Source organism: Nostoc sp. DedQUE04 (assembly GCF_034530995.1).
GTDB lineage: Bacteria > Cyanobacteriota > Cyanobacteriia > Cyanobacteriales > Nostocaceae > Nostoc.
In genome coordinates, this window is record NZ_JAVRCA010000018.1 from 1 (window position 1) to 57,671 (window position 57,671).

At 39.6% G+C, this 57,671-nt stretch carries 46 protein-coding genes, 3 pseudogenes and 4 riboswitches (1 of these 53 running past the window's edge); of the genes and pseudogenes, 17 read left to right on the forward strand and 32 right to left on the reverse strand.

Translation table 11 applies throughout. The features are described from left to right. Positions 1-48: 48 nt before the first annotated feature. The 6 genes and pseudogenes from RM049_RS14925 to RM049_RS14950 form a co-directional block, all read right to left on the reverse strand. Positions 49-384: pseudogene (locus tag RM049_RS14925) on the reverse strand (hypothetical protein); the annotation flags it as partial. Positions 385-768: 384 nt separating this feature from the next. Further along, entirely contained in the window at positions 769-987 is a 219-nt protein-coding gene (locus RM049_RS14930; RefSeq protein ID WP_322704717.1) for a hypothetical protein, read from the reverse strand. Between the two features lie 41 nt (positions 988-1,028). Next, positions 1,029-2,180: a ParB/RepB/Spo0J family partition protein gene (locus RM049_RS14935; RefSeq protein WP_322704718.1), complete on the reverse strand. Its 1,152-nt coding sequence runs from the start codon at positions 2,178-2,180 to the stop codon at positions 1,029-1,031. Positions 2,181-2,183: 3 nt separating this feature from the next. Then, positions 2,184-2,987 (reverse strand): ParA family protein, encoded by an 804-nt coding sequence (locus RM049_RS14940; RefSeq protein ID WP_109013390.1) that lies wholly within the window; start codon positions 2,985-2,987, stop codon positions 2,184-2,186. A gap of 688 nt (positions 2,988-3,675) precedes the next feature. Next, positions 3,676-4,920 carry a ParM/StbA family protein gene (locus RM049_RS14945; protein ID WP_322704719.1) on the reverse strand — a complete coding sequence of 415 codons (1,245 nt, stop codon included), beginning with the start codon at positions 4,918-4,920 and terminating at the stop codon, positions 3,676-3,678. A 67-nt stretch (positions 4,921-4,987) separates the two neighbouring features. Then, entirely contained in the window at positions 4,988-5,191 is a 204-nt protein-coding gene (locus tag RM049_RS14950; protein WP_322704720.1) for a hypothetical protein, read from the reverse strand. Positions 5,192-5,429: 238 nt separating this feature from the next. On the opposite strand from RM049_RS14950, the gene RM049_RS14955 reads away from it, so the two are divergent. After that, positions 5,430-5,642, forward strand: coding sequence for a hypothetical protein (locus RM049_RS14955; protein ID WP_322704721.1), 213 nt, complete (start codon positions 5,430-5,432; stop codon positions 5,640-5,642). A gap of 210 nt (positions 5,643-5,852) precedes the next feature. On the opposite strand, the gene RM049_RS14960 is transcribed toward RM049_RS14955, so the two are convergent. Both RM049_RS14960 and RM049_RS14965 read right to left on the reverse strand, forming a co-directional pair. After that, positions 5,853-6,431 (reverse strand): hypothetical protein, encoded by a 579-nt coding sequence (locus tag RM049_RS14960; protein ID WP_322704722.1) that lies wholly within the window; start codon positions 6,429-6,431, stop codon positions 5,853-5,855. A gap of 614 nt (positions 6,432-7,045) precedes the next feature. Further along, positions 7,046-8,277, reverse strand: a protein-coding gene (locus RM049_RS14965) for an ISAzo13 family transposase (protein WP_322704723.1) whose coding sequence is annotated in 2 segments (ribosomal slippage) — positions 7,046-7,698 and positions 7,698-8,277 — 1,233 coding nt in all. Because the reading frame shifts where the segments join, the coding sequence is not laid out codon by codon here. Positions 8,278-8,683: 406 nt separating this feature from the next. Between RM049_RS14965 and RM049_RS14970 the strand changes: the two genes are divergently transcribed. The 6 genes from RM049_RS14970 (at position 8,684) to RM049_RS14995 (ending at position 21,607) form a co-directional block, all read left to right on the forward strand. Next, complete coding sequence (locus RM049_RS14970; protein WP_322704724.1) at positions 8,684-9,070, forward strand: plasmid mobilization protein; 387 nt, start codon at positions 8,684-8,686, stop codon at positions 9,068-9,070. Between the two features lie 42 nt (positions 9,071-9,112). Continuing rightward, complete coding sequence (locus RM049_RS14975) at positions 9,113-10,648, forward strand: relaxase/mobilization nuclease domain-containing protein (RefSeq protein WP_322704725.1); 1,536 nt, start codon at positions 9,113-9,115, stop codon at positions 10,646-10,648. Between the two features lie 250 nt (positions 10,649-10,898). Beyond that, positions 10,899-11,579, forward strand: a complete 681-nt coding sequence (locus tag RM049_RS14980; protein WP_322704726.1) for a hypothetical protein — start codon at positions 10,899-10,901, stop codon at positions 11,577-11,579. 174 nt (positions 11,580-11,753) lie between these two features. Continuing rightward, positions 11,754-12,110: a hypothetical protein gene (locus RM049_RS14985; protein ID WP_322704727.1), complete on the forward strand. Its 357-nt coding sequence runs from the start codon at positions 11,754-11,756 to the stop codon at positions 12,108-12,110. Between the two features lie 922 nt (positions 12,111-13,032). Then, positions 13,033-20,838: a hypothetical protein gene (locus RM049_RS14990; protein WP_322704728.1), complete on the forward strand. Its 7,806-nt coding sequence runs from the start codon at positions 13,033-13,035 to the stop codon at positions 20,836-20,838. 7 nt (positions 20,839-20,845) lie between these two features. Beyond that, positions 20,846-21,607 carry a hypothetical protein gene (locus RM049_RS14995; protein WP_322704729.1) on the forward strand — a complete coding sequence of 254 codons (762 nt, stop codon included), beginning with the start codon at positions 20,846-20,848 and terminating at the stop codon, positions 21,605-21,607. Here the strand turns inward: RM049_RS14995 and RM049_RS15000 are convergent. Then, a complete protein-coding gene (locus RM049_RS15000; RefSeq protein ID WP_322704730.1) occupies positions 21,604-21,849 on the reverse strand; it encodes a hypothetical protein in 246 nt (81 codons plus the stop codon). The two genes, RM049_RS14995 and RM049_RS15000, sit on opposite strands and share 4 nt — an antisense overlap. Before the next feature lie 258 nt (positions 21,850-22,107). Here RM049_RS15000 and RM049_RS15005 point away from each other — a divergent pair, with 258 nt between their 5' ends. Further along, entirely contained in the window at positions 22,108-22,893 is a 786-nt protein-coding gene (locus tag RM049_RS15005; protein WP_322704731.1) for a response regulator transcription factor, read from the forward strand. 4 nt (positions 22,894-22,897) lie between these two features. On the opposite strand, the gene RM049_RS15010 is transcribed toward RM049_RS15005, so the two are convergent. Genes RM049_RS15010 through RM049_RS15020 form a run of 3 tightly spaced genes read right to left on the reverse strand, consistent with a single transcriptional unit; the run spans position 22,898 to position 25,336 of the window. Beyond that, positions 22,898-23,521, reverse strand: coding sequence for a DUF6753 family protein (locus RM049_RS15010; RefSeq protein WP_322704732.1), 624 nt, complete (start codon positions 23,519-23,521; stop codon positions 22,898-22,900). A 55-nt stretch (positions 23,522-23,576) separates the two neighbouring features. Continuing rightward, positions 23,577-24,383, reverse strand: a complete 807-nt coding sequence (locus tag RM049_RS15015) for a hypothetical protein (RefSeq protein ID WP_322704733.1) — start codon at positions 24,381-24,383, stop codon at positions 23,577-23,579. Between the two features lie 23 nt (positions 24,384-24,406). After that, positions 24,407-25,336 (reverse strand): chromosome partitioning protein ParA, encoded by a 930-nt coding sequence (locus RM049_RS15020; RefSeq protein WP_322704734.1) that lies wholly within the window; start codon positions 25,334-25,336, stop codon positions 24,407-24,409. Positions 25,337-26,165: 829 nt separating this feature from the next. On the opposite strand from RM049_RS15020, the pseudogene RM049_RS15025 reads away from it, so the two are divergent. The 5 genes and pseudogenes from RM049_RS15025 to RM049_RS15045 all read left to right on the forward strand — a co-directional run. Next, positions 26,166-26,372, forward strand: a pseudogene (locus RM049_RS15025) (hypothetical protein); the annotation flags it as partial. 53 nt (positions 26,373-26,425) lie between these two features. Next, positions 26,426-26,566, forward strand: a riboswitch (cobalamin riboswitch). Between the two features lie 25 nt (positions 26,567-26,591). After that, a complete protein-coding gene (locus RM049_RS15030) occupies positions 26,592-27,371 on the forward strand; it encodes an energy-coupling factor ABC transporter permease (protein ID WP_322704735.1) in 780 nt (259 codons plus the stop codon). Next, the gene (locus RM049_RS15035; RefSeq protein WP_322704736.1) at positions 27,358-27,660 is read left to right on the forward strand and encodes an energy-coupling factor ABC transporter substrate-binding protein; all 303 of its coding nucleotides are present in this window, start codon (positions 27,358-27,360) and stop codon (positions 27,658-27,660) included. Before RM049_RS15030 ends, RM049_RS15035 begins: the two co-directional genes overlap by 14 nt. Further along, complete coding sequence (cbiQ, locus tag RM049_RS15040) at positions 27,657-28,469, forward strand: cobalt ECF transporter T component CbiQ (RefSeq protein WP_322704737.1); 813 nt, start codon at positions 27,657-27,659, stop codon at positions 28,467-28,469. The genes RM049_RS15035 and cbiQ overlap by 4 nt, the downstream gene beginning before the upstream one ends. Beyond that, the gene (locus tag RM049_RS15045) at positions 28,444-29,277 is read left to right on the forward strand and encodes an ABC transporter ATP-binding protein (RefSeq protein ID WP_322704738.1); all 834 of its coding nucleotides are present in this window, start codon (positions 28,444-28,446) and stop codon (positions 29,275-29,277) included. The genes cbiQ and RM049_RS15045 overlap by 26 nt, the downstream gene beginning before the upstream one ends. 41 nt (positions 29,278-29,318) lie before the next feature. Here RM049_RS15045 and RM049_RS15050 read toward each other — a convergent pair whose 3' ends face one another. The 13 genes and pseudogenes from RM049_RS15050 to RM049_RS15110 all read right to left on the reverse strand — a co-directional run bounded on the left by RM049_RS15050 (position 29,319) and on the right by RM049_RS15110 (position 43,233). Further along, entirely contained in the window at positions 29,319-30,356 is a 1,038-nt protein-coding gene (locus RM049_RS15050) for an ABC transporter ATP-binding protein (protein WP_322704739.1), read from the reverse strand. Then, positions 30,353-31,441 carry an iron ABC transporter permease gene (locus RM049_RS15055; RefSeq protein WP_322704740.1) on the reverse strand — a complete coding sequence of 363 codons (1,089 nt, stop codon included), beginning with the start codon at positions 31,439-31,441 and terminating at the stop codon, positions 30,353-30,355. The genes RM049_RS15050 and RM049_RS15055 overlap by 4 nt, the downstream gene beginning before the upstream one ends. Before the next feature lie 2 nt (positions 31,442-31,443). Beyond that, a complete protein-coding gene (locus tag RM049_RS15060; RefSeq protein ID WP_322704741.1) occupies positions 31,444-32,661 on the reverse strand; it encodes an ABC transporter substrate-binding protein in 1,218 nt (405 codons plus the stop codon). Between the two features lie 121 nt (positions 32,662-32,782). Further along, entirely contained in the window at positions 32,783-33,655 is an 873-nt protein-coding gene (locus RM049_RS15065) for a (2Fe-2S) ferredoxin domain-containing protein (RefSeq protein WP_322704742.1), read from the reverse strand. 35 nt (positions 33,656-33,690) lie between these two features. Beyond that, positions 33,691-35,733 (reverse strand): TonB-dependent receptor, encoded by a 2,043-nt coding sequence (locus RM049_RS15070; protein ID WP_322704792.1) that lies wholly within the window; start codon positions 35,731-35,733, stop codon positions 33,691-33,693. A gap of 380 nt (positions 35,734-36,113) precedes the next feature. Next, positions 36,114-36,264, reverse strand: a riboswitch (cobalamin riboswitch). A 240-nt stretch (positions 36,265-36,504) separates the two neighbouring features. After that, positions 36,505-37,914: pseudogene (locus RM049_RS15075) on the reverse strand (serine hydrolase). A gap of 417 nt (positions 37,915-38,331) precedes the next feature. Next, positions 38,332-38,652 (reverse strand): hypothetical protein, encoded by a 321-nt coding sequence (locus tag RM049_RS15080; protein ID WP_322704743.1) that lies wholly within the window; start codon positions 38,650-38,652, stop codon positions 38,332-38,334. A 341-nt stretch (positions 38,653-38,993) separates the two neighbouring features. Next, entirely contained in the window at positions 38,994-39,449 is a 456-nt protein-coding gene (locus RM049_RS15085) for a hypothetical protein (protein ID WP_322704744.1), read from the reverse strand. 5 nt (positions 39,450-39,454) lie between these two features. Beyond that, the gene (locus tag RM049_RS15090) at positions 39,455-40,315 is read right to left on the reverse strand and encodes a class I SAM-dependent methyltransferase (protein WP_322704745.1); all 861 of its coding nucleotides are present in this window, start codon (positions 40,313-40,315) and stop codon (positions 39,455-39,457) included. Positions 40,316-40,333: 18 nt separating this feature from the next. Continuing rightward, a complete protein-coding gene (locus tag RM049_RS15095; RefSeq protein WP_322704746.1) occupies positions 40,334-40,798 on the reverse strand; it encodes a hypothetical protein in 465 nt (154 codons plus the stop codon). Next, positions 40,782-41,840 (reverse strand): cobalamin biosynthesis protein CobW, encoded by a 1,059-nt coding sequence (cobW, locus tag RM049_RS15100; RefSeq protein WP_322704747.1) that lies wholly within the window; start codon positions 41,838-41,840, stop codon positions 40,782-40,784. Before cobW ends, RM049_RS15095 begins: the two co-directional genes overlap by 17 nt. A 114-nt stretch (positions 41,841-41,954) precedes the next feature. Beyond that, positions 41,955-42,956 (reverse strand): methyltransferase domain-containing protein, encoded by a 1,002-nt coding sequence (locus RM049_RS15105; RefSeq protein ID WP_322704748.1) that lies wholly within the window; start codon positions 42,954-42,956, stop codon positions 41,955-41,957. A 22-nt stretch (positions 42,957-42,978) separates the two neighbouring features. Continuing rightward, positions 42,979-43,233 (reverse strand): hypothetical protein, encoded by a 255-nt coding sequence (locus tag RM049_RS15110; protein WP_322704749.1) that lies wholly within the window; start codon positions 43,231-43,233, stop codon positions 42,979-42,981. 374 nt (positions 43,234-43,607) lie between these two features. Then, a riboswitch (cobalamin riboswitch) is annotated at positions 43,608-43,751 on the reverse strand. Positions 43,752-44,040: 289 nt separating this feature from the next. Between RM049_RS15110 and RM049_RS15115 the strand changes: the two genes are divergently transcribed. The 4 genes from RM049_RS15115 to RM049_RS15130 all read left to right on the forward strand — a co-directional run bounded on the left by RM049_RS15115 (position 44,041) and on the right by RM049_RS15130 (position 49,113). Beyond that, on the forward strand, positions 44,041-46,296 hold the full coding sequence (locus RM049_RS15115) for a ribonucleoside-diphosphate reductase subunit alpha (protein ID WP_322704750.1): 2,256 nt from the start codon (positions 44,041-44,043) through the stop codon (positions 46,294-46,296). 99 nt (positions 46,297-46,395) lie between these two features. After that, positions 46,396-47,454: a ribonucleotide-diphosphate reductase subunit beta gene (locus RM049_RS15120; protein WP_322704751.1), complete on the forward strand. Its 1,059-nt coding sequence runs from the start codon at positions 46,396-46,398 to the stop codon at positions 47,452-47,454. Positions 47,455-47,640: 186 nt separating this feature from the next. Then, positions 47,641-48,000: a hypothetical protein gene (locus tag RM049_RS15125; RefSeq protein WP_322704752.1), complete on the forward strand. Its 360-nt coding sequence runs from the start codon at positions 47,641-47,643 to the stop codon at positions 47,998-48,000. Positions 48,001-48,021: 21 nt separating this feature from the next. Further along, entirely contained in the window at positions 48,022-49,113 is a 1,092-nt protein-coding gene (locus RM049_RS15130; RefSeq protein ID WP_322704753.1) for a hypothetical protein, read from the forward strand. A 155-nt stretch (positions 49,114-49,268) separates the two neighbouring features. Here the strand turns inward: RM049_RS15130 and RM049_RS15135 are convergent, their stop codons facing one another. From RM049_RS15135 to RM049_RS15165, 7 genes are all read right to left on the reverse strand, one after another. Next, a complete protein-coding gene (locus RM049_RS15135; protein WP_322704793.1) occupies positions 49,269-49,652 on the reverse strand; it encodes a DUF4346 domain-containing protein in 384 nt (127 codons plus the stop codon). 185 nt (positions 49,653-49,837) lie between these two features. Then, positions 49,838-52,090 carry a 5-methyltetrahydropteroyltriglutamate--homocysteine S-methyltransferase gene (gene metE, locus RM049_RS15140; RefSeq protein WP_322704754.1) on the reverse strand — a complete coding sequence of 751 codons (2,253 nt, stop codon included), beginning with the start codon at positions 52,088-52,090 and terminating at the stop codon, positions 49,838-49,840. 75 nt (positions 52,091-52,165) lie between these two features. Further along, positions 52,166-52,576 carry a DUF1636 domain-containing protein gene (locus RM049_RS15145; protein ID WP_322704755.1) on the reverse strand — a complete coding sequence of 137 codons (411 nt, stop codon included), beginning with the start codon at positions 52,574-52,576 and terminating at the stop codon, positions 52,166-52,168. 127 nt (positions 52,577-52,703) lie between these two features. After that, positions 52,704-52,901, reverse strand: a complete 198-nt coding sequence (locus tag RM049_RS15150) for a hypothetical protein (protein WP_322704756.1) — start codon at positions 52,899-52,901, stop codon at positions 52,704-52,706. After that, positions 52,875-53,018: riboswitch (cobalamin riboswitch) on the reverse strand. (Overlaps the previous gene by 27 nt.) Before the next feature lie 246 nt (positions 53,019-53,264). Next, positions 53,265-55,040: an ABC transporter ATP-binding protein gene (locus tag RM049_RS15155; RefSeq protein ID WP_322704757.1), complete on the reverse strand. Its 1,776-nt coding sequence runs from the start codon at positions 55,038-55,040 to the stop codon at positions 53,265-53,267. A 183-nt stretch (positions 55,041-55,223) separates the two neighbouring features. Beyond that, entirely contained in the window at positions 55,224-56,192 is a 969-nt protein-coding gene (locus tag RM049_RS15160; RefSeq protein ID WP_322704758.1) for an iron-siderophore ABC transporter substrate-binding protein, read from the reverse strand. After that, positions 56,180-57,671, reverse strand: the 3' portion of a protein-coding gene (locus RM049_RS15165; protein WP_322704794.1) for a TonB-dependent receptor. The gene runs 1,196 nt beyond the window's last position; 1,492 of the gene's 2,688 nt are visible here — the last part of the coding sequence; the start codon falls outside the window, past its right edge — the gene reads right to left on this strand; the stop codon is at positions 56,180-56,182. Before RM049_RS15165 ends, RM049_RS15160 begins: the two co-directional genes overlap by 13 nt.

A 57,671-nucleotide genomic window follows, 5' to 3' on the forward strand; every position in this document is an offset into this window, starting at 1 on the left:
AAACGGTCACATTCTTGTATTTCCTTGGCTTCAGCTTCTTTGTCACCCCTTCAGCAATTCAGGTTTGCCTGCCTCTTCTTGAGATTTTTTGCGTTGTTCAACTTCATCAACACTTGGTCGTGGCGGTAAAGTAGGCCACCATAACCCCCGATCATCTGGGCCAACAACTGCTTCTAGTGGTTTCAATCCATTCCGATTCAAGACTGAGGTAGTAGCGAAGGTTTCAATGCGGGGTCGTGGTTCACTAGTTAGGTTATTGGCATATTTAACTTGCCAGGTATAACTGGTGAGTGCTGTAGCTTCATACTGTTCAGTAGTAGCGGTGCTGCAACTCGTGAGTGTAAGCATCGTTAGTGCAGTAATTATTGGAGTTAAAAATCTCATTTGCATTATCAATCGTTAATATCTCTTACCAGTCACTCTTAAAGAGGGTGTCTGTCATCATTGCTGCCAAGGTGAAAGAATCGCTGTTGTTGAAAGCACCTCCCCAGTTGTTAATCTGATAGCCGTCTGCTCACAATTAGGGCATTGGATTTTTACTTGAATTAGTAAAGGACGGCCTTTGTACTCTCCCATTACAGGTTCACCAGTGTACTCGCTGAGTATTCCCTGCTGACAGTGGTAACACTCGAATATAATCCGGCTCAGTGCTTGGTCGCAGTCTAAAATCTCATATACTGAAACCGTTCTGCTGATAATTCTTGTTTGACTCTGTGAGATTCAGGCGATCGCTGTGGTTTCGATTGTTGTACTGATTCATCATCGGGGTCAGTGTAGACGCTTTGCGGCAAATCGAGTGATATCGCAAGTGATTCTACTTGTTGTTGCGGCGATGGCTGATTTGCAACAACAAGTAGAGTGGGGCTGAGATTTTACCGGAGTTTGCTCTACTGGTTCATTAGTAGGATTCGGGTTAGGTTGCGGTACAGTAGCATTGGATTGTGGTTGTTGTTTAAGTGGTTTAGATGGGCGTTGGGTAGATTTCATTGACATCTCCGGTTCAGTGAACTAAGTCTGACTAGATAGTATTAGTCCAATTTTTTCCGAATCTCTTTTGCCTTAGCTTCTAATACAGCCAATAAATCTCTCAGTTGCTCTTGCTGGATATCTTCGATCTTAGTTGCTGAGACATCTCGAATTAGAGAACTGATTTGGTGACTTGGTTTAGGCTTTGTTTCAGGAGCATATTCAGCAATAGTTTGGGCAACTAGAAAACGAGTTTGAGCGACTGTTAGCCTTTCTTGCAAAACTTGTGATGTAGCATCTTGTCGGATTTTAAGAGCTTTAGTTTCCTCAATTTTTAAATTTTTAGAATTTAGTTTTTGGAGCGATCGGGCATGGTTTGCACCAAGTCCTGATTCTCGAATCGCAATTTTTAAGTCTCCTGAAAGCCGTAAGCAAGGAAAGACATTTGCATCCACTGATGCTGGATTTTGTTGAAAACGTAGTAACAACAGAAGAATACTTTGTTCTATTTCGTCTAAATTAAATTCTTTAATGCCTTCTGACTGCTCTTTTCTAGTTAAAATAACTAATTCAGTTAATTGGGGCAAAAGTTTTTTTGCGTTTAATCTAGCTATTACTCTCCTAAGTGCTTTAACTACTTCTTCTTGTTCAATTTCCAGAGCTAACTTAGCCTGTTGAATCAAACCTTCGGCTAAATCTAGCTCATTCAAACCTTCTCGGTGAAGACTAGTTAATAAGGTGCGTGCATGTAATTCATCTTCCGAAAGTTCTTTCAGAAGCATCACTGCATCAAGTGTTTCAATTTCTGGCTGTAACTCTTCTGCAACCGATCTCCATCTCCGTTCTCCATCAAAAATGAGATTTCCCGGTAGTAAAATAATCGGCTGTTGTTGCCCTTCCTCTCTAATTGAAACAGCCATACTCCGAATGCTATCGGAAGTAAATGTTTGCCTTGCTTGTTTGGGATTGGGTCTTACTTCACTATAGTGAATTTTAAAAATTCCAGATGCTTTCAAATGTTCTCGTAGGTCTTCAATAGTTTGATTGAGAAGTGTACGTTCTTCTTCAGCAAGCTTTCCCTGTGCCTCTTCATCTTTTAATCTTGTAATCTCTGCCTGTAAATCTTCTACTCGTTCTTCAAGCTCAAATATTTGTTGTGAATCAGCAGCAGAAGCAAACATTCCAAGTACACTCGGTTTGTTTAATTTTGTCATCGATTAACCTCTTATTAGCTTAAGTTCGTTAACTAGTGCATCAACAATTGGCAGAAAATCTCCTCTTGCCTCTTTACCCGGTCTGTAAATTCCCAGAGGTAGCCCTCTACCAGAAGCATTAAGAATATCCGCTGATTCTCGAATTGGGCTAAAATACTGAATTCCCAAATTCTTACAGACTAGGGGAAGTTCCTCGACAATACTTCTATGCGCTCCCCAATCACTTTTCCAACGAGTGGGAACTATACCTAATATTTTCGGAGTCGGTTTCAATCTCAGCCGCTTGCAGTTGAAATAGTACCACTCAATCATCGCCGCAGCACTTTGAGAAGCCTTGTATTCAGGTTGAATGGGAATTAACACGTGGCTAGAAGCTGCAAGAGCAGTCAGTGGTAAAGGCTCCAATGTCGCAGGACAATCGATAATTACAAAATCGTGAGATAAGGGGTAATCACTCAACCGATCCGCAAGAGTATAAGCTCCACGCAGATCCTTTGAAACTTCCCGAATTGTTTCGTGTAATTCTTTTCCGCCTTTACAAACTTGAATTTTATCAATCTTACCTTGCCAAGCTGTAACTAAAGGCCAGTTTCCATTGAAGTCTGGATGGTAAACATTAGCCATTGTTCCCTGAGTTTTAAATTCTCCTAATCCGCAAAATAATGTCAATGATTCGTTAGGATCGATGTCTAATAGTGCTACTGAATAGCCACGAACACCCAATTCATACGCAAGATTGTATGAAATAGTACTTTTCGCTACTCCTCCAGCGTTTGTCTCAATCGAAAGGGTCAAATTGGCAGGCATAATTTTTTCTCTTTTTTGATTACTATATTTCCAACTCCAGTCATGAGATAACGTTATATCAGTTTGGGCGAATAATTTTGAGATAATGTTATATCATTTTTCTGATTTCTCTAACAAGGATTGCTATCAAAACAGATGTTTATTGCAAGTAATCATCGACCTAGCTACACAGATTGCCTAAGCGTGGAATTGTACACCAAAAGAAATATACACCGTAAAAGAGATATTCACTCAGTACTTGCTCAATCAAACAGTTCCGTAGGAAAGCATTATTGCCTTTATGCAAGCTGGTTATTGAGTATAAAAACTAACATCATAATTTTAGTGCTATTGCACTTTTAAAGCTGTGTCAATAAGCAGCTATTAATGCGACTTTTTGAGCTTATTGAGAATAGAAATCTTCTGTTGACGTAATATGACCACCCTGCCAAGAAGATTCTACGCTGAACAACAGTCTTTGTTCAAAGTTTACTCGATTGAAGCGGGATAACAATATTCTCTATCTAACGTCATTACAGAAAGGGGCGCTGCCAACAAGGAAGTATTTTCAATCCCCCTAGAACTAGCTATTCTCACCTAACCACGAGTAATCGGCTCATTCTTGCAGTGGTTATTGAGAAGTTACGTAAAAAGCATCCCAGAAGTGTAGTTGCAGTCCTTGTAACTACACTACTTTTTTCTCAGCTAATCAAACATTCTCGTTCACAGCAATAAAGGTACTAGGTCGCTCACAAGGCGTAAAATTATACTTAGGTTTAACCTCTTCATCTGCATTATTTGTACTATCTTCAGCGGATTTAGTTAGCGGTACAACCTCAGAGCGGGTATAACCAGTTAACTCATCAAACTGAGTAATCATATACTGGTAGAGCGCCCAGACATCCGCCATCCGATTGCCAATACCGGAAGATATCTCATCAGGTATAAAAATATTACCGTGCCAGGATACCTTAATTCCCTCTTTCTGGAAGTAAGTGTCTATTTCTGGACGAATGTAATCCGCAGTCCCTCCGCAAAACACCAGTTCTTCAATATCCTCATCCATCTTTGAGCGCAACCACCTGGCGATCGCACGCCAATATTCATCTTTAGCAAGCAATAAAGCCTTGGACATCGACTCGCCATCAAGTTGAATTTCATCACCTTTGCGCTTACGTGAGAGTTTCTGCATCACCTGGGAGTCACAACTAACTCCAGCTTCTACCAACACCTCGATAATATTGGGATTATCAGGGCTTAGTCCTGATGTCTTGGAAGTAAAATTATTCACCAGCCACGACATACCAAAATTACTGGTTATTCCCGCACCAATTGAACCACTGCGGAAGGTGAAAATACTTGCGTTGCGATAACCAAGCATCACATACATCGAAGCAGGCATATTATTGCCAAGCGATCGCCTACGGTGAAAAAATATCCCACTACCCTCAGAAGCTGCATCATAACGAAGCATTTTCACCCGCATCTTACCTGCTGGTGTATCAAATCCTCGAAACGCATCCTTCAACCGAACTTGTAACTGTTCTTTGTCTTGCACTTCACCAGGCGGTAGCAGAATGCTCAAGTAAGCTGCAACATCATTACCCAGGTTCAACTTCTCCTTAGCCAGCCAAAATGCACCACAAATTTTAGGGACTGCTAGTTCGTACTTTAACTCCTTCAGCTGCGATATACCCCCAAATCGACGACGGGCAAGCTCTCCCAAGGCGAAATATTCATCACCTATTCCTACCCAAGTACGAGATTCAGGATTACCTTCTTGTTGAATGCTCTCAATCGAAGCTTTAGCAACGTCCGCTACTTCTGAGTCGAAAAGTAAAACAACAGGCTTTCCCTCTGGATACTCTTGAGCGATCGCCTTGGTTTTACTTGCACCCATGTCAATCGTAATTACTACCTTTTTTACGTCTGTTTTCTCCTTAGTTTTGGACATATCTTTATCTTTTATTACCTTTTACTATCGTTCCCAATTTAACCGAAATGGGAAAAATACTGTGGTGTCAAACACTTTCTTTACAGGGTTTAACAGCTTTTTTACATACAAAGTGCGTAGAGAAAAAACTATTACGGCGATGTTCTTCGATGGCGCTACAGCATTCATACTCAACTCCATTGAGTAGAGAGTCCACTGCAAACTGCCAGCAAGCAAGTTCAAATTGCCACGGGGCTAACTGAAGTAACTCCATAGCACTAATACGAATCAAAATCGTAAATCCTAAGTACATGAAAGTACTAAATATTGCTTTAATACCCGATGCTCAAATCACCTCCTAAATTATGACTAAATTACCCCAATCACACCCAAATTCTGTATCAACTAAAAGTTGAATTATTAAACAAAATTAGCTTTTTGCCTGTAATTCAAATAATGCGATTGTCATCATCACACCCCGTATTACCTCAACTATCCCCACAATTACCCCACTAAAAAGTATCGTTATTGTGCAGTCTTGGGCAATAACAAGGTATGCCAGATGGGGTCAATTACACTTTTGCTTTGCTGTCAAATTTTTGATCGCAGCTTTTACAGATGAGATATATGAAGTGATTATTCTAGGCGATCGCACCTCTAAAACTAGAATGCGATCGCCTTTCCAGTTCGGTCAAATACTGTTGATGCCCTCGACCAAAGGTTTTGACCAAATGTATGACTGAAATGGTTTCATAGAACCTTTGAGGAATGCAGTGCAGGTGCTTGAGCGAAAACTTCTTCTAAATGCGCCCAGTGTAGTGGTGCAAAGCACTTCAGGAGATATTGCCCACAACGACAAACAGGACAAGGACTGGACTTACGCAAGTATCACAAGCCAAGGCAGAGAGTATGCTTTTCTCCAACACCTAACCACCTATATCCTCATAATCCCCTCACTCCAGACGAAATCCTGCATCAACTTCTATTTCTGCCTTAGCAATTGGGTCATCCTCGTCATCATTAAAGAACCCATCATCCTCGGAATCTTCTCCCAAAACATCTGATCCGACTGGTTCTGTCGCAACAGCTAACGACACAGGACTTGGCCCAGTGGAATCAAAAAAAGAAACCGAAGGGGGAACCAAATTAGCTGAAACAGGAGTTATTCCTACTCCGTTAGTTCCAATTGTTGGTTGTAAGCCAATTGCACCTTGCGAGAAAACTCCACTATGAGGATTAACAAGAACTATCTGGGGCAACCCCTCCATCCCAAACGTCCGTTTCATCTTAATTATCTGAACTTCAAGTTGCGCGATCGCATCATGGAGGGCTGACTGCAATTCAACACCAGATACCCCCGCAGCAGATAGCGCAAATGGTAGGTAATACGCCCGCAGCGCCTCACATACTAACTCAGTTTGCCCTCGCTTCTTCGACTGGAGATAACTAATTACTATACCGTCCTCCATATCTTTATTCCGCATGATACGCGCCAACTCAACCGAATCAGCTGGCTTACTCGCTCTTGCCATAACTTCTCTTCTATATAACGTGCAAATCAAGCTTCTCAGTAAGCTATTTGTCAATACTCTTACTTTAACCATACAGTGGGAGAACTCACCCCCGTATTTACTCCGAACTACCCCAATTCACACACTAATTACCCCAATTAAGTGAAATTTGGTTTGATTTTTGTCAATCAAAATAAATAATTAACTGAAAAATAAACTCTAACAATCCCCATAATTGAGGTATTCTGAGGGCAAATTAACCCAATTATTTCAGCATTACGTCGAAGTTAATCAACTTAGGGAATAACCCCACAATCCGCTCTGCATCTAATTTACTAGAGTTGCACTACACAACAGACTATTGCTGTCGTTGTACACTCCTGTAACTAAGACAAGGTATGTTTAGTAGGGTCATTTTATTACTAAAGTTATTATCAATAAACTAGATTAATTGACAGTCCTTTAATACCAATCGTCTTACCTTGTAGCATAAAATACTACCTGTGTCATATATTTACTGTTTGACAAATAAAAAGATTAAAAAATAATACCTACAAATAATTGTAATTACGTATAATTGAATCCACAATGATGGATAGTACCCACTAGGCATCATGTAAAAATAACTTAAACAATTAAATGACTACTTTGGGTTTGATAATATAGTTCCACTCACCATGAAAAGAATTTCGTTCGATTGCGATAGTATCAAGCTCTTGGTCTGTAACTTTGATTCCCGTTTTGTAGAGATTTGGATCTAATCTAGCCTCAACTTCTAATCCTTGTGTGGTGGTAGTATTACGAATTAGATTAATCACAACTTGCAAGCTAGTCAATGGCCTGCCTCGCCAGTTTTGGGTAATGTGACAAAACAAGCGATGCTCAATCTTATTCCATTTACTTGTGCCTGGAGGAAAATGGCACACATGAATAGTTTTACCAGTCTGGGTTGCTAATTCTTGTAACTTCAATTTCCACAATCGTGAGCGATAACTATTGCTACCACCGCAATCAGCCGTAATCATTATATGCTGGCTTTTTGGATAAACTTGTTTTTCCATTGAGTACCACCAATGACGAATAGACTCGACTGCAAACTCTGCGGTATCGTGGTCAATGCCAACATTCACCCATCCTTGATTTGAGGTTAAGTCATAAATTCCGTAGGGAATTGCCTTGCCCAATTTGGGGTCAACAAAATCATGCATTTTCACCTCAATTGGCTGTTCCTTTTCACACCACTCGGTTCCAGAATTTTTAAAATCTCCAATTAATTCTTTTTTTTTGTATCAACTGAAATTACGGGTTCGTTCTGGGATTGAAAGTGCAAGACTTGGTTGGAAATATGTAAAAACTGGTCGTCCCTATCTGGATGAGATGAGCCATCACGGGTTTTACGATTTGATTGTAAGCTGTAGCCAAGTGATTCCAATAAGTTGTAAACACTTTTAGGACTAGTCCTATGTCCCCCAAGGTTTAATGCCGCAGCCAGTTTCACCACACTTTTAGAAGTCCATTTGAGAGGAGATTCTGGGTCTCCCAGCGTCATTGGTTCAATCAGCGATTCTAAATCTGATAGCAGCATCGCGTCTTTTTCTTCAAGTAGTTTACGTCCAGCACCTGAGGAACGAATTCGATTACTATCGTCATTCGAGGTTTCTTCCCCAGAAGCGTTTAACAATAACCGTATCCCAGCATGGATTGTAGTCCGGGATAGTCCAGTTGCGATCGCAACCTGACTAATACCTCCCCACCCCAAGCTTCGGGCTTCAATTGCTGCCCAGATACGCCGTGTTTTCTCGTTCAAATAAGGCGATAACGAATCGTACTTGTCTTGAATGCTTTTGACTTCCTGGCTATTAGACATTTAACCCTGTAATCAAATTACAGGGTTAAATGTCTAGCAATCCGGTAAATTGTTCAATTTATTTTTACATGATGCCTACGCAATAGCGTTCGCGGAGCGTCTGCTCCAGAAGCGCCGACCTGTCGGTTCGCACACTGGCGACATAGCCATATAATCCCTACAATCACTACATCCCAGCAATTGCAGAATTAACAATAAGGTTTAGGGCTTCAGTGTCAGTTACAAGATGAACCACAAGATATTAATCTCATGGTATTTATATCACAATAGTTACAGTACTCTCACTGTCGGCATCTAGATACAGTATAGTTTATACCAAAAATAGCAGCGATATTGTCCGCAATTGATACCGCACCTGTTGTCAGATTTCCGGTTATCCCCACCTTCCCCAGTGCAGTCTCCAACTATGCCACTTAGTCCCGCAGTGAAACAAGGTATGGTAAGTAACTCCATAAAGCGAACTAAATCCATCAAGGTATACCTCTTTGAGGAAGAGAAAACTACCATTGAGGAAAAAGCGATCGCCACAGGGGTAACTGCATCTGAATATTTACGTTCCTGTGGGTTAAGGCGGGTACTAACGGCAAAACCGTCTGCCGACTTGATAACTATCCGTGCTACTGCTGGAAACCTCAAAAGCGAACTGATAATGTTATCTCACTTGGCTAAGGAAACAAATAACCAGCAAATTTTGGATACTGTCAATAATGCGATCGCACTCGTAGATCAGACTATCGCAGCGGCATTTAACCTAGACGTTCTAGATAAATCACCCTCAAGCCAAGATAAATAAGGCATTACAGGTTCTATATCCCCCACTTTCAACTCCTTCAATTTGATTCCCGTCATCTATAAAAAACCCAATTTTCTCGACACGCTCAAGTATGTCTTGGGGAAAGATGATGCTGCGATTGTTGATACTAATATGATGGGAACAAACCCAGATGAATTCAACCAGCAGTTTCTCAGTACCAAATACACCAAAAAAGCAGTTAAACGGCAGTGTGCCCACCTCATTATCTCAATCGCACACCGCCCCAACTATCATGAGCATTTATCTGACAGTCAGTACAGCTATGTAACAAGGGAATATCTCAAGGATATGGGATACTTACCCAAAGAAGAATCGTCAGTAGCAGCTACGAGTCAGTTCGTTGCAGTACGCCACCACGATCGCGACCACGAACACCTGCATATAATCGCCTCCCGAATTCGGTTAGATGGCAGTTTAGTTAATGATTCCTATGATTATTTCAACTCCCAAGTCTCAACTAGACGCATCGCGGCGGAACTAGGGTTAGAGGTGACACCGACAACGAATGAAGCCGTCGCCTCTAAGTTACAGCAAGAGTATGGCATAACTGCACTCACCAGCCCCAACCGCTCGAAAAGTATTAGAGCAGTCAACAGTAAGCACAAAACCCCAACAAGTAAGGAAATTATTCGCCAAGCAATAGGGGAAGCCATCAAGGATAGTCCCACTGTCTCTACGTTCATCCAACGCTTGGAGGAAAACAACATTGGGGTATTGTCTAAAATGCGGGGTGAGGAACTACTGGGCTTTACCTACATCCATAATGATGTGAAAATCGCTGGTTATCAAGTATACAAACCCTATAGTTGGAACAAACTGCTGTCTGAATACGGAATAACATACGACCAAGAGAAAGATAAGGAACTAATTCAACAAGCTAAAGCCAGAGCAATTAACCGCATAAATATTAATATTATAAGTAACAATGAGTACTTGTATATTGAGCAACCTACTAGCACCAGTACAAGTGATAGTAATGGCGATACCGATAGTAACTCAAAAACACTTGGGAGTACAAATGCACTAAACAATAATTATCCAGATAAAATTTCGATAATACAACCAAAATTAGAAAATAAACCCACGTCGGAAGCAAATAAGGTTAAGAAAAAAGTACAGCCGTATCTGAAGGAACAGCACCCACAACAGGATATTTCAGAAGAAAACCGTCTATCCACTGCTCAACAAATCCTGCAAGAGCAATCTTCCCCTACTCCCTTTTTTCCTAACCTTCTCCCTTCTAACCTCAAACATCTGCCTTCTACAATCACTGACTATATGCTTGTTACCAATAATTTCCGTATCAAAGGACGGGAATTGAGTGCGAGTTTAGATACCAATATTCTGATTGTTTACCGTCATGGGGATAATACTCCTGTGATGCAAACCTGCTATAGTCAGGGAAACTGGTACGAAGAGATACCAACTCGACTAACAACAAACGAAATCGAGCAAATTGAAAGCTTGCGTGTCTTTACCCAACAAGCATTAATGGGTAAGTTGCGATCTGCGCTTCGCAGCAGCGCTTCGCTATCGCAAAGAGGTATTGAGCAATAGTAAATCTGTTGGTAGAGAAAACTTAATCCACAGTGCCTCTATGACTGTGGGTAAAAAGCTGTTGGAAATTACTATCGTCTTTACGAAGTGTTCAAATTTGAATACTTCGTACAAACGATATCCTACTCAGGTGAAAAAATCCTAATATCGTTTATCTCTGTGGGTTTGCACATAACCCCATAGGAAATAACTCTGCCTTGTTCTAGCTATATTAAATTATAAAAGTAACTAGAACTAAAGGATGTAAGCTATGCCTAAGAAAAAATGCGGACTTGGATTTGACTGTGCCAGTATGATGCAATACCCAGGCATAGACTCTGGCGACTGCTTAAATTACAAAACCTGTGGGAGTGCAGTTCAACTAAGCCCCGATGAAGAACTCGAACTTGTTCGTATTCGGGAAGAACAAATGCGCCAGTATCAAGAACAAATTCGCCTGACCCGTCGTTCTGCCGCTATCATGATGCTGATGAGGCGCGGTTGCCCACAATCACCAGAATCGTTAAGTGTTATCCCGGCCATTGAGGCGATCGCCACCACATTGGATAATATTCGTACTGGGCTTACCAACTTCGACGGACAGTACATTGCGCCACCTGGTTGCGAACTCCACATCTACAATGTCAAACGATCCAGTGGTACGTACTCGTACTATAAACTAACCGCCGAAAACGCAATGTTTGCACCTTCAGAGAAAGAACAAGAAGTACGGGTAATTCACCTCAGCCATCAGCATGATGCGCGGTATATAGAAGCACAACTTGGTATTGAACGGCGGAACAAGTTAACCCAAGTGCGAACACTGCTTCACAAAGCAAGCACATTGCTTGAGGAAGCAACACGCCTACTCGAACAAACCACAGGTATGAACAGTCCAAATGCTACAGTTGAAGTTTTTAACACTGATGAAATTATACCCATCGACTCATAAAACCAGCAAAAAGGGAAAATTTACTTCATTACTGCCACAAAATATAGATACTGAAATACAGGATTATTTTATCTGGTAAAGCTGCTTTATCTACCAGTACGCTGTGACGGTTACGATCGAATTGCTCTGATAGGTATGCCAACAGGCTAAAAACCGACTAGGGAGAAATGAAAAATGACCATAAGTTTTAGAGAATGGCTCAAACAATTTAAAAATCAAGATGCACCCTTTGGTGATTTATGGAGTGATGCCACATCGACTAAAAGAGGAAGATTTCAAGATAGGATTTCAGACTCTTGGCAGGGTGACACTATAGAAAGCTTGATAGAGTTTATGGTTAAAAACGAAGCATCATATCAATCTCATAGTGTTCTTAATGAAGCTAATGAGGCGTATCATAATTATTTAGGTTTAGAACCTATAAAATCATCTAAATTGGAAGAGTTAGAGAACCAACTTAAAGCTAAATATTACGCAGAACGTCTACAACACTATACAAAATTATGTATTTTATATAGGAATCCTACTTGAATCTTGCTCAGTATACTGAGAAGTCAAGCCATTTTGTTCTAGTTACTTTAAATAAAAGTAATAGCTAGAACAAAGTACAGATCCAAAGACATAAAATTATCAACCTGTGTGGGTTCGCACATAAGATGAAATTTGAACAACGCAGTTCTAGGGATCTCAGACACCCTCATTCGCACATAAAGTGAAATCGATTGTGGCATAAGCGTTTGAGCCACATAGTGAATTCGCCGATAAAGTGAAATTTTCTGACTTTGATTTAACGAAAGCCCAAATGCTTTTAAAAGTGTACTTTTCAAGTGCGATCGCCCGCTTTATGGAATTACCAATACATTCTTGATAAGAAGGTAGTCAAGTAGCTTTTGTGCGTAACGCTATGTCTTTAGGTATAAAATGCTATCTTTTTGTCAAAAATACTGTGAATTTCTGTGATTAAATGCAAAATTTCAATTTATATGCGAATTCGTTACCTGGCTCAAACGCTTACTCCATAATCGATTTCACCTTATGCGCGAATTATAGAGGCTGAAAACCCTGTAAATCGTTCTCAAAATTTCACTTTATGCGCGAACCCACACCTGCTGCCACACTAATTTAGCTTTCTCTCTCAAACTACAAACATCGGTACAATGGCAAACATTAAGAATGTTACTACTGATTTAGCATTAAGCAAGAAGTAATTGAGAAGTTTGTATATTTTTTTCATACTTAAATTTTGAGATCACGCCGAATAGGTCTTCAGGAGACTAGATATAAGTAATACTTACATTAATTTGTATTAACAATTACATTTATTTTGGAAATAGAAATTAGAAAATTGTTTAATAAATTACCGATATAGAGAAAGTAAAATCAAACTCTAAGGGTATTTTAGTGCCAAAAAGTAAAAATTTATATTTAAATTTATAAGTTTAATTGTTTATATATGACAATTCAAGCTAAACATTTTGACACTAGGTTAAATCAGTGGATTCATACAGATGGTAATACGGTTAATCCAGATTCACTGTTAAAAGAAGAACTTAATAATACCCTAATAGAACATTTCTTTCCTGGGGTTAACTTTTCGTTCGGGCATATGGACGAAAAGTCTACTGTGGAACAATTAATTAATCATCCTGAAGGTCACAAATTATTATTATCATCAAAAACACGGTTGTTATATGGGCCGGAAGAATGTCTAGATAGAATTAAACAATTATGCCCTGATAACAAAGATAGAGGTGCTTACGGATCTATTTTTCTCGGTTCGTGTAAAAATAGCGTCAATAAAAAGTTAAATATTCTAATTGTTGATGACAGTAATGGTGAAAATGGTGGCGTTATTAGTAATGACCAAGCATATCGGCTAACCGGAGACTGTTACGGGCAAATATCCACAGACCTATATCACGAATTAACAAAACATCAAAAAGGTGATGAATATCGAGTAATTCAGCACCGTTTCGGCTGGACTGAGCAAGACGGAGACGATAACAAATATCGCTTTGGCAAAGGTACTTTACGACCTGCAAACCTTGACCAAATCCTCAATTATTCAGATTCCAACAACTCAACTAAAATTGACTTAATTCTTCCCTTATCTGCATTCAAAGGAACTGATAAAGACAACCCTAATGGGCCAAGCAAGCCCCAAATTCAACCTGGATTGTACCGACAAAATATCTGGCTAGGTGAAAAATCACAATCTGAACTCGGTAAAACAGCTATCTCGCAGTTACTCGCTTCATTCCCTAACGGACTGAAAGACTTTACCGAACAGCTAGAACTTGAAGCCAAAAAGCTGAATGTTGTACAGGACGACCCCCGGCAACTTGCACAACTTTACTGCCAAAAGTACGAGAAACGGAAAGCTTTTCTTGAAGAACAAGCAGCAGAAGATCCAACAGTAGTAGAAGATTTAGAAACTTTGCGCGATGGCGCGGGAGCGCCCGCCGTAGGCGATCGCATAGCTACTGACTCTTTCATTTACAAACTTATCAAAGCTGACCTGCAAGGAGAAAGTCAACTTCTTGAAACTGAGAAAGTACAGCGCGAACTCGCCCGGTTCGTCCAAAACGAGTGGAAAGAAATCGCCATCGGCAAGACGTTAACGTTTGAGCGAGCAATGGTCATTCCCTCCAAAGACCTGCAAAATGGGGAAATTTCTATACTACACTATCAAGATGGGGAAGAAGTTCTCAACTTCCGCTCCCCTTTCCTCAACTCAAATGGTCTGTGCGTCTCAACTAACAAAATTGTAGAAGATATCCTTGGGCCTGATGGTCAATCTCTGGCAGGTGCGATCGCTGTCTCGGACGAAACAAGCGATCGCATTTATAACCGTTTAAACGAGCAAATTAAATCTGTCCTACCCGAAGCCCGAAGTAAAAATCTCCAATTAGAAGGTATTGAAAATTACTTAGATCAAAATATCAGCAAGCTCGAAACTAAAGACAAAATTGAGTTTACCAACAAATTTAATGAGTATATTTCAGAACTAAAGTCAGCTGGTTACGAGCTAGAAATTCTTCCTCAAGAGTCCGAACAAGAGCGTCAGGCACGCGACTACGATGGTGATTGTATTGGCTTTGAGCGGGCAAGCAGGTATCCAAACCTCACCGCCGAGGCAAGGGAGCGCAACCTGCCTGAAAACGCTTACGATCCAACTGTTAAACTCAAAAAGCAATCTTTTTACCAGGAAGATGGCAGTCAGCCGGAATTTGAGGAAATCGCCATCCACATGAGCGATGGCATTAGTGTCGGTGTTATCAACAATCACCTTACCTCAATCGAGGCCTTAGAGTCAGAAATTACTATCCTAATAAACTTTGGTAGTGAAAAAGACCAAATTGAGTACGTACAGCAGGTAGCCAAACACTACGAAGATTTATTTAAAACAGAAGCCTGGGCAAAATCCAAGGGTATTGAAGGGAAGGAGGTTCCGACCAAGTATCACGGTTACATGGAAGAGTTTATCAAAACTGTTCGGCAAGAACCCCTAAACCAGGTCAATGCACTAATGGCAATGAATACTAACATCAAGATATACCGCGAAATGATTGCCGAGGCAGCATTTCAAAACCAAATTGCAGTTGACCTGTTCAAAAGTGCCAAAAAACCCGAAATGGAAATTATCCGCAACAACAGTCGGATTCTTCACCGGGAAGTTAACTATATTAAGGATAAGAAGAAAGATGTCTATATTGATAATACAATTCAACCGACAGGGTACTCGCCTGTTGAATTACTAATTGCTCAAACCAACCAGTATTTTGAAAAAGCTCGTCTCGAATCGCGTGAAATCGCCCAATTTCAAGCTTTATTTAAAGGTGTCGAGTTTTCTAACGAACAACGATTAAGAACTACTCTTGTCAAAAAAGAATTCGACAAATCCTTTAACCAAGCGAGTCAGCTATCTAGACAAAAAGAAACTGAAAAAGGGCCGTCTGCAAATATTACCCTTACTAACGGTAATCAAGTAAGTGTAACTAATCTTTTACAGTATGACAACGAATTTATCTGGAAAGCGAATAAAGTTACAATCAAGCTCTCAGAAATATCTGAAGACAAGCGCAACAGTAACCGCCCGCATAAATATGTAGTTTATGCCCAAATTAACGATGAGACTGAGAACGGTAAACCCAAGTTTAGGGCATTAGGAACACTTGCTAAGGAGCAAGAAAACAAACCCGAAGAGATAGGAATTGGACTTGGACAGGAAGTAACGTCTAACAAAATAGCCTTTCAAGCTGAACTAAGCGAAGGTCAAATTAAGCTTCTTTACCAAAAAGCCTACCAGATAGCAGAAGAATTTTACAATTCAATTCCAGAAGGACAAAAGTTAGCAATGGCAGCTGCTACCTGGGCAGTATCAACTACTCGTGAGAGTAGTAATGATAAAGGTAGCGATTACCAAAAGAAAGTTTCTAATTTCGCCTTTGCTGCCTTTCCTCAAGAGATTATTAATCAGCTAGATACACTCAGATTTAACGAGTTTAGTATCACTGGCTTCGACAGGAGTAGTGAATTATTTCATGAAAATAAACCTCAAAATATTCGATTTAATCTAGCTGAAGATGGAAAAAGTGTCATTGAACTCCAAAATCAGGAAGGTAATTACAAAACATTTGGCAATATAGAACAAAGTAACGCCCGACTACCAATTGGTAGTGTTGCTATTGCCAGCATTGAAAAAGGTGAAGTATATACCACCTCTGTTACAACCAAAGTACCCGGACTACCAGAACTTACCTTTAAAGTAGGTGAAGTTAATAAGTTTGGAAATTCCCAGAGGTTCAATAATGAACCTGTAATGTTAACAATTGAAAAGGTTGACCTGATTCGTGAAGACTATAGCATTTATCTTCAAAATGGTAATAAACCTGAGAAACTAGGCAACATTGATAAGGAATCAATCAAAGAGGGTATTGCTCAAGGTTGGCTAGCAGAAAAACCCGGTAATGGGCAACAGTTACAGCTTAAAATTCAAACCATCATCACCGGACAAAATGCCTATGCAATAGCAGAGACTTCTAAGGGAAATCTTTTACGAATTAATATTACTAATCCAAAGTACAAAAAACAGGAGATTAGCAACCAAGCATTTAAAGAAAGTTTAGTTAGAGCATTTGATAAAAAGCACGTTTATATTGCTAAAATTGGCGATCAATCCTTCGGTATTATTGGTCAGCATACTGAACGCCTCGAAGCTGATTTAAATAAAGGGAATATACAAAAACAGTGGCAAAGGAAAGAAAGTAGCACTGTACAAAAATTAATTGATACGGGTATTATTCGCTTAAACCAACAACGAACTACTATACCTGTACAGATTACCAGTAATGAAAGTACCTGTAAAATAATTATTAATCCAGAAACAGTACAGTATCCCGACAAATGGGTTAAACGCAGTCAGCTTATAAGTAATGAAAAGCCTGTAAGAAACGAACAGCAAGAAAAACGGAACCAAATACTCGGTAAAATTAACGAACGTCCGACAATCATATTCCAAGATAAAGAACAAAAATTAGTAGGACTTTTAGGATTAGCAGTTGATGAAAATATAGCCAAAAAAACCAAAAAGTATCTAGAAAAAGTAGGAATATCATACGAACTGTTTCCCAGTTCACAAGCTCGGTTAGAAACCAAAAAAGGTATGACTGTATTCGTACTCGATGAAACTACTATTAGTGACGAACTAAAACAAACCTTTATTGACCGGGCTGGTGGTAATATCAAGAATGCAAATACATCATCACAACCCACTCTAGTCGTTCCAGAACAAACTGTATATTTTTATAACCCAAACCAAGAATATAGTTCTCCAGATGGATCGCAGATAGAAACTAAAGAAGCTCTCGGATTAGTTGTTCCCGCACAAGACGCGATCGCTGTAGCTACTTGGCTAGAATCAAAATCTACTAAAAATCATTATTTTATTGAGAGTAACACAGCTACATTTATTTTTAATAAAAATAAAATTAGTGAAAAAATAAACGAAGAATTAAATAGTTTACTTGGAGAACCGATTAATATCGGTAAAGTTGATGGATTTGACCGTTACGAACAACTTAGTGCAGAGTTAAATCAAAAAGTTGCGGCTGAAGGTAGTCGTTTAGAATTAAACCAAATTCCAGAAAATAGCGAGTACAAAAAAGCTTTACAAGCACTACCTAACCGTCCCAGAGAGCTTAATCAAGAGGATTCTCCAGTACCAATTATTCCTGCGAACGCTGTACCAGAAAAGAATACAACTAACATTCAATCAAATACTAACGCTACAGTTGCAGGAATTTCACAGGTTTACAAAAACGCAGTTGAAATACAAGTATTAACAGGCACACAATCAGAAACTAAGAACCAAGCAATATTACTACCCAACTCGCGCCAAGCGGATCAGACTAAAGCTATTGAAATATTGGGTAAGGTAAGCGAGGAAAAAGTAGAACAATTGCGATCGCACCTTGAAACCCACCTCAAACCTATACTTCAAAACGATAAATCCAACTACGCACTACTAAGACAAGTCGCATGGGTCGGTGCAAAATGGGATTTGAAGGATAAAGACTTCAAGCCAGGGGTACAGGACGACAAGTTAATGAAACTTGTCAAACAAGTATATCCTGACGCTGATATTGTGCTGGTAACTTATTCCAAAAACCCCGGCGCTGGCATCAACTACCACCGCGATGACTCCTATGCCGCAACGGAAGCCCGCAGCATTAATATCGGAAATTCTGACTGGGGATATCGCGCTGCTAAGGAACGAATGGCATGGACTAGGGAGGAGAATCAGGACGCACCATACCAAGAATTTAAACTTGAGTCGGGTACAGTAACCCGCTTTAACTGCAAGAATGAACACGCTGCCCTCAATACTGAAGCAGGCAGATGGTCTATCAACATCTGGTCAATTAAAAATGACTGGGGCAGAGAAAACAGCGTTCGCCAAAAATTTGAGAACTTCCTCGCCTCAAACCAACCTCCTCGTGCGATAGTCCAAAGCAACAGCGACCTTACCATCAAAACTAACGAGTGGACACCAGGGGGAGAAATTAAAGTAGAACGTAGCTATACAAGCCTCAGAGAAGTCACTCAAAATACTGCCTCACACTCTTCAAACCAAACAACTGTAGAAGAAATTATCGCCATCGGGAATTCCACTGCGGCACGCGCTGCTAACCCTCAGATTCCAGACAACCCGACTATATCTGGAAAACCAGTACCAATGGTTTATTCGCTGCATCTGCACGGCGAACCTTCCAAAGTACCAGCTGATACAACTATCGATGCCATGCGCGGATACGGTAGGATACACACCACTAGAGGTGTAGATTACCAAAAAACTTATGGTGTCAAAGAGGGAGATATTGCGATCGCCCTTGGTAAAAACGGCGAGCAAGTTGCTTTCCGAGTGGGTGAGCAGTACAAAATTACCCCCGAAATGATTCAAGATCCAAGTTACCAACAAGCCTGGGCGAAATGGGAAAAGCATTCACCGAAAGAACTTACCCAAACCCAGGCGAGTAAGAGTCAGGTATATGGCTTATTCATGGAGCCACTAGGGGATTATGTCAATGGCAAAATTATTCCATTCCCAGCCATCCAAAAACAAACTCTCACCCCGATAAATATCAGCCCCGACTCCAAAGATGGACTTGGAGTCGCACTCAGTCTTGCCACTGCACTCGCAAAAGAACAAGGGAAGCTGCAAAACGATTACCAAGTTTCAGTCAATAATAATCCAGAAGCCCCCGCCGGACAGTATGGAGTAGAGAACCATGTCCAAAAACCTGAAGGAGTAGCATACGCATCCGCCGAACACGCATTTAATCACCAAAAGCAGTTGCATCCATCAGCTGATGAATACAAGCTAATGGTAGAAGTACTTCAAGCTAAACTCGAACAACATCCCCGACTAACTGAGGCGATCGCCAAACGCGGAGGAAGTGAGTGGCTAGAAAACTGTACGGCAATTGCTACAACGGGGGGAACCCTTACAACGCACTGCCTCACCAACATAACTAACGCCCAGGATAAACAGTGGGAGGGTAAGGGTAAAGAATCCGCATTTATTCAAGCCCTCAGCGAAGCATATATCAATGTAGTTGAAAAGTCACAACAAACTACAGTGCAAACCCAGCAGGAAAAGTCCGAACAGACTGATCGGCCGCTGACAAATCCACTATCCCAACTCGAACCGATAAACGCCGCCGTCGCTGAACACATGAAAAAAGATATTGCGATGGCACAAATAGCTACCCAGTTTATCGGTAAATCAGCTGCGCCCCCTGAAACACCTTCAAGCACCCGTAATTACGAGCAAGCATGGGGAGAACGCGCCAACACAGGAAATTACTCAAAAGACGACATCATTATGGTATCCGGGTCTGGCCTGTGGCGCGGAGTGACAAGCAAGCAAATTGCCCAAACTTTTGAAAATCACTACAAACCGTTACTTAATAAAGCCATAGAAGCCAAAAGCTCTTTCATAGTCGGAAACGCACAAGGAACTGATCAATTAGTTCAAAATTATCTTCAAGAAAAAGGGTACAAGGTAGAAAAAACTTCCCAAGGATACGCTGTATTTAATTCTGTAGAAAATATCAAAATTAATACCAACACTATTTCTTCTAATACACAAATATTACATAACTCGTTTATTGCTAAAGACAAGAGCATTTTCCCTCCACAACAAAGTCAACAACCAAATATTGACCAAGCACTCGCATCACTTTCTCAACCAAGAATACAGCAGGTTGGAGCAATGGATAACATTATCGAGCGGATGAAAGCTAATACAGTGCAAAATCTTCAAGACTGGTATGTAGCAGCTGAAAAGCTCGGTAAATCAGAAACATATCTCAATAGAATTCAGGAGGTAACTGATTTATACATCAAAGAAAATATCAGTCTTGAGAACACTTTTAAAGCAATGGAGCGAGATATTAAGGAGCTAGAAAAAATTAATGAAATGACAAGTCTTGCCCAAAATATAGTTAAAGTTATTGGACAGGAAGATATCAATGGCATTATGTCAGTACAAACAGAAAAATACCAAATTGCTACAAAATCCCAAGACAAAATTTACTTAGTTAAAGATAAAAATGACAACATATTATTATATGTCAAAGAAGGAAAAACCCAAGTAAGTAACATCAATGATGAAACATTACAGGATTTTCAACTCATGAATTCTCGTATCGATAAGGCTCTCAAAGATGTCAAAAAAGATTTAGTGGAGAGGTAATTTTAGTATGAAACAACTAATCGAACTTCCAGTAGAAGGTTTAACTCCAGCGATGCAAGTCAGTCTCCTCAGAGAATTGATCAAACAGCTTAACATCCCTGATGATAAATTTGAAGAATCTGCAAAAAAGCCTCCAACTGCTGAGGAACGAAAAGAGGCTGTGCTAAGGTTGAATTCGGAAATTAACAGAATCAGTGAAATAGTGCAAGATGAAGCAAAAGCAAACTCTACAGAACTTGAACCTATCACTTTTGTTAATCAAGAGTCATCTTCACAAGCCGAAGCAAGCCAGTTTATAGGAACGACAATTGAACCAGAGGTTCTAAAAAAACCCACAAATAAAAATGACGACAATAATGGCAACCCAGTAGAAGAGAGTCCAGAAGATAGAGTACAATCTCTTACCGCCGATTCCCAAATTAAACAGTTTGTTATTCCTGTAATTTTAGACCGCTTAGATATATCTGGAAAATCAGATAAAGAGACACAAGGTATCATTTATAAAGGTGAAGCATATACTGCAAGTCTAAAATTAGAAGAAGATTCGCAAACTCTTAGCCTTGATAGAAATTTGCCTGATTCAGAACAAAGTCGAGAAGCACTCTTGGCATCTCGCGACAATAACTCAGAAGAGTACTCTATCACCGTTAATAATCTCACCAAAGAGGAATTTGAACGTTTCAAGACTCTGTTCAATGAGCAACAAGCACGCCGTGAACAGAGTCAACAACAATTCAAAAACCAGGATTCTGCTAAAGAACTAGATTAAATCAACCCAAACCACACACCATACATAAAAGCTATAAATCCAAAAATCAGCTTTTTATTAAAACTCAGTGGAGTCTTGGGACAAATAACAACCGCAACAGCAAAATAGTAAAAAGACGCTGTAAAGTCAAACAAACTCGTCGGGTTAACAGGCAATCTGCCTAACCCGACCAAACATAGCATTCCTATCAAAGACCAAACAACAATCTTTTCTATCCATCCTAAAAGTTTATCGCTATTCATAAAAAATTATCTATTCCTCCATCAATTCGCTGATAACTATCAAAACCAGTACTGATAAATAAAATCATCTAGTAAACAGATTGCTTAATGAAAACTACATAAACCACCCAATTACTTTGTAAAGTTTTTACAAAAAATAATAAAATTTTTAAATAAGATAATTATTTTATAGTAATTGTAAAGATTAAAAAATCTAAAAAAACTAAGTGTTATAAGTATTATTATCAGGGACAACACCAAACCAAAAAAGCATATAATATGAAACCTATTAATGTTGTCATCATTGAAAATGAGAACATATCTAGGATTGGCGCGGCAGCAATATTATCTGAAACTGGTGCAATCCAAGTATGTGGCGTTGCCAAATACGGAAAACAAGGAATAGAAATTGTTGACAAAGAAAAGCCAGATATCGTAATTATAAATATTGATTTACCGGATATCGATGGCATTGATGTAATAAGCACAATTAAATCCAAACACGCATCAATTAGAATTGTGGTTATGACTGCAAATAGCAGCCGAGATACCATTAACGCGGCAGTTAGTAATGGCGCAGACTGCTACTACTGTAAAAATAGCCTTAGAGAAGAAGTAGGAGAAAGATTCATTGAGGCAGTAATGGCTGCGTACAATAATGAATCATGGATTGACCCAACTATTAATCGTATTCTGATTGATAGTCTCAGGTCAAATGACACACCCGATAGAAATGCACTAGATTTGTTAAGTGATTTCTCTAATAAAGAAATCACAGTTCTTCAATTAGCTGCCGGAGGCATGAAAAATAATGAAATTGCCAATGTAATGTATGTTTCCGAAGGTACAGTAAGGTCATATCTACATAATTCATTTATCAAGCTAGGAGTCAAAGATAGGTTAAACGCTATCCGCGAAGCAATCCGCCTGGGAATCCTCAGCTTTACAGACATGAAAATCGAAGAAGTTACTCAAGAAACCCACACAAGAGTCAAAAACAACCAAAATAGTCAAAAAGATACAACTAAAACGAGTAATAAGGGATACAAAGGCTGGGTTGCCTAGAAAATTAATCAACTGCAATTATGCAGCCACCTGAATACTTTTTATGCTGGCGGCAAGTTTTAATGATAGCGGCGTTTTTCACATAAATACTACGCGCTACCTTACCTTCATTGGATTTAGCCCAATCCAGAAGCTTTTTATCTTCGGGTTGTAAGATAGCAGATCCAGAAGCCGCCTGCTGCTGAAAAGTTACACTTCCAGCAATGGTCTTGTGTGTAAAAACACCAATTGCAGTCCCTAAAGCTAGTACAAAACCCAATACCCCTGCCACTTGTGCCAATCGCCAATTACTTACACCCAAGTGAGGCAAAACCCCACCAGCTTGCTTAGTCATCTTAACTAAATCCTTCGCCGCTTCTGCGATCGCACTCTTTTGTTGTTGTATTGCTACTTTAGAAGCACTATTAAGCTTATCGTCTACCATGTCAGTCCAACCCACCACAAGGGAGTCAAGCCTACCTGGTAGTTGCTGCAACGCAAACTGAGTTGTACCCAGTTCCGCATATAGATTAAACAAGGGGTCATCAGGCCGAATACCCAATTTAAGTATCCAATCAGTAACCTCTGCTTTTTTTTCTTCAGAATATTCTGCAACAACTTTTTCAACAACTTTTGCAATATTGGTCATAGGTTGTTTAAATAGTCAATTTGAAATCTCACTGTTAATTTGGTAAAGCAAATAATTACCATTTCTCAGATTCAACATCTTCAGTTACATCAAAATTGGAAGGATTTTGTTGATTTGCACCTACAGAAGCTAGTTCTGTAAAGTTCTTACTCAACCCTAGATAATTAGAAGCTATTCCATTAGAAACAATAGAGTTATGAAAATTCTCCATCCAGTTGAATACTATCGAACGCTGGATAGTATTAAGAGGAGAGTTAGTTTCAATCAGTTGAGTATAAGGTAAACTAGCATCCTCAAGCAACTGGTAAAAGTCATTATGCAATCCACCTAAAACTAGTTCCAAGCCGTTTAATTTTTTAATATCAGCTTTGAATTGACTCCCCTCATAGTGTCTAAATTGCTTGCCAAAGTAATGATTTTGGATAACAACATAATCAACCTGACTACCAAAATGCTGATATAAATCCTGAAGATAATCTTCAACACAGTCTTTACGGTGTGATATCGGGTGCAAGAAAGTAACACGATATCCCAGACAATTAAGATTTTCTATCAGTGAAACATCCCTCTCAAAAAACTTGAATTCTCGGAGGTTTTGACCTGGCATATCAGTCAAAATCACTTCAATGTTCGGAAACATTTCTAAGTCGAGTAATAACCTATCAGAATCACCTCTAGAGAATCCCAAATGGTTTATCTCAAAGCGTTGTGTTTGATACATCGATAGCTTATTCCGATGTCCGTGGTAGAAAACACGCACATTGAGTTTATTTTTCAAGTACAACTCTAGCAATAGCCTAGAAGCTGTAGACTTACCTACACGAGCATCACCCGATGTAATCACAAAACGCTTTCTAAACATAATAAACTAAGCAAACTACTAAATTAAGCAGCTATATTTTCTTGTAAATTTGAATCTTGATTTCTAGCTTTTTCTTTTTCTTCATTTTCTCTAAGCTCTTTAGACTTTTCAACAACTGCTGGATAGTAACAATCATCTGGTTGTATATCAAAGCCAAATAAATTAAATGCTGGCTTAATTTGCGCTTCAAACTCAGCAAGCCAAGATTTAATTCTTGACTTAATCACAATATTTGTTTCTTTATGAGTCTGACCTTCATTAAATGTCAGAGCATGGCGGTCAATAAAGTCGTAGGATTTGTAGAATAAATCTGGCATCACAAGTTCTACCAGACCTTCTGCAAGCATATTTTGACGCAGAGAAGAGTCATTATATCGCTCAAATTTTTCTTCTTCACCATGAAATAAGTTCTTGACAACAACATAATCTACTTGATCTTTACAAAGTTCACGCAGTTTTTCTAAAACATTTATGGAATCAAGAACTCTACTAATCACTGAAACCATTGTAACTTGGCAATTAATATCGGTTTTAAGCACTTCAAAAAATGATAACTCTTTGACATAACTTTCAAAAAAACCTCCAGATTGTGCTGGCAAGTCTAATAGTGTAATAGGATAATCACTCTCATCTAAATTAATTAATAAATCGTCAGCACCACCTCTATGGAAAATATCAATGTAACGTATTATCGGTCGGTAGTCTTTTTTGAAATATCTTTCTAATTGAGGATTTCTTAAGTCAGCTTCATAAGTAACACAGGGTAAATTTTTATTAATATAAAGTTGGAATAGCGCTCGTGCAAAGGTGCTTTTTCCCACGCCACCTTTATCACCTGTAACAATTATTAGCCGCTTTTTAGGTTTACTATCAGTGTTTAACGAAATATTATTATTGGTTGTATTATCATCAGACATGACTGTTTTACCCTTATTACTTCTATTTTTAGACATAACAATCCTCTACGAAGCAAATACACTTTGTTGATATAAATCGAAACTTTTAAACATTATCTTCTTCAAGATAATTCATTTATAATACTTGATAAGTATTTGACATAAGCAACATTTAATGATAAAATTAGTTGATTATACAGGTTCCCAGCAAACCACTTAAAATGACTGCATCTCTCCATCAATCCTCCCAGAATAACTAATTAGAATTCCAAAAATATCAATGCCTGGATCAATTTTAAAATGCTCATATAGTTGTCCTTAAAATTAGCTATATGAGGAAACCGATGAATACCCATTATTCAATGAAACCTGACTACTCTGTTTTACATAGATTGCTTTTAGTATGTAACCTCTAGCTCAAAAAGCCAATCAACAAACCTTCAATATTTAATCAACATCTGTTGATATATAAATTAGTAACAAATTTCATATAGTTTGCTTTAAACAGGTGTACTCGTATATTTATTTAATAAGCTTTATATGTTTATATAAACTAGTTTTTAATATCTTTATAATTTGAGTTAAATCCTTATTAAAAGAAAGCTAGATTGCTGGATTGTACCTGATTCACACGATTTAGTTACCTGAATATTGTGAGCAGCAGATGGGCTAGCAAGCAAAGTTAAAAAAGTTGTTCAAATCAGTGTATTTTTGTATTTTAAACCGCGTCTACCTTGAAAACCGTAGTTTTTTTGGAATTAGGGTAAAGCCCAGAACTCAAGCCACGACCGAATAATATACTTTCCTTAAAAACTCTAGGTTTCAAAATGGACGAGGTTTATCTGGGGAAACATCAGATTTTGCTTTAAACATTGACATTAAATAACTCGCTACGGCTGTTGATTTGAGTCGCCGTACCGTAAAGGGAATTCAGCAAAATATTGTCTTTTCGCTGGTAAGAAAAGCACTGTTTTTACTTTTGGGGACATTCGGGTTTGTCGGGTTAGCAGTTGCAGTTTTAGCTGATACCGGAAGTTCCTTGTTGGTAACGGCGAATGGAATGCGGCTGTTTAGAGCTAAACTGTCTCAATAAACTACGCTTTGTGAATACCTGGTAAAAAATCGCTGTTCAAAATTAGTAATGGTGATATAGTTACTCCAATCGGTTCTGATGGGTAGCAGCCATTGGACGCAAGGGGGAAAGTCCGGTGTAAATCCGGCGCTGTCCCGCAACTGTGAACCAAAATTAGGTGAGTCAGGATGCCCGCCGGTTAGAATCAACTCGTTTACATAAATCTGCGAGGTACAGATTATGAACAGAAAAAAACAGGCGTTAGTCAGTCTAACCCTGATGGCAGTTATCAGTTTTTATCTAGTAGTTGGTTTACCCAAACCCGCCTACGCCATGCACATTATGGAAGGTTTTTTACCTGTGCAGTGGGCAATTTTTTGGTGGATTGTGGCATTACCATTTTTTCTACTAGGATTGCGTAGTCTAACTCGCATTACCCAAGCTAACCCGGAATTGAAACTACTGCTGGGCTTGGCTGGTGCCTTTACTTTCGTGCTGTCAGCGTTGAAAATCCCTTCTGTAACAGGTAGCTGTTCTCACCCAACAGGGACGGGATTAGGTGCGGTGCTATTTGGGCCACTCACCATGACGGTTTTGGGTAGCTTAGTATTGTTGTTTCAAGCTTTGTTACTGGCGCATGGTGGCTTGACAACGCTGGGGGCAAATGCTTTTTCGATGGCGATCGCAGGGCCATTTGCGGCTTACTGGATATATAATCTGACAATAAAGTTGGGTGGTAAACAAAAAATCGCCATTTTTCTAGCAGCTGCGATCGCAGATTTACTCACCTACATTATCACTTCTATCCAACTCGCCCTAGCTTTTCCTGCACCTGTTGGCGGGTTTATTGCTTCATTTACCAAGTTCGCCGGAATTTTTGCTATAACTCAAGTCCCCTTAGCAATTAGTGAAGGATTGCTAACTGTATTGGTGTGGAACTGGCTGCAATCTTATAATCCTCAAGAATTAGAATTGCTGAAATTAATCAAACGGGAACCCCAAGGAAATGAGTCAATCTAAAAAAGGGTTGAGTAACTGGCTGTTGGTAGTAGCTGTATTAGCCTTAGCAGTTGCACCGTTAATATTTGTGCGCGATGGTGAATTTGCTGGTTCCGATGACAAAGCAGAAAAAGCTATTACTGAAATACAACCTGGATATAAACCCTGGTTCAAATCATTTTTTGAACCGGCTAGTGGTGAAATAGAAAGTTTATTATTTGCTTCGCAAGCAGCTTTGGGTGCTGGAGTAGTCGGTTATGCAATTGGGTTGTATAAAGGACGTTCTCAACAACAAAAACGTGAAGAATGAGCCTGCAAATAGACACTTTAGCTTATACCAATCGACTCCGAAGATTGCCACCAGAACATAAACTAATTTTTGCATTTACTACTCTTGCTATTTCCCTTGCTGCCCATCCGCTAGTGCAAATTTTAATAGCGCTTTGGATGGGTATTTGGACAGTTATTTATGCAAGAATTCCGGCTGGTGTTTATTTTCGGTTATTAATGTTCACCATAGTTTTTTGTTTGACAAGTTTACCAGCCTTGATGGTGAATGGAATTGCGATTAATGATTTGCCAAGGGTACAATCAGACTCATGGTATGGACTAACTTTCGGACACTTCTATCTTTATATCAGCCATATTGGAACTATCCAAGCATTGAGAATTTTAACTAGAGCATTAGCCTCTGTTTCTTGCTTATATTTTCTCATGCTAACTGTCCCTTTCACGGAAATCTTACAAACTCTGCGTTACTTAGGATTTCCAGTGCTTTTAACCGATTTATTATTATTAATGTATCGGTTTATTTTCATCCTGCTGAATACAGCTAATGAATTGTGGACAGCACAAAATTCCCGTGGTGGCTACCGCACTCTTGCTAGTGGGATGAAAAGTTTAGCACTACTAATCGGACAACTATTACAGCGAACCTTACAAAAATATAGTCAGTTCTCTCTTGGACTACAATCACGGGGTTTTGTAAGTGAATTTCGAGTTTGGCATCCTCGTCGCTATCGTCCTCAAGTACGATATATCATCGAAGCGATTTGCGGTTGTATAGGATTAATAGGATTAGAGTTTTGGCGAAATGCAGGAATATTTACTAGAATTTGAACAAGTATATTACACCTATTCAGGCGCACAGGAATCAGCTTTGAATGGTCTAACACTGAAGATTCCATCTGGTAAAAAGTGTGCATTAATTGGTCAGAATGGTTGTGGTAAAACGACACTGTTTCTCTTAGCAAATGGTCTATATAAACCTGATTCTGGAGTTGTCCGTTGGCGTGGTGAACCATTAAGTTATAATCGTAATTATCTGGCTAAATTACGGCAAAAAGTTGGACTAGTATTTCAAGATCCAGAACAACAATTAGTAGCTTCTACTGTTGAAGAAGATATATCTTATGGTTTATGTAATTTAGGTTTACCAGAACCAGAAATTAAAGTCCGAGTAGAACAAGCATTAGTTGAATTTGAACTGACTGCTTTAGCAGAAAGACCAGTGCATCATCTGAGTTTAGGACAAAAAAAGCGAGTTTCTATAGCAGATGTGATGGTGTTGCAACCGGAATTGTTAGTGTTAGATGAGCCAACTGCATATTTAGATATAAAACATACTCGTAACTTGATAGCAACCATGAAAAAAATTCATGGAGATAAAACCACTTTATTAATGGCAACCCATGATTTAGATTTAGTTTATCGGTGGGCAGATTGGGTTTTTGTCATGGATAAAGGGCGGCTGATGCTAGAAGGTAAACCACAAGATGTATTTAGCCAACGTACACTTTTATCAGAGTTAGAGTTGGGCGTACCATTGATATATGAGATGCTATTTGATGGGCTATTTGCTGAGGAGGGAGTAGTTATAGAACGAGTGCGACAACGAATATTAGAGCTATTTCGTAATTTTTTCTGACTGTACAGTTAGAGAATCTCAATAAATTAGGAACAATGCTTTTATAAACAATCCAAAAATTTAATCATTTCATACAATGAATGATGAGTGTACACAGTGTTATTGTTTGCGATTCGCCACAAAACTTGTGCAGAGTTTGATATAACTTCTACTGAGATTTGTGTTTGCGTCGTATCTTCTACAGTAAAAGACTTTGCACTTCGAGTAACCAAGAATCCCACTCTTTGTAAAGCACGAATAGTCCATACAGTTGCAATTCCCTCACCTATCACATTAATTTCTCCCTTATGGGACGTATGGAGATGAAATTCTCCAGAAGCAACATTGAACTCCACACCTTCACTCTTAAAAGTATCAGCAAATGCACCACTCAACACTAAATCTTCTGGTGCACCAACGTGTAAAATTCCACTAGTTGATAATAGCCAAATTTTATCAGCAAGACGCAAAGCTAAATTTAAATCGTGAGTTGAAAGGAGAATAGCCTGATTAGTTTCCCGTGCTAACTGACGCAACAACTGCATAATTTCCACCCGTCGCGGTAAATCTAGAAATACTGTTGGCTCATCAAGTAACATAACAATAGGCGACTGAGCCAACGCACGCGCAATCATAATTTTTTGGCGTTCACCATCACTTAATTCGCTAACTTGGCGTTGTGCTAAGTGTACTGCTCCTACAGATTTTATTGCCCAATGTACTATTGCTTCATCTTCGGGTGTCAAATTTCCCCACCAATCAGTGTAAGGATATCGCCCCAGAGTTACCAAGGTGTAGGCTGATAGCATTCCGACATCAACTTTCTCGGTGAGTACCAAACTCAGGCGTTTGGCTAATTCTTGTGGTGCTAACTTGTAAATATTTTCTCCTAAGAGTCGCACTTCACCTGATATTGGGGGTTGCATTCCGGCGAGCGATCGCAGTAATGTAGATTTACCCGCACCATTAGGGCCAAGTAAGCATACAAGTTCCCCAGCTTGCAGAGATACCGAAATATCCGATGCAACACACCGAACAGTTTTTCGGGATGTTTTATAACCAATAGTCAAATTGTGAGTAGTTAAAATTGCATCATTCATGACGGAAAAGATTTTTGGGAATTACGCCGCAGAATTACCCAAGTCACAACAGGAGTTCCAATTAAAGCGGTGACAGCATTTAAAGGTAAAACCATCTGACTTACCGCAAGTTGAGAAAACAAATCTGCAAACAATGCTAAGATTGCACCCATCATTGTTACACTAGGGATTAATATTCGATGGTCGGAAGTATTGAACAGACTACGACATAAATGGGGAATAGCCACACCTAGAAACGCTATAGGACCACAAAAAGCGGTAATTGCTCCAGCTAATATAGATGCACTAGTAATAATTGAAAATCTAGTTTTTTGCATAGTTAAACCTAGACTACGTGCATAAGATTCACCGAGCAAAAGTGCATTCAAAGATTTTGATTGCAACACTGCTCCTAATAAACTCAAAATTATCACAGGAATTAAAACAACTAACTGTCTCCAAGTCACCCCAGCAAAACTACCAAAAGTCCACATAATATAACTTTGGATACGTTCTTTTGAGCTAAACTGCAACAAAATACTAACAATTGCACTAGTAGCATAACCAAACAATAAACCTAAAATTAATAGTGTCATCGTATCTTGCACTCGGCGATAAACAACTAACATCATCCCTAAAACCGATGCTGCGCCGAGACTTGCGGCTATGACTAAACCAAAATCACTAATTATCCCCAAATCTACTAATAATGTTGGTGTTGTAGCACTTGCTGTCAGCACAACTAACGCTACACCTAAACTTGCACCAGAACTAATTCCCAATACAAAAGGCCCCGCTAAAGGGTTTTTAAATAGGGTTTGCATTTGTAACCCACTCACACCTAAAGCCGCACCTGCTAAAGTTGCAGTTAAAGCTTTAGGTAGGCGAAATTTGAGAATAATATGAGTCCATGTTACCTTCTCTGGTTCAAGTCCTAGCAAAATTTTTATTACTTCATTAAGAGGAATATCAACTGAACCTAAAGCCAAGTCTAATAAAAAAGCCAAGATTAAACTTATAAGTATAATTAAGAAAATAATGGTTTTAAAAACCGGAGATTTTTGGGTTAATAAGGTAAGTTTCAATTTATATTTTTCGTTTAACATTATTAATTAAGTTTGTGATAATAAAATAGTTTATGGTTAGGTAATATCTCTGGATGCAGTATTTTAATCAAATCAGATAAAACCATATCTGGGTTACTAATTCCGCTTTCCCAGTAATCATTACCTCCACTTTCATTCACACGGGCATTATTATTGTAAAGATTGCCTGTTTTCACAGCCTTAAAATCAGCATAGCGATTATCTTCTGCGACTAAATCCTTTAATTTCTTCCAAGATTGACTAAAATTCAACCAGTAGTCAGAATTGGCTGCACGTTCCAAAACAACTTCAAAAGATAAAGGTAAACTACCAGAGGATTTATCATCACTCCAGAGATAATTTGCTCCTGCGTCAGCCAGATATTTAGCTACGTAACTTTTACCCCCAGGCATATACCAAGTTCCTTTAAAATTGAACCCAACAAATATAGCTGGACGATTTTTTACAGCTTTAGCTTTTTGAGCTACTCGTTCATATTTATTAGCAATTTCACTAAATATTTTTTCTGCTAGCTCGTCTTTATTAAAAAACGAAGCAGTAAATTTTAACCATTCGCTTTTTCCCAGTGGCGTGTCTTCCATATATTCAGAATTTATCCCCACTTTCAAACCCGCCTCTGTAAGTTTAGTATAACTATCAGTTTGGGAATTTCCAGTACCAAAAGTTGTTACCAAGTCAGGATTTAATTCTAGTACTTTCTCTATATCCACATTGGAATTATCACCTACCTGTGCTAATTTCCCGGCTTTGATTCTCTCGACTACATCAGGAGTATTGACTTGTTTACTATTACTAATACCAATCAGTTTCTCAACTACACCTAATTTCGCTAGGTGAGGTAAATGAGTAGTAGATAGAGAGACTATGGAATTAATGGGAACTGTAATTACCCGTGCTTGATTAAATTCTTTTGGTGTGGGAGTTCCACATTGGACTAAAACATATTGAAACTTTGTGTTGGCATTCTGCCAAGGATTTTTTATAGTGACAATTTTGTAGTGTTTATGATACTCTACTGCGAAGCCTGTTGCATGAGTAATCTTAATTTTATTAGGGAAGTAATCAGTATTGGGGTCATATTTTTGAATACAGCCGTTATTATTGGTATTTGTATATGTGTTAATTGCTGTACTATGGCAAGCAATAATTAAAGTGGCAATTAAGAAAAATTGGCATAAAAAAATAATGGGTTTTAAGTGATGATATTTTACCAATTTCATGGGGTTTGAGTAAATAGAATTTTTCTCACGCAGAGAGGCGCAGAGAGTGACAGAAGAGAAAAGAAAATGAACTAAATAAAATCTGTTTTATGTCTTCGCGTGAGATTCTTAAAAATAGAAGTTATACGGAATTTGGTGGATAGCAATGTTCAATAACTTTGTTACCTTTTACCAAATGTTCATTCACAATAGTTTCCGCTATATTTGAGTTAACGCGAGTGTACCAAGTCCTATCATCAGAATAAAATACTACTGGCCCTTGTTGGCAAACTTCCAAACAGCCAGATGTTCTTACTTCTATGTCTAAACCTGCATTTTCAACTGCGGATTTTAAAGCATCAAATGTGGGTTGCCATTTGCGTGAAGGAAGACAGCGAGTAGAGGTACAAACTGAGATATAAGAATGTTTGAGGGGGTTTTTAGTAAACGGTATAGGCTGGTTTCCCAATACATAAATATCTCGTAGTTCCTCATAAAAAGCTAACTTTGATAAATTCGGCTTACCTTCTGGTAATAAATTCTCACCTTCTACATACGGATTTGGCAAGAAAATAGTCATGAGGTTTTCATCTGCACCATTCCAAAAATCTATTCCCCAACTTCTAGGGATACCTTCTGCATTAAACCGTCGATAAAATGCAGCACGATTTACTTGACGTTGTTGCCTTAATTCCAAAGGAGTCTTACAATGAGGGCCACCTAAATTTGCCTCTATACATAGATGCAAATGCCAGCCTTCTGTGACTACTGTGAGATATCCATCATAGAGAATACAAATTTTGGGTGGAGCATTAAATTCTAATTCTAATACACCTCCTTGAACAATATGTCCTACCCCTACCTGCTGCCAATTTTGCTGAAATAAAGTGTAAAGTAGCGACGACAAAACATCGGTACTAGAATCAAAATATTCATATTCAATAGACCCCCCCGTAGATAAAGCCTCAATCACAACCTTATTTACTGGAGTTACCCAACAATTAAATTCAGTCATTCAAAACTCCTCTCTGCGTGAAAAAACTCTTGACTTCAAAACGTAGAACTCAACCCAACTTGAAAAACCCTCCCCCCATCAGGATAACCAGGAAATAATTGGTATCTCTGGTTAAAGATATTATCCAGACTGCCTGTTAATATTAAGTTATCACTGAGAGAAACCCGCATTTTGAAATCAAAAGTAGTATAACCAGACAAAAATTCTGTATTAGTATTGTTTATGGGATATGCACCCAAAGAATGCATCAGTATTCCAGCATATAAACCTTGAGAAGTTTCATAAGAAAGTCCTGCATTTAAACTATCTGCACCTGCGAATCGTAATTCTTTATCAACTTCAACAGAATTTGTACTTTTCAAAATCCGGGGATCATTTGCTGTATAACTAACAAAAGCGTAGATATTCTTCGCTAGCTGCAAATTTAAAACCGCTTCGATTCCCGTAGTCCGAACCTTACCAATATTTTCGTAAGTAGCTACCGGAACAGCAAAGTTATAGGCGATTAAATCTGATATTGTATTGTTAAAATAGGTCAAGCGCAATAAACCAAAATTGCCTAGCTTCTGGTCAATTCCAATATCATAACTATCGCCTTTCTCTGGACGAAGATTAGGATTACCAACGTAACTACCACCATTGGCATATAAGCTGAAAAGATTCGGCGCACGGAAATTCTTGATATAATTAGCTCTGAGAGTGGTAGTATCTGTAAGTGCAAATTTTGCTCCTACACTCGGTGATGTAAAAGAGCCATTTGTCAAGCTGCTAAAATCTTGGCGTAAACCTAAGTTGGCAGTGAAACCAGGGGTAAAGTTAATTTCATATCTAGCAAATAGCGCCCCTTGACTAATACTATCGTCGTAAGTGACTGTTTTTGTATTAGCAGAAAAGTCGAATGTACTATTAGTAGCTGATACATTGCGATAATCAAAGCCATAAACTAAGGTTTGATTATGAGCAAATTTCCAACTGTGTTGTGTTTGCAATCCATAAGAAGTCTGCCCATTATCATACCGTGCTTGGGATGAATTGCGACTATCATAACGAGTGTTAAGGAAATCTGCGTAAACTCTTGCTGTTAGTAGTGAATCATCCCCACCTCCTAATTTTGAGTTCCAGGTTAAATCGGTGAGAACTTGGTCTGTGTATTTGCGATCGCTATCAGTCAATGAGTTAAAATAACCTTGACCATACAATGGTTCAGGAATGGGGACTCCTCCTGGAACTCCTTGGTCTTTACCTAAATATAGAGTTGACAAGGTTAGGGTGTTACGCTTTCCTAAATCCGCCTCTAGCTTGACATTAAAGTTATTGTAGAGAACATCATTATTTTCCCTAGTTCCCTTGAAATTAGCTTCTGGGATAGAAAAAGGATAGTTATTTTCGGCTTCGGTACGGTTGTAACCTACAACCCAACCAATATTGCCGACTTTCCCACTATTACTGATAGTCTGCTGATTTAACCCATACGCGCCAAGGGTGACTCCCGCTTGTGTCGTCACTTTTTCTGTGGGACGACGAGTGATGATGTTAATCACTCCCCCAATTGCATCGGAACCATAAAGAGTAGAACCACCACCTGGTAACACTTCGACTCTTTCAACGATATTGGTAGTAAATTCTGAAAGGTCAAAACCACCAGAACCTAAATCGTTAATTGGTCTACCATCAAGCAAAATTAAGACTTGTGCAGAGTTAGAACCTCGGATAAATTGACCGCTTAAGGCATTCACTTCTGTGCCAACTGTACCATCAGGTAAGATACCTGTCAGAAATTTTAGTGCTTCTCTGACAGTTCTAGCACCCTGCGCTTCCATTTCTTCACCCGTAATCACATAAACTGGACGGGTGGAATCTTTCACTGTCCCCTCGCGGCGAAAGGGTGAGTAAACGGGTTCATTCAATAGCTTGTCGATGACTGTTAATTCAATATCTGGTTCTTCCGTGGATGCTGGAGTATTTTCAGGTGTTACTTGTGCAACTGGTTGTAAGTCTCTTGCAGTACCTTCATACTTGGGAAACTCAGATATTTGTGGAACTTGATTAGCGATGGCTATGTATCCCCCACATACCATCGCATAGATTGTGGTAAAAACGAAGATTTTTGAGAAAAATTCACAATAAGTAACGACACGGGAAGTGGACATGAAACTCCTCGTTTTCAGTAAAAACAGGTATTTATTTGTGCTATGAGTTTTTGGGATTTAGGTTTTAACTAGCTTGCTGCAATGCATTACTAAACCTAAATCATGGTGGATACTATTTGGATAGCAAAAAATACTTTGTGGTATTCCTTATGGATACCCAAATTACTATAGAACAACCCAAAATTGAGTATCGTTACCAACAGCGAAGCGAATTAGTAAAACTTGCAGAGGGTACTGTCTTAAAACAGTATCTATACCCATGAAATTTATTAATCAAATGTATCATCTGTGCCTCGCAGATAAATGTTTTGTGTCTAGAGTGAGTCGGCGGGCATTCTGACTTTGAGACACGTTCTATTCGTCTCATTACAGCTGCGGGACAGCGCCGGATTTACACCGAACTTTCCCCCTTGCGCCTGATGGCTGCTCACCATCAGAACCGACAGTTATGTGTCACATTACCATAGTTATTGTGTATATGTAAATTCAGTCGATAACAATTTTGATTCTCTATATCACTGACTAGATATGAAATTAGACTTGTGCTACAGATAACACGCATAAAGTAAATCCCCTAACTGATAGTAAAGGGGACTTTGCGGACATTGTAGATTTAATTTCGTCAGGTGTATTACATTCCTAACGTATTTTTGGGGAGGTTATAAAACAGAGTTTTGCATTTACTTTAATCTACATTCCTTAAGGTAACTGAGTTAATTTTGGTTGGTCTAAATATTTATATACCAACTGAGAAACTTGACGAACAAAATCCCTACCTTTAGTGTCATTGTAAGGTCTTCTCACAAAAATCCCTGCTAAGTAACGCTTGCCATTAGGCATCTCAATAATACCTGCATCCCCAATAACAAACCCAATATCACCTGTTTTATGAGCAATTATTGCTCCCGAACCCAAACCGGCTGCCAGCAACTTTTTGTTATGGCAATGATTTAAAATGTCTAATGCCTGGGAGCGACTCGCATCTGAAATTAACTTATGATACTAAATCAATGCTGATAATTTTACTAAGTCGGCGGGACTGGTGGTATTAGTTCCCTTAAAATCTCCCAATAAATGACGAATTACAGTATTTTTCAATCCCCAACTGTGAAACCGTTGATTTAATTTTACCTTACCACCCAAACGGTCAATAATCATGTTTGTGGCGGTATTATCGCTGATGCTAATCATTTTGTTTATGGTTTGCAGCACAGTCAACTTGGTTCCCACATGTTGATACTGCAAGTCTCCAGAGCCACTTGCAACCAAGTCTCGCCGCATTACCAGAGTGTCATTTAGTTTGATATTACCCGCATCTATTCTCTCAAATAAAGCAATCAAAATTGGAAACTTAATCGTACTCGCGGCGGGAAATACTTTGTTGCCACTAATATCCAAATAGTTACCCGTCTCTAAATCCACAAAAAACATCCCTGGCTTGAGGAAACTGTAACGAGCCATCAATGCATTAATTTGAGATTTTAGTTGTAGTATTTCCTCACCTAAAGGAACTACTCCAGCAAACATAGAAGCATTGATTGGTTTAGTGAGTATATCTGGTGGATTCAGTTTATTAATAGTTGCAATATTTTGTAAAGGCGCTTTATTTTGGAATAAGAGAACTTGGCGTTTTTGCTGGAGATTAGGGGTAATGGAAATTGGTGTTTGGGAGGATTGTTCGTCAGCCTCTATTCCCCACTCCACAACTCCCGTCGCAGCTATCTTTTCAATTGATGATAATTTAACGACCCAATGAGAGTCAGAAGAGATTCTGACTATTACACTTTGCAAAGAGACAGTATAACCAGGTGCTAATTCAATTACGAGTCGGGTTGTCTGGGGGTCAAGCTGTGCTACCCGAATTTCTTGAATCTTTGAGCCAAAGTTTTGTTTGGTTGTCGGGTAGCTCAAAGTAGTTCCTGATAAGTCAATGACAAGCCTTTTAGGGTTATCAATTAAAAAAACTCTCGGTTGAATACCTGAGTCAGTGGTTAGGTCAAGCTGATTCTGATTGGGGTCAAAGTGCCAGGATTCTAATCGAGTTGCTCTTGCAGGAGAAGATAGCAGTAAAATACTAATTAAGCTCAACAATAACCAGCGTAATTTCATACAGTATAGTGAGGAGAATATTGAATTTACTTACAGAGATTTTCAGGGAAGTAAATCAGGTCAGAACTGATTGAAAATCATAAGCAAGAAAATATAAAATGTCAAGGATTTTAGATAGTAAATGAAAGCTGATACAGTGAATATTGATTCGGCTTTATGAAAGTCGGTATAATTAAATTTACACCCGTTAAAAAAAACGGGTGGACAAAGCTTTCACAAATTACTCTAGAAGCACCCAATAACTTAGTATTTTACTATTGAGTATTAGTTGATTGAGAATCATTCTGTGTCTTTTTATCTGTACAGGGTGTGATTTTCTCTGCTGGTGAAAGATACTCACCTTCAACTCCGATAGTGATTCCTCGCGTCTGACGTAGTGCATTTATAGCTCTTGGACAATCACAGCCAAATTTGGCGTTAGCGATAGCTTACCGAAGGTATCGCAGCATCACTTTCTTCATCTGTCATATTTAGTTCTATCACTTTTTGATTATCAGCCTGAAGATTATCGGCTTTTGCCATAAAAAGGCGGTTGAAAGTTGCCAGATGAGCATTTCCACTACAGTTTTGACGTTGACAATTTAAAGTGGCTGTATGAGCATTATTTGTCGAAACATTCTCAGGTGATTTTTGCTGATTGGGATTATCTGCTTTGGCGGATTTTTCTAAGAATAAATTCAGTAGCAACGAGCTAACAAATGTTGAGCTTGCAAATAATATTAGAGGTAGTTTTTTCACTACTTTCTCCATAATATGCTATTGGACTGCATAACCTTAACACCTGAAAATTTCAATGTCAGTCTATTTTTACCATCAAAATTAAATTTTAATTATTTTATCAATAAATATCAATATATCCAGCAGTAATCATGAGAAATTATTAATGATTTTTTACATTTAATCAAGAGCATTCATTAATTATAAATACATGGAAATTGGGTAAATAGATAAAATCTAATTACCCAGTATTGGGAACAATAATTTTGAAGTTTTTAAGATTGGGGTTTTTGAAGCTTGAACTTTGCTATGAAAGCTCTATAAATCGCAATTTACAGAAAGCTTTTTTTTTTAGATGAGTATCATTGTGTTTTTACTCCTATTGAGAGGGTGTGCTGAGGTTGGAATTCTGCCCATTCTTTGCATACAGTTTGGTAACATTGGGGTGGTGTGATTGGTAATTTAGTTAAATAGAAAAACCCAGCTTGATGACCGTACTCCAATAAAAATACAACATCTTTTTGGGGATTATACTTATCTACAGCTTCGATAATATGAGCATTCATGAAGTGTCTTTGTAACAGTACGGTATCGGGTGCTGCTAACCAAGCATTTAAGAAAGCTGCAAGATTTTTACGCCCGATAAAATGCGCTTTAAATGTTTCGCCAGCCATACTTAAATGCGGAGAATTGGTGCTGCAAATCACGACACCACGTTCTCCTCCTAAATAACCTATCCAAGCGTTGTAACCAATTGCTAATATATTGGTGGCGATAAAAGCTTGTTGCCAATCTTGGGTGTTTATTTCTGGGGTCATTTTAATTAAACTCCTTGTGATAACTGCCAGAGTTGGATGGAATAACATAAATGGCTCTCAAAAATTGCACGTGCTGCTAATCCCTCGACAACTAACTTTTCTAGCCAGCGCTTAAATGCCCAACGACCGAGTGAGTATAATGGTGGGAGTGCGATCGCCACAATATCAGCAATATATTTAACTGTAGTCAGCCCAAAAGTACGGAAGTTATCAACACACAAGTCAATCGTTGGTGCAACTTGAGTGGAGATGTCCTCAGTCTTAATTAACTTGAATCCAGTTTGTATCAACGCTGTTTGAAGCTCACTGGCGACATGACAATTAGAAAAAATACCTTCTCGGTATTCGGCATCAGAACGCATCATATCGGCAAGCAGCAAGTAGCCACCACTACTTAGTAAACGAGCCGCACCCTGAGCCAAATCGTCAACAGCAATATATTGACTGCTTTCGCTGAACAGAACTAAATCGTAGGAGTATGATTTGTGAAAATCTTCAAATCTCGTTAAGTAGAAAGGTACTTGAGAGTTGGTATTGTGAATAAATCTCTCTTGCTGGAGTGCGTCGGGTGCTAATCCCTCAACGCTGAAACCGCGTGAGCATAAATATGCCGCATTACCACCAATCCCGCAGCCTACGTCAAGCACAGTTTTTATACCTTCTGGGATAAAACTCAAAAGTTTGGCTGTATATGCAGCTTGCGCCGCACGCAGGCGAGTTAGAGTTAATTCTTCACCCACAGTAGGTAGTGGTTCCCAATACCCGTAATGGAGATAGTCGGAATTTGTAAGTCCCATGTAATAATCTATCGCTGCATTTTGGTAACGAGTTGCTTTGGGAATTTTGCTTGATTTTGGCTTGAGCATTCATCAATAAAGTAAGTTTTAGGGTATTAGGCTTGGATTAAATTCTGACCATCGCTTGCAAACTTGTTCGTAGCAATCGGGTGGAGTAATTTTTAGTTGATGTAAAAAATTCACCTCAATCTGAGGTTCAGCCTTTAGCACCAGAAGAATATCTTGGTGGGGATTGTATGTTGCGATCGCGGGTAAAATTGATGAAATCATGGATGAACAGATTGATTGTGATATAAATCCGCCATCCTGAAACGAACGCAAGTAAAACCTAATCAGATCGGAAGGAAGAAATTGCAGGGTGAAGGGAACTGTATCAAGACTTGTATTTGTCGGGTGAGCAACTTTAGTATCCACATCACAAATAACAACTCCCCGCCCAAATAATTGAAATCCTTTCCATCCTGTATAACCGATTACCAGTATATTGTTATGGATAAAGCTGTTTTGCCAGTAGCCGAAATTTCCTTGCCAAACACTATTGGATGGTCGCATTGACTTCCTCCCCCAACACTAATGACTCAATGCGAACCTGCTCAAGCTCCCGACCAATCAACACTAATCGCGTTTGACGGGGTTCGTGGGGTTGCCAAGTCCGATCGTAAAAATAGTCAAATCGATTGCCGACACCCTGTAGTACCAGACGCATGGCTTTGTTCGGAACTGCTACAAATCCCTTAATTCGATAAATTTCTTGCTGTTGCACCAATGTTTGCAAGCGTTTGACTAGAACAGTCGGCTCAAATGCTTGGTCTAGCAGTAGTTGTACTGCATTAATCCCTTCATCATGTTCGTGTTCTTCTTCAGTATCGTGGTGACTGGGACGACTTTCTAAGTTGTCTTCTACCGCAGCATTGAAACCAAGTAACAAATCGCCACTGATTTTACCATCCTGACAAGGAATGACTTTTACACCAGGCGATAAGTTCTGCTTTAGCCAATCCTGCACCCTAACTTGCGTTTGTTCGTCAACGCGATCGCTCTTAGTAAGCAACACTAAATCAGCACAAGCCAGTTGATCTTCAAACAGTTCCTCAATGGGTGTTTCGTGTTCTAGACTAGAGTCGGCTTGTCGCTGTGCTAAGAGGGCTGCTAAATCGCCTACATATTGATTAGTTGCCAACGCTTCACAGTCCACTACAGTAATTACGCTGTCAACTGTAGCGCCTGTGCGAATTTCGGGCCAGCGAAATGCTTGCACCAATGGTTTTGGGAGTGCTAGTCCAGAGGTTTCAATTAACATACAGTCAAGGTTGGCGCGTCGCTGAAGTAATTCTTGCATCGCGGGGAGGAATTCTTCTTGCACCGTACAGCACAGACAACCGTTGGTGAGTTCAACAATATTACTGTTGGAATCTTCTTCATCGTCACAAACTCGGCAATCACGCAAAAGTTCGCCATCAATTCCGATTTCTCCAAATTCATTCACCAAAACAGCAATGCGTCGTCCCTCATTGTTTTGCAGTAAATGGCGAATTAACGTCGTTTTGCCTGCGCCTAGAAATCCTGTAATTACTGTGACGGGAATTTTTTGCATATAAAGTGTGTCGTTTGTTGATTAATCTTGCGATGTGCAGAAAGAAGTTCTAACCGCAGATATCACCCAGTCAGCAGGTCTTAAAATCCAAATATTTATCACTAGCTGCGATCGCTACCGAACCAAGCTTGAGGAATTTTGGTTGGCAAAGTTTCTGTCCATCAATTCTGTGCGTGAGTTTGCCCGCACAGCGCGGAACATTCCAAATCGGCACAGCCCTGCACCAAACGCCAAACGCATCAGTAAAAGTGTCGGTACTTCCCGCACAGACTTGATGAAACCAGACAGCCCAAAACGCACCAATCCCTCTGGTCGAGCTATCCCTTGCCAAATCGAATCGAACCAAGAAGGAAGGGTTTCTTGCGTCCAGTCTGCCGTAATTACCTCCCCCTCAACTAATTCTGTCCCCGCCAAAAGCTCGGAAAAGCCTTCAATACTGGAAAAAGCTGGATGAGACCACTGATCGAGAAGTTGCCGCATTACCGGTTTTTCCCAAAAATTTAGCGGCTTTTGGCGGTCATCCCTCTGATTCCAGTCAGCTACAACCAGCACTCCACCAGGCTTTAGCACCCGCATTAATTCTCTAGCAAAAACAGTTTTATCTGGCATGTGAGGGCCTGCTTCGATTGACCAGACCACATCAAAACTGGCATCTGGAAACGACAATGCCATTGCATCATCAACCGCAAACTGGGCGTTTAGCCCAAGGGGTGTTAACTCCTGGGCGCGTTTCACCTGCTGTGGGCTGATGGTAATCCCTGTGACAGCAAATCCATAATCCTGCGCTAAAATCCGGCTGCTACCCCCAATCCCACAGCCAACATCTAAGACAGTAGTACCAGGAGATAATTTTTCTATTCCACCCCATTTCACCATTTCATGTACAAAGTCAGATTTAGCAGCCAAAAAATCCTTACTTCGTGGCGGCGAACCGTAATGACCAAGGTGAATGTGTTCCCCCCAATAAAACTCTAGGATACCGTCAAGCGTCCATTGATCATAGGAATTGGCGACTGTGGATGAAGATTGATACTTGCGGGCAGTTAGGAAATAAGCCGCAATTCCAATTACTAAAAGCAGAAGAAAACCAATTACAGAATATAATAAAGTTGACATTTTTTTGAACGCTCTTGTACACCTATTTGAGTCGATCTAACGGTTTACTTATTGCTGCTTGTCCCGAATTAGACGAGCGATGTCGTAACCGCCCGACAGAGGCGATTGCAATATACATCATTCGATACATCGACGTTGCAAAGTTTTGAACATCTTGAATAATTTTCCCTTGAAGTAGACTGGGCTTGTATTTGCCTTGAGGGAGAGCCGTTTGTTTGACAAAGGGATGAATAGCAGTAGGAATCTGACCAACTCGGTGAAGATAGAATTTCGGCATGATGATTAACTGAAGTATTAGGCTAGTAAATTAGCAATTTCTATGGGTAATATGGAACAGGACTATGTACGTCATACACGCCATTTATTACCTGTTTTGAACAACTTCCATCTGTTAGTTAATACAGAGTTTTTTTGTTGCTGTGACTATTTGCAAGCGATACTATCATCTGGAGTAGTAATTGCGATCTGCTTGCAGCAGCGATAGCGAAGCGCTGCATCTCAAGACACAACTTGTACCGGAAATTAATCGCTTACCCTCTCATAGAAAGTCGTAATCTGTAGCGTTTTGATATGTGGGGCTATGAGAACGTAAAGCTGAGTAGTTGTAGAAATCTTCATAAGAATACTTATCTGTGCCTCGCAGATGTACAAAATTTACAAGTTCACTTCGGCGGGCATTCTGACTCACAAGGCAAGCCTTGATTACAGCTGCGGGACAGCGCCGGATTTACACCGGACTTTCCCCGTTTCCTCTAGCGGCTGTTTCCCACTAGAACCGAGATTCATCTGAATACTAACACAACTGTGATTTGCTTGCATAAAAATCAATGGTCGATCTATACTGGCATTCGTCATTAATCGGGGCAAGTCTCATTCTTTACCAAAGCTTGCTCTGGATTTTTATTGGACAATTCTTCTAGAAATTTTCAACCCAACAAACTTTTTCGGGTTGCCAGCGTTTGCTGACATAGCGCTGACGGTTCGACTCCGCTCACCGTCAACAATTATTTACATTGCCAAACCTAGTGAACAATTCTTTTCCATTTTTGCAATTATTTTTCTACAATTCATCAACACATCTTGTATGCAAGCTTCATCCACACTTTTTGAGGACTCCACAACGGATATCTATGTTGTTCGTCGCGATGGTTCGACAACACCGTTAGAAATTAATAAAATTCGCACAGTGGTTAATTGGGCTTGTTGCGGACTTTCAGCAAATTCTATTGCTCTAGAAGCACATCTGACAACTCGATTGCGTCCTGGAATTACCACAAGAGAAATTCAAGATAATTTAATTCGCTGTGCTTTAGATTTGTGTAGTCCTGAAGAACCCGATTGGCGCTATGTAGCAGGGCGATTACACATTTGGAGTTTGTGGAAAGAAATAACAGTTAGCCGTGGTTATCAGTACGGTTATTATGCTCGGACTGTACAAACAAAAGTTTTATCAGAACAATACGATCGCCGCATTTTAAGCTACACGGACGCAGAATTAGAGATTGCTAACACTTGGATCAATCCCGACTGGGATGCCGACTATGATTATGCCGGAGCAGTATTACTGACGAAGCGATATCTTCTGGCGAATGAGCTACCACAGGAAGCATTTTTAACTTGTGCGTTATTGATTGCCTCCGTGGAAACACCAGAGAACCGATTAACCTGGGCAAAGCAATTTTATGAAGTGATCGCCCGTCGTCAAATATCCTTAGCAACCCCAATTTTAGCGAACTTGCGGATTCCTAATGGTTCTCTTGCCAGTTGTTTCATTACGGCGATGGACGACAATTTAGAAAGCATTTTTGATGGTATTCATGATGCGGCTCGGATTTCTAAAAATGGTGGCGGCGTGGGCGTAAATCTGTCTCGCATTCGGGCTACTGGTAGTTGGGTGATGGGGAAGAAGAATGCCTCTGGTGGCGTGGTTCCCTGGATTAAGTTATTGAATGATACAGCAGTAGCAGTTAATCAAGGTGGACGCAGAGCAGGTGCTGTCACTGTCAGTCTGGATGTTTGGCATTTGGACTTGCCCGAATTTTTGGAAATGCAAACAGAGAATGGGGACGGGCGACGCAAAGCTTATGACGTGTTCCCGCAATTGGTTGTCAGTGACGAATTTATGCGGCGAGTAGCAGCCGATGAAGAATGGACGTTAGTTGATCCTTATGAGGTGCGAACTCGTTTAGGCATTGAATTGGCAAAAGTTTGGGGTGAAGCATTTGAAAGGGCTTATCTTCAAATCGAAGCCAGTTTAGAAAGTGAGATTACACTTTACAAACGGGTGAATGCTCGTCTTTTACTCAAACAGATGATGCGAACCCAGTTAGAAACCGGGATGCCTTACCTGTGGTTTAAAGATACCGCGAACCGAGCTAATCCCAATCAGCATGAGGGCTATATTCCAGGTGGGAATTTATGCCAGGAATCTTGGTCAAATGTGAAACCTGGTGAAGAAGCACATACGTGTAATCTCGTAAGTATCAATCTGGCAAATCTTGAGGATGAGCAACGAACAGAGATTTGTCAAATCGCAGTACGTATATTAGATAACACCATTGAACTTACTTCACCACCCTTTTATGCTAGTGCCACCCACAATGCCAAATATCGCACAATTGGAGTGGGCTGTATGGGATTAGCCGATTGGTTAGCAAAACGTCATCTTACCTACACCCATCTTCAGGAAATCAGTGATTTATTTGAAGATATCGGTTACTATTGCACATCTGCATCAATGTTCCTTGCTAAGGAACGAGGCGCGTATCCTGCTTTTGCGGGTAGTGAATGGAGCAAAGGACACTTAATAGGAGCAAAACCTGTGGAATGGTTTTTGCAACACGCTAGTCTTCCAGAACGCTTCGCAAAATTGAGTCAGGATATCAAACAACATGGTATTCGCAATTCACACATTACAGCGATCGCACCCAATACTTCTTCATCTTTAGTTCAGGGTTGTACAGCCAGTGTTTTACCCGTTTACAGCAAATTCTTTTATGAAAAGTGGGCCAAGGGTTCAGTACCCATCGCACCGCCTTACATTCGGGATAATCTATGGTTCTATGTCGAAAATAAGACACTGGATCAGAAAAAAGTAGTGCGGGCGATCGCCACAATCCAACAATGGATTGATACAGGAATTTCGATGGAACTACTGTTTAATCTGAACGCTGGAGTTTATTTCCCCGACGAACCTGAGCGTTCTCTCACCGCTTTTGATATTTTTGAAACCCTAATGCTGGCTTGGGAATTGGGTTGTAAAGCAATCTACTATATTCGCACTGTCCAAAAAGATAGTTTCAAAGAATCGAACGAGCAATGTGTTGCTTGTGCAAGCTGAACATTAGTCATCAGTAAACAGTTATCAGTTATCAAGCATAGGCAATGGGCATTACCCATTGCCCAATTAAGAGTGAAAACTAATCAAAACAGAATTAAAGTGTACCAACCAAGACAATTATTAATGCCGATTAATCCCGTTTTCAATCCGAACGGGAATGATGATACAGGAAACCGTTTGATATGGTTCGGGGAGACTACGAACTTAATGCAATTAAACGACGTTCGTTATTCGTGGGCTGTGTCTCTCTACCGTCAAATGCGAGAGAACTTCTGGGTTCCCGAAAAAATAGACATTACTCAAGATGTGACAGATTACGTCAATCTCACGCCTGGAGAACGACGTGCATTTGATGGCATCCTTAGCTACCTGACATTTCTTGATTCAGTACAAACCTGTAATGTGCCTCACATCAAAAACAGCGTGACTGCACCAGAAATCGCGCTATGCATGGCAGAACAAATTTCCCAAGAAGCAATGCACAATCAATCTTATCAATACATCATTGAGACGGTGATTCCCAGCGATCGCCGTAGACACGTCTATGATTTTTGGCGGAGCGATCGCATTCTCAAACAACGATGCGAATTCATCGCTGGACTATACCAAAAGTATGTCGATAACCCCACACCAGAGAATTATTTCATATCGTTGTTAGCAGATTACTTGTTGGAAGGGTTGTATTTCTACAATGGGTTTATATTTTTCTACAATCTGTCATCACGAATGCTCATGTCTGGGAGTGCCGATATCTTTAGAATGATTAACCGGGATGAACTCTCCCATGTGCGGCTGTATCAAAAATTGATTCCAGAAGCGATGCAAGTTTTCCCCCACAGCCGCGAACAAATTTATGAAATGTTTGCTCTTGCTGTTGAGTATGAATGCAAGTGGACAGGACATATTGTTGGAGATGATATTCTGGGGATTACGGCAAACAGTACAGAACATTACACAAAATATCTGGCAAATGCTCGCTTGAAGGCGATCGGTTTAGATCCATTATGGACAGAAGCTATCTACAAGAAAAGCCCCTATGCTCACTTGGAGCGTTTTTCAGATACTAAGAAAGAAGCTCACACGAAGGCAAACTTCTTTGAGGCGAGTGTCACCAGTTACGTCATGTCCTCTAGCATTGAAGGCTGGGATGATTTCTAAAAGGGGTTTATAAAATATTGGTTTGGATATTCAGACGCGATATATCGCGTCATATTCAGACAGGAGTTCTTTGTAATGCTTGGTATATTAGGATTGGGAAAAAGATTATACGGAATTTTTTTCGTATAATAAATAGTTAGCTGGCTTTTTCTAGCTAAAAATATGATGTAATACCTCGAAAAATCTATGGATCAAATCCTTTCACAACAAATCCTCTCTACTCTATCTTTCACTGAGGAAGAAGTGTTTGAGAAAATTGGGGCTGAACTCTCTTATGGTCAGGGTGCTTTTCCACCAAATAAGGAAGAGTTTGTAAGAATGGGGAAGCGTTGGTGGACTCATAACAGAGAACGTTTATTTACTAGTATATGTAGCTCTGAAGCCATAAAAAACGTCTTTGAATCAGGCGATGAACTAGCTTTAATAGTAGCCATTCTTGATTTAATAAGTGGAATAGTGACAGGTATATCTGCAACTACAGTAGCAGTTTTAATTGTAAAGTTAGGTCTTGAAAAAGCATGTGGGAGCATGTGGAATAATCATTAGCATTGCCAATAATTTTGAGTTATGGCGAACTTAGACCCGATTTTAGTCGGCTATAAAGACGTTTATGATGTTGCCCTAGTTGATGAAGCCCTTATTAATCTTCAAGAAACCTACACAGATTATTTGAGTGGGCTACGAATAGCTTTGCCATACATCCAAAATATTTCATTCTGCTATCTTAATAACTTCTCTATAAATGCATTAACAAATGTAATAGATGATCGCGCTGTCATAGCTACCACAATTTATGCACCCTTAATTTTTTCTGATTTGTTTTATGGACTTCTTTCTCATCCTTCAATTTTGCGAGATTTAGACAACCAATCAGAAGTGAAAAAATTCTCAAGCTATTCTATTCCAAAGTCTCTAAATGAATTAGAATCTGAAGAAAATGGTACTAAAGTCATTAGATCACCTAGATGGCGACCTGAAACGCTTTTGAGGAATAGTTATGCTGCCATGCTAACTAACATAGCAAATGACTTTCTGTTCCTGCATGAGACAGGTCATTTACTGCATGGACATCTTCCCATGCGCGGAAAGATACTTAAATGTTTTGACCCACTAATGGCGTTTGACGACATAACAGACACTGAGTATTTCTGTCTCATTAATCATGCTTTAGAATATGATGCAGATTGGTTTTCTATAAAGTATTTAATTGATTTTGGAATACGAAATGAATTGCTTTCATCTAAATTAGCTGGTCTTGCTGAGACTCCAAGGTTTCTATTAAGAACACTTGTTCTTGCCGTTGCGTTAGTCATGTTTTCTGGTGATTTGTCCCAATATGCAACAGATATGTATAAGTGTAAAACTCATCCACACTCATATTGGAGATTTTTAACTCTCTATTCGACTGTAGACACCACATTAGATGAACTTTATCCAGAATTAAAACCTCAATGGAAAGCAGCATTTAACGATGTTTTAATTGACTTGAAGTATATTGCAGATATTTATGAGCCTGTAAAAAGATGGTTCTCGAATTCCTCATCAATGGGAAATGATTTAGCTAACGGTCACTTTGAGAAGATTGTTACTGAGCATTCAAAAATAGCAGATATACTTAAAAACTCGCCTTATCATTTTCTGACATATCAAACTCCATAGGGAGAAAAGCATTAAACTACCTCTAATGTTCTAAGTTATAGTTGGCAGATGTCAGCTAACAAACCCGTTGCACACCGACCGTATGAAGTTGCTTGGTGAATCCGAAAGGTTGTTAGCGGCGGGTGAAGGGGAACGTTAAATCATCAAAAGCCTATTTAATCCTGTACGTAATCTTGTCCTGTCACCAATGCTAATTCTGCTCGCATAAACTCACGCCCCAAGTAAGCCGCATGATCCAATCGGCTGACTGGAAAAGGTTTTGTTGACTCAAACAGTTGAATGCAAATTTCTTTAGCAGTTCTTCCAGTAAATAGGACAGTAGGTTGTCGTTCCACTTTGACGGTTGCAGGAATAGGCTTTCCGGTTTCTGGATCGACAGCTAATCCTTGCTCATTAACTTCATTGGTAAAGTGTTTCGCACAGATCAAGCCTGCTCCCCGATCTAAGTAAATGATAAAATAACCGGCTGGATCGAGTTCTAAAAATCGCTTGGATAGTTTGTAGTCAATTGCTGCGATCGTTTCCACTGTCGTTATCATCATTTTTAAACTCCAAAACAAAAAGTACCGCTCCAAACCTCAAAAGAAGTCTGAGCTTCACTATCTTCAGTGAATGCAGAGAAGAATACTGTAGATAATTGGGCATTACTGTTGAGTTCAACAATAAGCAAGAGAGCAAAAATCTTAAAGCACCCTCAAAGTAACGCCTGTAGCTACTTTTACTGTTATTTCACAGTCACATTTGCTTCCTCCCGCAAAACTTTCGTCGCTTCCACCATGTTCTTTAAAGCCGGAATCACCTCTGACCAACGCCGAGTTTTCAAACCACAATCAGGATTTACCCAAATTTGTTTTACCGGTAAATTAGCAATTCCAGTCCGCAATTGTTGTAAAATCTGCTCAGTTGTTGGGACAACAGGACTATGGATATCGTAGACTCCATTACCAACTTGATGTGAGTAACCACCCTCTGTGATTTCTCGCAAAGTTTGATTGTTGCTGCGACTATTTTCAATCGAAATCACATCGGCATCTAACCGTTCAATATCCTTGATGATGTCACCAAATTCGCAGTAGCACATGTGGGTATGAATTTGCGTTTGGGGTTGGGCTATTGCTGTCGCCAAACGAAATGCATCTACAGCCCAAGAAAGATATTCATTCCAGCGCTCAACCTTTAGAGGTAAACCCTCACGCAGCGCTGGTTCATCTACTTGAATTACCTTTGCACCAGCCGCTTCCAAATCCGCCACCTCATCCCGCAACGCCAAAGCAATTTGGAAAGCCTGTTCTGACTTGGAAATATCAGTACGGGGATAAGACCAATTTAAGATAGTTACAGGAGCCGTCAACATCCCTTTGACAGGTTTTTCAGTTAAAGATTGAGCTACTTTAAACTCACGTACCGTCATTGGCGCAGTCCGAACCACATCACCACAAATTATTGGCGGACGAACATAACGGCTACCGTAGCTTTGCACCCAACCATTTTCAGTGAAAGCGAAGCCCGATAACTGCTGTCCAAAAAATTCCACCATATCGGTGCGTTCAAATTCACCGTGTACTAAAACATCTAACCCTAATTCCTCCTGTAGTTTAATGCTATCGGCAATTTGAATATCAATTGCAGCTTCGTATTTTGACTGACTCAATTCACCCCGTTTGTAACGCATTCGGAGTTGGCGAACTTCAGAGGTTTGGGGAAAAGAACCAATTGTAGTTGTCGGGAACAGAGGAAGCGAAATTTGGGAATCAAGCCGCAATCCATAGGATAAGGAGCGCTGAAAATCATCAGTCTTCAGAGTTTTCAGTCTTTCTTCAACTGACTGATTTGCTGGATTAAACTCCTCGAACTTATTCCAGCTAGTCTCGATGATTTCTTGCTCTGTTTTAGTGTTTTTTCCTATTATTGTCCGAGCTAAGAAAACCACTTCTTGAAGTTTCTGTTCAGCAAAACTCAAGACATTACGTAGTGGTGATGGTAATCGTTTTTCTCGTTTGGCATCGTAGGGAACAAATTGTAAGGAAGCAGATGGTTGAATATGTATAGATGTTCCATGTAAAGTCTCTACAATCTCTTGTAAAATGGGAATAACTTTCTCGGAACGAATTTGCCAAATATTTCTTGCGTCTATAATTCCTGCACCTAGTCGCTTATTTGGTGGGAAACCGTAGGTTTTGATTAACTCTAAGTTGCGTCCGCGTGTCAAGTCTAAGCTAATAGCAGCAACGGGTAAATCTATCACCCAAGGGTAAGTTTCACCCAAATCATCAAAATAAGTAACCAAGTGTAGGGGTATTCCAACTAACGAAAGTGATTGATAAACTTTATGAAAGTGTTCTTTCCAAGAATTAGCATCACCTAAAACAAGTGCAGTTTCATGTATTTGTACTTCTTCTACTCCCAGATTTTTTAATTCAGTGAGTAGGTTTATGTATAGCGGAATTAACTTTGATACTGCTTGCTGAATATTTAGTGATAGTTTGCTTAAGCGCAGCAGAGTACAGGGGCCAAGTACAATCGGAATTGCTCGTTTACCTAATATTTTTTGAGCGCAGCTAACTCGTTCTAAAAAGTCACTGAAATCAGATGGTAATGTTGATTCAGCAATTTCCGGGACAAGATAGTGATAGTTAGTATCAAACCACTTGGTCATTTCCAAGGCGGGAATTCCTTCTTTACCTCGTGCCATTGTAAAGTAGCGTTCTAAGCCAGAAAGCTGTTGAAATCTTTCAGGAATTAGCCCAAAACGAAATGTCCAGTCAAGTACATGATCGTAGAGAGTTGTGTCTCCAATTCCAATATAATCAATTCCGGCTTCAAGTTGGGTTTTCCAGTTAGATTCCTCAACTTTTTGTATGGTTTGCAGTAATGATTCGGACTCTATATTACCACTCCAAAATGCTTCTAGCGCTTTCTTTACTTCCCGGTTTTTACCAATGCGGGGATAGCCTAATGTTGCTGTTTGAATCTGCATTACTTTCTGTTCCTTTTAAGATTAATGATTTAGGTACTAGAGATTGGAAACTGAGAAATTTTATCCAATCATCAATTAACAACAACTTATGTTTAATTTTGCCCACTTATTTAGTGGTGGAATCTTTGCTAAAATCCCTTTTTTCAAAGGTTCAGGTCGTTCTGACCAAGGTAATAAACCATCAGGCTTAGTATAATATTGAGTTGCACATTTCAATACAGCAGATGCACAGCCGTCAACTGGTAAATCGCCAAAGAGATAGGTTGATTTACCTTCTGCTGTAAAGGCAATGACGCAAGAATGGTTACAAGCACTCATGCATTCAACTCCCTGAATGTGGAATTTATTTCGCAATTCCCAGTTTTGTGCAAGTTGTTGAAGTTGCTTTAGTAGTTGTTCACCTTTACTTTCACCAACTCTTTTACCGTTTTGCCAAACGCTGGCGCAAGTCGTGCAAACAAATAAAGTATGTTGTTTGTCGAGCATTAATTTTGAAGTTTGTAGAAAGAAGTCTGAATCGCAGATATGACAACTTTTTGCAGTCGTACAACTGCAACATAACGTGTCAATTTGGCAAAAATGATGTTGCAAAAGCTTTCACGCCAGCAAAAAGCTAGCGCAAATGACAGTTACACCAAAGCATAATTGTAATCATCAATAAACTGGCTATAATTTCACAGCCATGAGTAGTCTGTGGCGTATCTCTGGCACTATGAGAACGTGAAACTGATGTATCGTTAAAATATTTATGGCAATATTCACCTGTACCTCGCAGATGGGTATGAGTTTGTCTGTTACTTTCGGCGGGCATTCTGACTCACAAGGTGAACCTTGATTACAGCTGCGGGACAGCGCCGGATTTACACCGGACTTTCCCCCTTGCGTCTGATGGCTGACTCCCACCAGAACCGAGTTGATACTTTTATAACAATAGCATGATTATGAATTTAATCATACTTAAACTGACTGGTTGTAATAGCTACCATTTTTTAGTGGGATTGAGACAAAAACAACCAAAAAAGAACCTCAAATCTATATACAGAAAGACTTTAATATCGTTTTGCTTAGTTTCTTAATATATGTGAGGTTTGGGCTATTTTTGAGCATAAGGTGTATTTTTCTTACGCTGCATGGGTTTGAGGCTTGTTTTTCCCTCAAAAATGTTTAAGTCACGTTAATGAATCCCAGACTGTACGCGCCACAGACTGGCATAAATTCCATCCAGTGCTAGTAATTCCTCATGCTGACCCTGCTCGACAATTTGACCATGATCCATCACATAAATACAATGACTGTGACGAATTGTAGAAAGACGGTGAGCGATCGCTATAGTTGTCCGATTTTGAGTAATCATCGCCAACGACTTCTGAATCGCCGCTTCCGTTTCATTATCCACCGCAGAGGTCGCCTCATCCAAAATCAAGATTGGTGGGTCTTTGAGAATAGCACGGGCGATCGCAATTCGCTGCCGTTGACCACCAGAAAGTTTCTGACCTCTTTCGCCAACGATAGTATCGTACTGGAGGGGTAGTTGCATGATGAATTCATGTGCTTGGCCTAACTTAGCAGCATGAATAATTTCTGACTCAGTAGCATCAAAACTTCCATAAGCAATATTTTCCGCTACCGTACCGTGAAATAAAAACACATCCTGACTCACCCAACCGATACAGCGCCGCAGTTCTAAGAGTTGTAATTCCCGAATATCGATATCATCAACCAGGATTTGTCCGCCTTGGATTTCGTAAAAACGTAGCAGCAGTTTGACTAGGGTACTTTTACCAGAACCAGTTGCACCAACAATGCCAATATTTGCTCCGCTTGGAATATGCAATGATAAATCTTTGAGTACATTGGTGCGACCATTGTATGCAAAGGTGATATTGTCAAATTGCACCTCACCACGTACTTTTGGTAAAGAACGGTTTCCTGTGGCAATAGCAATGGGAGTATCTAACAATCCCATAACTCGTCGGGTAGAAGCCATTGCCCGTTGATACTGATCCATGATGGAACTCAATTTTGCAAACGGCCACAGTAATTGCTGGACAATGAACACCATGAAACCGTAAGTTCCCACAGTTAACTGATTATTCGCCACAGCAAGCCCACCAAAAAACAACGTGGCGATGAAACCGATTACAACCACTAATCGAATTGCTGGATAAAAAGCAGCACTAAGTGCGATCGCTTTACCATTACTGCGGCGATAGGCTTCACTTTCAGATAAGACACGACCTCTCTCGTAGGTTTCTGCCGTAAAGCTTTTAATTGTGGCAATCCCTGAGAGGTTATTAGCTAAACGACTATTAATAAATCCAGCTTTATCACGCACATCTGCATAACGGGGTGCAAGTCGTTTTTGAAATGCTAAAGAACCCCAGAAAATGAAGGGTGTGGGTAGGATCGCTAACCAAGCTACATTGGGGGCAATGATCAGAAATGAAGCGCCTACAGCCAAAATAGTGGTAATAAATTGTAGAATACTAGCCGCACCAGAATCAAGAAATCTTTCTAATTGATTGATATCATCATTTAATATAGACAAAAGTGTGCCTGTAGAGCGTTCTTCAAAGTAGCTCAGTTCTAATTCTTGTAAATGGCTATAGGCATCAATACGTAATTCGTGCTGCATCGTTTGGGCGAGGTTACGCCACAGGCGATCATAAATAAATTCAGATAGTGATTCTAAAATCCAAATGAGTAAAGTTAATAATGATAGGATTGCCAGTTGTACAATGATGTTACTAATCCCAATTTTGGCAATTATAGAATTCTCTTTTTGCACCACGATATCTACAGCAACGCCTATTAAATATGATGGTGTCAGGTCGAATATTTTATTGAGGATGGTAAAGGTTACAGCAGTCCATACTTGAGTCCGGTAGTTTTTGGTGTAGTGTAATAAACGTAGGAGAGGATGGTTTTTAGTAGTTGGAGCAAATTTCATTTTGTAACAGGGTACAGGGAACAGGGAACAGGGAACAGAAAACAGAATAATAAATAAAGATGTTTTCAACTCTTTGAACAATTGCAGGATATTTTCTAATTAAATTTAGATACAAATCAGACGAAAATTGAGTTAATGTAAAATCACATAATCTGATAAGTATGGGGATTTGGTTAAGCTAGATTAGCGATTCAGCAAGTATTTCTCTAAATCATCCAACACAGCATGGGCTGCAAGCATATTATATCCATGCCATACTGCCGCATTTACAAGATAAACTTGATTCTGCTTTACTGCCTTGATTTGAAACCATAAGGGTTTTTTCTGAAGCTGTTCCAGCCTAAATTTATCATCTTCTGTAAGCCCTCCAATAAACAGAGCATCATCATCTATTTCTGGTAAAATTTCTTCAGAAAGTGGGAGTTCTGAGATACCTGGATCAGTGGTTTTTAATCCGACATCAGTTAAGATATTTCCCGAAAATGAGTCCTTGCGATAAAGAGAGAATCCACCAGGATAAAACAAAGCAAATGAAGCACTTCTTTGTTGACTTTGAGAATCTAATGTCTGCCTTAGCTCTGTAACTCGATGGGTGTAATTATGTAGTACCTGATTAGCTTCTTCTTGTTTGTCCAATAAACCTGCAAGATTTTCAAGATTGTGCTTCCATATGTATGCTTCTTTTCCCCAAGGTAATAGAACTGTCGAAGCAATTTTTGATAATTGCTTATAAATTGATCGATAGCTTGGAGAGGAAAGACCAATAATTAGGTCTGGTTTGAGCAAGAGAATTTTTTCCAAGTTGGGATGACCGTCAATGTTAGTTATCAGTTCTATCCCATTCATTTTTCCTCTCAAATAAGGGACAAGATATGCCTGTGATCGGACAGTGCCAACTGGTTTAATTCCTAAAGCAAGTGCATTATCAAAGTTAAATCTATCTATTATGACAATTCTTTTTGGATTCAAAGGAATACAACTTTCCCCCATTGCATGTTGCACAATTTTGCATTCTACAGATAGTTGTTGAAAACTTAAGTTTGAGATGTTTTGAGGAGTAATCTGATTGCAGCCAAAAACTGAAATGACTGCAAAAACGAATAATAAGAAATGTTGAAGCTTTCTACGAATAGAAGCACTTAAAACTGCCATGAAACTGTCCCCTGCACTGTAAACGGCGCACCTGGAAAAATACCTAGCCTCCCAGAAGCAGCTTCAAAATAGTCAACGTCAAACAAGTTCTTGATATTTAGAGCCACACGAAATTGTTCTCGCTTGTAGAAAATGGCAGCATCCGTGGTGAGATAACTAGGCAGTTCAAAGGTGTTACCTAAGTCTCCTTGTTGATTGTCCACAAAGAAGAACCCTAAGCCAAAGCCTAAGCCTTGTAAATTACCGGACTGAAGTTCATAGGTTGTCCATACATTGAAGGTATGTTGTGGCACATTATTTAACTGATTTCCCACTAGCAATGTGTTATTGTCTTGAGTGATTTCCGCATCGGTGTAAGCATACCCAGTAATAATGTTCCATCCCGGCAGAACTTCACCTGCGATGCTCAGTTCAATCCCTCGGCTACGTTGCTCACCCGTTTGGATGGAAAAACCTGGTGGTACACCTGGTCTATTGTCAGTCGTTGAGACATTAGAGCGAGTTAGGTCATAGAAGGCAAGTGTTGCAGAAAGTCTTTCATTTAAATCGGCTTTGATACCCACTTCATATTGAGTGCCGCGCTCTGGTTGGAATTGATTGCCATCAAAGGAGTTACCAATCACTGGATTAAATGAGCGACTGTAGCTGGCATAAAGCGAAATTGGGGTAACAGGCTGATAGACAATTCCCACACGGGGACTAAACGCATTATCAGACTGTTTTTGTTCAGTATTAGCAATCCGATTCTCTTCGGTCTGCTCAAAGGTATCAAACCGTAAGCCCAACAGCAACTTGAGATTTTCTGTCAGCGCCATCTGATCCTGAACATAAACACCGAGTGTATCAGTCAAAGTGCTACTCTCAGATCTAGAGGTAATAGGGCCAAGGGGCTGATTGTAGACAGGATTGAATAAGTCAATTGCAGCAGCTTGACGAAAAGTAAACTGCAAATCACTTTCTGAGCGAGTGAGATTAAACCCTGTAACAAGTTGATGTTGAATACTGCCTGTGGCAAAATTACCGATTACATAGGTATCAAGGTTAAAAAATCTTACGTCATCACCACCCTGTAGGGAGTTTCTATTTAGGGTGCGGTTGTCGGCTGCTAATGTCGTGGCAAAGACATGGTTTTCTCTATCTCGTCGAATCCATGAAGATCCAAAAGCATTACGTATCTGCCAATTCTCGCTGAAGCGATGTTCAAAATCGTAACCAACTCGAATGGCACGCAAATCGTCAGCAGTATCTGGCTCAGAGACGTTGCGATTGCGGGGTATTGTCCCATTCGGATTTGGCAGGACAGTACCTACGGCTGGGAGACCCTGCTGACCATAATCTTTGATTCGATTCAAGTACTCAGTTTGCACAGTCAGCTTGGTGCGATCGCTAATTTGCCAAGAAAATACAGGAGCAACAAAGTATTTCTGCTCATCATAAAAGTCAAAGAAACTTTCGGTGGTCGAAGCAGCAGCGTTTAGC

Excerpts from the sequence above, each read along its gene's own strand:
- RM049_RS14970 (WP_322704724.1), top strand. The coding sequence starts at position 8,684 with ATGCCACTTAGTCCCGCAGTGAAACAAGGTATGGTAAGTAACTCCATA.
- RM049_RS15105 (WP_322704748.1), bottom strand. The coding sequence starts at position 42,956 with ATGTCAACTTTATTATATTCTGTAATTGGTTTTCTTCTGCTTTTAGTA.
- RM049_RS14935 (WP_322704718.1), bottom strand. The coding sequence starts at position 2,180 with ATGACAAAATTAAACAAACCGAGTGTACTTGGAATGTTTGCTTCTGCT.
- RM049_RS14940 (WP_109013390.1), bottom strand. The coding sequence starts at position 2,987 with ATGCCTGCCAATTTGACCCTTTCGATTGAGACAAACGCTGGAGGAGTA.
- RM049_RS14990 (WP_322704728.1), top strand. The coding sequence starts at position 13,033 with ATGACAATTCAAGCTAAACATTTTGACACTAGGTTAAATCAGTGGATT.
- RM049_RS15000 (WP_322704730.1), bottom strand. The coding sequence starts at position 21,849 with ATGAATAGCGATAAACTTTTAGGATGGATAGAAAAGATTGTTGTTTGG.
- RM049_RS15085 (WP_322704744.1), bottom strand. The coding sequence starts at position 39,449 with ATGACCCCAGAAATAAACACCCAAGATTGGCAACAAGCTTTTATCGCC.
- RM049_RS15065 (WP_322704742.1), bottom strand. The coding sequence starts at position 33,655 with ATGACTGAATTTAATTGTTGGGTAACTCCAGTAAATAAGGTTGTGATT.
- RM049_RS15130 (WP_322704753.1), top strand. The coding sequence starts at position 48,022 with ATGGCGAACTTAGACCCGATTTTAGTCGGCTATAAAGACGTTTATGAT.
- RM049_RS15055 (WP_322704740.1), bottom strand. The coding sequence starts at position 31,441 with ATGTTAAACGAAAAATATAAATTGAAACTTACCTTATTAACCCAAAAA.
- RM049_RS15030 (WP_322704735.1), top strand. The coding sequence starts at position 26,592 with ATGAACAGAAAAAAACAGGCGTTAGTCAGTCTAACCCTGATGGCAGTT.
- RM049_RS15125 (WP_322704752.1), top strand. The coding sequence starts at position 47,641 with ATGGATCAAATCCTTTCACAACAAATCCTCTCTACTCTATCTTTCACT.
- RM049_RS15010 (WP_322704732.1), bottom strand. The coding sequence starts at position 23,521 with ATGACCAATATTGCAAAAGTTGTTGAAAAAGTTGTTGCAGAATATTCT.
- RM049_RS15135 (WP_322704793.1), bottom strand. The coding sequence starts at position 49,652 with ATGATAACGACAGTGGAAACGATCGCAGCAATTGACTACAAACTATCC.
- RM049_RS14960 (WP_322704722.1), bottom strand. The coding sequence starts at position 6,431 with ATGGCAAGAGCGAGTAAGCCAGCTGATTCGGTTGAGTTGGCGCGTATC.
- RM049_RS15145 (WP_322704755.1), bottom strand. The coding sequence starts at position 52,576 with ATGCTCGACAAACAACATACTTTATTTGTTTGCACGACTTGCGCCAGC.
- RM049_RS15160 (WP_322704758.1), bottom strand. The coding sequence starts at position 56,192 with ATGGCAGTTTTAAGTGCTTCTATTCGTAGAAAGCTTCAACATTTCTTA.
- RM049_RS15155 (WP_322704757.1), bottom strand. The coding sequence starts at position 55,040 with ATGAAATTTGCTCCAACTACTAAAAACCATCCTCTCCTACGTTTATTA.
- RM049_RS15095 (WP_322704746.1), bottom strand. The coding sequence starts at position 40,798 with ATGCGACCATCCAATAGTGTTTGGCAAGGAAATTTCGGCTACTGGCAA.
- RM049_RS15115 (WP_322704750.1), top strand. The coding sequence starts at position 44,041 with ATGCAAGCTTCATCCACACTTTTTGAGGACTCCACAACGGATATCTAT.
- metE (WP_322704754.1), bottom strand. The coding sequence starts at position 52,090 with ATGCAGATTCAAACAGCAACATTAGGCTATCCCCGCATTGGTAAAAAC.
- RM049_RS15035 (WP_322704736.1), top strand. The coding sequence starts at position 27,358 with ATGAGTCAATCTAAAAAAGGGTTGAGTAACTGGCTGTTGGTAGTAGCT.
- RM049_RS15110 (WP_322704749.1), bottom strand. The coding sequence starts at position 43,233 with ATGCCGAAATTCTATCTTCACCGAGTTGGTCAGATTCCTACTGCTATT.
- RM049_RS15050 (WP_322704739.1), bottom strand. The coding sequence starts at position 30,356 with ATGAATGATGCAATTTTAACTACTCACAATTTGACTATTGGTTATAAA.
- RM049_RS15090 (WP_322704745.1), bottom strand. The coding sequence starts at position 40,315 with ATGCTCAAGCCAAAATCAAGCAAAATTCCCAAAGCAACTCGTTACCAA.
- RM049_RS14995 (WP_322704729.1), top strand. The coding sequence starts at position 20,846 with ATGAAACAACTAATCGAACTTCCAGTAGAAGGTTTAACTCCAGCGATG.
- RM049_RS15045 (WP_322704738.1), top strand. The coding sequence starts at position 28,444 with ATGCAGGAATATTTACTAGAATTTGAACAAGTATATTACACCTATTCA.
- RM049_RS14945 (WP_322704719.1), bottom strand. The coding sequence starts at position 4,920 with ATGTCCAAAACTAAGGAGAAAACAGACGTAAAAAAGGTAGTAATTACG.
- RM049_RS15150 (WP_322704756.1), bottom strand. The coding sequence starts at position 52,901 with ATGCCCGCCGAAAGTAACAGACAAACTCATACCCATCTGCGAGGTACA.
- RM049_RS14985 (WP_322704727.1), top strand. The coding sequence starts at position 11,754 with ATGACCATAAGTTTTAGAGAATGGCTCAAACAATTTAAAAATCAAGAT.
- RM049_RS14930 (WP_322704717.1), bottom strand. The coding sequence starts at position 987 with ATGAAATCTACCCAACGCCCATCTAAACCACTTAAACAACAACCACAA.
- RM049_RS15060 (WP_322704741.1), bottom strand. The coding sequence starts at position 32,661 with ATGAAATTGGTAAAATATCATCACTTAAAACCCATTATTTTTTTATGC.
- RM049_RS15070 (WP_322704792.1), bottom strand. The coding sequence starts at position 35,733 with ATGGTATGTGGGGGATACATAGCCATCGCTAATCAAGTTCCACAAATA.
- RM049_RS15005 (WP_322704731.1), top strand. The coding sequence starts at position 22,108 with ATGAAACCTATTAATGTTGTCATCATTGAAAATGAGAACATATCTAGG.
- RM049_RS15020 (WP_322704734.1), bottom strand. The coding sequence starts at position 25,336 with ATGTCTAAAAATAGAAGTAATAAGGGTAAAACAGTCATGTCTGATGAT.
- cobW (WP_322704747.1), bottom strand. The coding sequence starts at position 41,840 with ATGCAAAAAATTCCCGTCACAGTAATTACAGGATTTCTAGGCGCAGGC.
- RM049_RS15015 (WP_322704733.1), bottom strand. The coding sequence starts at position 24,383 with ATGTTTAGAAAGCGTTTTGTGATTACATCGGGTGATGCTCGTGTAGGT.
- cbiQ (WP_322704737.1), top strand. The coding sequence starts at position 27,657 with ATGAGCCTGCAAATAGACACTTTAGCTTATACCAATCGACTCCGAAGA.
- RM049_RS14980 (WP_322704726.1), top strand. The coding sequence starts at position 10,899 with ATGCCTAAGAAAAAATGCGGACTTGGATTTGACTGTGCCAGTATGATG.